Below are 55,486 nucleotides of genomic sequence, written 5' to 3'. Positions count from 1 at the left end.
TGCGGGCCTGGCAGGGTGCGCTGCTGCGCTGTGTCGAGCAATCGATCGCCACGGGCGACCTGAAAGCGGACACGGACGCCCAGCAGCTGGTGTACGAGATGTATGGCCTGATCCTGGCCCTGCATCACGACGCGCGTTTCCTGCGCGTGCCGGGCAGCATCGAACGGGCGCAAGCGGGCTTTATCCGCCTGCTGGCGTCGTACCAGAATTCCGTCACAAGCAAATAAGCCGTCAGGCAGTATCCGCAATAACGCACACGCACTACAAGTACAACACTTTAGCTAATCGCCTTCAGGAGAAAATTATGGGTCAATACGTCGCGCCAATCCGGGATATGCAATTCGTCCTGCATGAGTTCCTGCAAGTGGAAGAAGAACTGAAGCAAATGCCATCGTACGCCGACGTCGACGCCGACATCATCAACCAGGTGCTGGAAGAGGGCGGCAAATTCACCTCCGAAGTATTGTTCCCGCTGAACCACTCCGGCGACCGCGAGGGCTGCCACCACGACCCCGTCACGAAAAGCGTGACCACGCCGAAAGGTTTCAAGGAAGCCTACAAGCAGTACGTTGAAGGCGGCTGGGCGGCCTTGGCGTGCGATCCGGAATACGGCGGCCAGGGCTTGCCTGTCGTGCTGAACAATTCGTTCTATGAAATGCTGAACTCGTCGAACCAGGCCTGGTCCATGTACCCTGGCCTGTCGCACGGCGCCTACGAGTGCCTGAAGGAGCACGGCACCGACCACCAGAAGGAAGTGTATCTGCCGAAGCTGGTGTCGGGCGAATGGACGGGCACCATGTGCCTGACCGAACCGCACTGCGGCACGGACCTGGGCCTGCTGCGCTCGAAAGCGCTGCCTGAGGCGGACGGTTCCTGGACCATCACCGGCAACAAGATCTTCATCTCGGCCGGCGAGCACGACATGGCGGAAAACATCCTGCACCTGGTGCTGGCCCGCGTACCGGACGCACCGGAAGGCTCGAAAGGCATCTCGCTGTTCCTGGTGCCGAAATTCCTGCCGAACGCGGACGGCACGGTCGGTGAGCGCAACCCGATCACCTGCGGCGCCATCGAAGAAAAAATGGGCATCCACGGCAATTCGACTTGCCAGATGAACCTGGACGGCGCGAAAGGCTGGATCATCGGCCAGCCGAACAAGGGTCTCAACGCCATGTTCGTCTTCATGAACGCGGCCCGCCTGGGCGTGGGCATGCAGTCGCTGGGCCTGACGGAAATCGCTTACCAGAACGCGCTGATCTACGCCAAGGACCGCACGCAAATGCGTTCGCTGTCCGGCATCAAGAACCCGGAACTGCCGGCCGACCGCATCATCGTGCACCCTGACGTGCGCCGCATGCTGTTGACGGGCAAAGCCTACGCCGAAGGCGCGCGCGCTTTCACTTCCTACGTGGCGCTGCAGATCGACCGCGAACTGCACCACCCTGACGCCGACGTGCGCAAGGAAGCGGCCGACGAAGTAGCGCTGCTGACGCCCGTCATCAAGGCCTTCATCACCGATAACGCCTGGATCGCCACTTCGGATGCGATGCAAGTGTTCGGCGGCCACGGCTACATCTCGGAATGGGGCATGGAGCAGTATGTGCGCGACGCGCGCATCAACATGATCTACGAAGGCACGAACACGATCCAGTCGCTGGACCTGTTGGGCCGCAAGATCCTCGGTGATAACGGCGCCAAGCTGCGCAAGTTCGGCGAAAAGATCAAGGCTTTTGTCGAAGACAACGGCACCGATGAAGCGATGAGCGAATTTGTCACCCCACTGGGCGACCTGGGCGACAAAGTCACCAAGCTGACCATGGAAATCGGCATGAAGGCCTTCCAGAATCCGGACGAAGTGGGCGCGGCATGCGTGCCTTACCTGCGTGTCGTCGGCCACATGATCTACAGCTACCTGTTCGCGCAGATGGCCAAGATCGCCCTCGAAAAAGAATCCAGCGGCGACAAGTTCTACACCGCCAAACTGGCTACCGCACGTTTCTACTTCGCCCGCTTGCAGCCTGAAACGGCAACCCTGATCCGTCAGGCGCGTTCCGGTTCGGCCAACCTGATGGCACTCGACGCAGACCTGTTCTAAGACTTGAGGAAAATATGACCAATTTCATCGTTAAAAAAGTAGCCGTCCTCGGCGCCGGCGTGATGGGCGCGCAGATCGCCGCCCACTGCATCAACGCGAAAGTGCCGGTCGTGCTGTTCGACCTGCCGGCAAAAGAAGGTCCAAAGAATGGCATCGTGCTGCGCGCCATCGAGAACCTGAAAAAACTGTCGCCTGCGCCGCTGGGCAACAAGGATGACGCCGCGCTGATCCAGGTGGCCAACTACGAAGACAACCTGGACTTGCTGGCCGGTTGCGACCTGATCATCGAAGCCATCGCCGAGCGCATGGACTGGAAACACGACCTGTATCAAAAGGTCGCACCGCACATCGGCCCGAACGCGATCTTCGCCTCGAATACCTCGGGCCTGTCGATCACCAAGCTGGCCGAAGGCTTCGACGCCGACCTGAAATCGCGCTACTGCGGCGTGCACTTCTTCAACCCGCCGCGCTATATGCACCTGGTCGAGATCATCCCGACCGAGTTCACCAAGCCCGAGATCAGCGATCAGCTGGAAGGTTTCCTGACCACCACCCTGGGCAAGGGCGTGGTCCGCGCCAAGGATACGCCGAACTTCATCGCCAACCGCGTTGGCGTGTTCGGCATCCTGGCCATTGTGCACGAAGCCGAAAAATTCGGACTGTCCGTGGACGTCGTCGATGATCTGACCGGCGCCAAGTTGGGCCGCGCCAAGTCGGGTACCTTCCGCACGGCGGACGTGGTCGGCCTGGACACCATGGGCCATGTGATCAAGACCATGCAGGATTACCTGCCGAACGACCCGTTCGCTGCCGTTTACAAGACGCCGGCCGTGCTGGCGCAGCTGGTGGAAAAAGGCGCGCTGGGCCAGAAGAGCGGCGCGGGCTTCTACAAGAAAGTCGGCAAGGAGATCCAGCGTCTGGACTTCGCCACCGGTGAATACGTGGCCGGCGGCGCCAAGGCGGCCGACATCATCGCCCGCATCCTGAAGGAAAAGGATCCGGTCAAGAAGATGAAGGCGCTGCGCGAATCGACGAATCCGCAAGGCCAGTTCCTGTGGGCGATCTTCCGCGACGCTTTCCACTACATCGCCATCCATCTGGACACCGTGGCCGACAATGCGCGCGACATCGACTTCGCCATGCGCTGGGGCTTCGGCTGGAACGTCGGTCCGTTTGAAACGTGGCAGGCATCGAACTGGCTGCAGGTGGCCAACTGGGTCAAGGAAGATATCGACGCCGGCCACGCGCTGTGCAATGCACCGCTGCCAGCCTGGGTCTTCGAAGGTCCGGTCGCTGAAAAAGGCGGCGTGCACACGCCGGAAGGTTCGTACTCCGCCGTGTCGAACAGCTTCGTGCCGCGTTCGACCCTGTCCGTGTATGACCGCCAGCCATTCCGCGCGCCCGTCCTGGGCAGCGGTGCCATCGACGGCAAGACGGCCGGTACCACCGTCTTCGAAGACGAATCCGTGCGCGTCTGGCATACGGGCGACGATGTGCTGATCATCTCGTTCAAGACGAAGATGCATGTGATCGGCGAAGGCGTGATCAACGGTCTGAAACTGGCGCTGGCCGAAGCGGAAAAGAACTTCAAGGGTCTGGTGATCTGGCACGCAGACGCAGCCGAAGGCGGTGCCTTCTCGGCCGGCGCCGACCTGCAATCGGCCCTGCCGGCATTCATGCAAGGCGGCGTGAAAGCCGTCGATCCGATCATCGCCGAACTGCAGAACACCTTCATGTCGCTGAAATACGCGAACGTGCCGGTGATCGCCGCGGTCGCCGGCCTGGCACTGGGCGGCGGTTGTGAGCTGGCGCTGCATGCGTCGAAGCGCGTGGCCTCGATCGAATCGTACATCGGCCTGGTGGAAGTGGGCGTGGGCCTGATTCCAGCCGGCGGCGGCTTGAAGGAAGCGGCGCAGCGCGCCTACAAGGAAGCCAAGGGCAACGACATCCTGCAATTCCTGAAAACGGGCTTCACCAATGCGGCCACCGCCAACGTGTCGAAATCGGCACTGGAAGCCAAAAAAATGGGCTACCTGAAGGAAGACGACGTGATCGTGTTCAACGCCTACGAGCTGCTGCACGTGGCCAAGGTCGAAGCGCGCGCCATGTTCGACGCGGGCTTCCGTCCAGCGTTGCCATCGCTGATCCAGGTGACGGGCCGTTACGGTTGGGGCACCATCAAGGCGCAGCTGGTCAACATGCGCGACGGCGGCTTCATTTCGGCGCACGATTTCAAGCTGGGCGAGATGATCGCCGAGATCGTATCGGGCGGCGACGTGGACCAGGGCAGTTTCGTCAGCGAACAGTGGCTGCTGGATATGGAACGCAAGGCATTCCTGGAGCTGTTGAACCATCCGAAAACCCAGGAACGGATCATGGGCATGATGCAGACCGGTAAGCCGGTACGCAACTAAGCACAGCGTCGATGAAGATCCTGCCGTTTGTATTTAAAGTATTACTGCGCGTGAGGCCAAGCATGGTGTATGACCGTATCAAACAACAGATGATGGACACCTTGCCCTTCGTGCGGCTGCTGGGGATCAGCATCGACGACATCGGCGCCGGCACCTCGAAGGTGTCGATGCCGGAAGATCCAAAACTGAATAATCACCTGGGCACGCAGCATGCGGGTGCCTTGTTCACCCTGGCCGAAACGGCTTCCGGCGCGGCCATGGCTGGCGGCTTCGCCGAGCTGATACTGGGCTTGCGCCCGGTGGCCAAGGAGTCGCGCATCCAGTACCAGAAGGTGGCCAAAGGCGCGACGCGCGCCGAAGGCCGGGTACCGGGCGACCTGGCTGCCTTGAAGGCGCAGCTGGCGCAGGATGGCAAGGTGGCGTTTCCGGTGGAAGTCGATATTTTCGACGCCGAAGGCACGCTGGCGGCACAGGTGACGGTGGACTGGTATTTGTCGCAGAAGCGATAAGCCTCTACCCCGGACATTCGACAGAACACGAACCTCGTTCAACATCTTTGAAAGCATAAAATGAGCAAACAACTTCAAGACGCCTACATCGTCTCTGCAACCCGCACCCCGATCGGCAAGGCGCCGCGCGGCATGTTCAAGAACACCCGCCCGGACGACCTGCTGGTGCGCGTGCTGCAATCGGCCCTGGCGCAAGCGCCTGGCCTCGACCCTGCGCTGATCACCGACGCCATCATCGGCTGCTCGTTCCCGGAAGCGGAGCAGGGCTTCAATATCGCGCGTAACTCGGTGCTGCTGGCCGGCTTGCCGAAAACCGTGGGCGGCGTTACCGTCAACCGTTACTGCGCTTCGGGCATCACGGCCATTGCCATGGCGGCCGACCGCATCCGCGTGGGCGAAGCCGACGTGATGATCGCCGGCGGCATCGAATCGATGTCGATGGTGCCGATGATGGGCCACCACCCATCGATGAACCTGGACATGTTCAGCGACGAAAACATCGGCATGGCTTACGGCATGGGCCTGACGGCCGAAAAAGTGGCGCAGCAATGGAAAGTGTCGCGCGAACAGCAGGACGCGTTCTCCGTTGAATCGCACCGCCGCGCCATCGCCGCGCAGCAAGCCGGTTTCTTCAAGGCGGAAACGACGCCAGTGGAAATCATCACGCGCACGCCGAACCTGGCTACCGGCCAGGTCGACGTGAGCCGCCGCACCGTCGACACGGACGAAGGCGCGCGCGCCGATTCGTCGATGGAATCGCTGGCCAAGCTGAAGCCCGTCTTCGCCGCCAAGGGCAGCGTGACCGCCGCCAACAGCTCGCAGATGTCCGACGGCGCCGGCGCGCTGCTGATCGTCAGCGAAAAAATCCTGCGCGAGCATAACCTGACCCCGCTGGCGAAATTCTCCTCGTTCGCCGTGCGCGGCGTGCCGCCGGAAATCATGGGCATCGGTCCGAAATTCGCCATTCCCGCAGCGTGCGCCGCCGCCGGCATCACGCAAGACCAGCTGGACTGGATCGAGCTGAACGAAGCGTTTGCGGCACAGGCACTGGCCGTCATCGGCGACCTGGGCCTGGACCCGGCAAAAGTGAACCCGATGGGCGGCGCGATCGCCCTGGGCCACCCGCTGGGCGCCACCGGCGCCATCCGCGCCGCCACCGTGATCCACGCGCTGCAGCGCACCAAGCAGAAGTACGGCATGGTCACGATGTGCGTGGGCGCCGGCATGGGCGCGGCCGGAATTTTTGAACGCGTATAAGTCTGGCTGAGTAAAGCAATAAAACAGGGCGCTGTGGGATGACTCCGGCGCCCTTTATCTTTTGGAGACGACATGGATATTTTGTGCAGCAAGAGCGAGGGCATCCTGACCCTGGAATTCAACCGCCTGGAACGCAAGAATGCGATCACGGGCGCCATGTACCAGACCCTGGCCGATGCGCTGGTGGCGGCCGAGACGGATGATGAAGTACGCGCCATCTTGATCTGCGGCAAGCGCGAGATTTTCACGGCCGGTAACGACCTTGATGACTTCATGAAGACGGCGCGCCCGAAGGATGGTTCGCTCGACCATGACCGTCCCGTGTTCCAGTTCATGCGCGCCCTGTACGGCAGCAGCAAGCCCGTGGTGGCAGCCGTGTCCGGCCCGGCCATCGGCATCGGCACCACCTTGCTGATGCATTGCGACCTGGTCTACGCGGCAGACAATGCCAGCTTCTCGATGCCGTTCACGCAGCTGGGCCTGTGCCCGGAATTCGGCTCCAGCCTGCTGCTCACCCAATTGGCCGGCTACCCGCGCGCGGCGGAAAAGCTGATGCTGGGCGAAGCGTTCCCGGCCAGCGAAGCGCTGGAAATGGGCCTGGTGTCGAAGGTCGTGCCCCTGTATGACTTGATGACCTTCGCGCAAGGCCAGGCCGCCAAGCTGGTGGCCCTGCCTGCCGCCTCGATCCGCGCCACCAAGCGCCTGATGAAGCAAAGCCGCATGGAACCGATGAAGGCGGCCATCGCCGACGAAAACAAACTGTTCAGCGCCATGCTGGGCGGCGCCGAAGCGAAGGAAGCGTTTACGGCCTTCTTTGAAAAGAGGAAGCCGGATTTCAAGAAGTTTGCCTAAGCTCCAGGACGCAAACCCAAATGCGGCACTGCTGGGGTCGGACCCTCAGGGTCCGACCCCAGAATTTGCTTCTCGGGTTTACTCGCGCTAGACGACTGGTCTAATTGTGCTAGAATACCTCGCATGAAAGCTGAATACACCGACGTGCGCCAGCACATTATCGACCAGGGCAAGGCCATCATCACGCGCAAGGGCTTTGCCGGCGTGGGACTGAACGAGATCTTGTCGGCCGCCGACGTGCCCAAGGGCTCGTTCTACCATTACTTCAAGTCCAAGGAATTGTTTGGCGAAGCGATGCTGGAAGATTACGTCACCGGCTACCTGGATGAAATGGAGCTCGTGCTGGGCCAGCCCGGCCAGAACGCGGCGCAATCGCTGATGGCGTATTGGGCCAGCTGGACGAGCGAAAGCCTCGATGGCAGCGGTTGCGACTGCCGCTGCCTGGTGGTCAAGCTCAGCAGCGAAGTGGCGGACATGTCGGAACCGATGCGCGTGGCGCTGCTCGATGGCACCCACCGCATCATCGCCAGGCTGGCGCTGGCCATCGCGCGGGGCAGGGTGGACGACTCGTTGCCATCGGTGGCTGATCCGGCGCAGATGGCTGCCACCTTGTACCAGCTGTGGCTGGGCGCGGCGATGCTGACCAAGCTGCGGCGCGACGCCAGCGCCCTGCAAACTGCCTGGCGGGCAACCCTGGCGATGTTGCAGTTGCCGCCGGACTAATGGGCGGGCGCCAGGTACGCGGATGACAATCGTCCGCATTTTTTTGAACTGCATTCTAGACGACCAGTCTAATAATAAGGAGCGACATGATGAAAAATTTTGAATTCCATAACCCGACCCATATCGTCTTCGGTCTTGATACCGTCGCCAAATTGTCCACGCTGGTGCCGCCCGATGCGCGCGTGCTGATTTTGTACGGCGGCGCCAGCGCGGAAAAGACCGGCACTCTGGCCGAGGTACGCGCCGCGCTGGGCCAGCGCAGCGTGCAGGAGTTTGGCGGCATCGAACCCAATCCCAGCTATGAAACCCTGATGCGCGCCGTGGCCCAGGTGCGCAACGAAAAGCTGGACTTCCTGCTGGCCGTCGGTGGCGGCTCGGTGATCGATGGCACCAAGTTCGTCGCCGCCGCCGCCCTGTACGACGGCGAGCCGTGGGAAATCGCCGAGCGCGGCGGCGCCAATGTGCAGCGCGCCCTGCCATTTGGCACGGTACTGACCTTGCCGGCCACGGGGTCGGAAATGAACAGCGGCGGCGTGGTGACGAAAAAGGCCACGCATGACAAGCTGAGTTTTCGCAACCCGCTGCTGTATCCGCAATTTTCCGTACTCGACCCCAGCAAAACGTTTACCTTGCCGGCCACGCAGGTGGCCAACGGCCTGGTCGACGCCTTTGTGCACACCACGGAACAGTATCTCACCTATCCGGTGCAGGCGAAGGTGCAGGACCGCTTTGCCGAAGGCTTGCTGCAGACCCTGGTCGAGATCGCGCCGCAGGCCGTCGCATCGCCCGACGATTACGCCACCCGCGCCAACCTGATGTGGACCGCCACCCTGGCGCTGAATGGCCTGATCGGCGCCGGCGTGCCGCAGGACTGGGCCACCCACATGATCGGCCACGAACTGACGGCCCTGTACGACATCGACCATGCGCGCACCCTGGCCCTCGTGCTGCCCGCGCTGCTGGACGTGCAGCGCGAGCAGAAACGCGGCAAATTGCTACAGTATGGCGAGCGTGTCTGGAACCTCACGGAGGGCAGCGACGACGAGCGCATAACCGCGGCCATCGCCCGCACCCGCGCCTTCTTTGAAGGGCTGGGCATCCCGACCCGTTTGTCGGCCTATCAGCTGGGCCAGGAAGCGGTGGAAGCGGTACTGACGCAATTGGAAGCACATGGCATGACCTCCCTCGGCGAACACCGCGATATCGACCTCGCGCGCAGCCGTCGTATCCTCGAAGCAGCACTGTAACCCTGACATAAAAGGAAGCAACATGAACATCCTGATGGTACTGACCTCGCACGATCAACTCGGTAACACCGGCAAGAAAACCGGTTTCTGGCTGGAAGAATTCGCCGCGCCCTACTATGCGCTGCAAGAAGCGGGCGCGAAGCTGACGGTCGTTTCGCCGCTGGGCGGCCAGCCGCCGCTGGACCCGAAAAGCGACGAGCCGGATTCGCAAACGGATGCCACGCGCCGCTTCAAGCAGGACGCCGATGCGCAAGCCGTGCTGGCCAACACGGGCAAGCTGGCCGACGTGAAGGCAGCGGACTTTGACGCCGTGTTCTATCCGGGCGGCCATGGCCCGCTGTGGGACCTGGCCGAAGATACGCACTCGATCGCGCTGATCGAACAGATGATCGCCGCCGGCAAGCCGGTCGCTGCCGTCTGCCACGCGCCCGGCGTGCTGCGTCACGTGAAGGCAACCGACGGTACGCCGCTGGTGCGCGGCAAGCAGGTAACGGGCTTTACGAATACCGAGGAAGACGCCGTCGGCTTGAGCGCGATCGTGCCTTTCCTGGTCGAGGACATGCTGAAGGAAAACGGCGGCGTCTACTCGAAGCTGGGCGACTGGCAGCCGTATGCCGTCACCGATGGCTTGCTGGTCACGGGCCAGAATCCCGCGTCGTCGGAAGCGGCCGCGCAGGCGCTGCTCAAGTTGCTGGCCTGATGCCAGGCTAGTTCCGGGCGGCCATGCCCGCCAGGATCAGGCCGACCGAAGCATGCCAGGCTGTGTCGCTGGCGGGCCTGCCCGCCAGCGCATAGCCGTGCAGGAAATCGACAAGCGCATCGCGCCCGCGCAGACGGGTTTTCTTGTCCAGGTCGAGGCCCTCCACAGCCAGCTCGAACAGTGCCGCAAACCGCTCGGCCACATCGGCTTGCGTCACCAGTCCGCGCGCCATCAGGCGCACGAAATACGGCGTGGCGCTGACCAGTTCCAGATATAGCGCGCACAGCGCGAGCACACGCCGTGGCGCCGCCTGGCGCCGCGTAAACGGTGGCTGGCACGGATCGAGCGCGGCAAAACGCTGCACCATCAACGCTTGCAATAATTCCTCTTTTCCCGCGTAGTAGTGATACAGGGCCATGGCATCGACGCCCAGGCTTTGCGCCAGCGCGCGCATGGAAAACGCTTCGCCCTTTTCTTCCAGCAGGGCCAGGGCCGCTTGCAGGATGCTGGCGTTGTCCAGTGCCGGGAGGGCGCGGCGCGGACGCCCGGCGCGGCGCACGGGAGATCCGATGACTTGAAGTTTTGGGGTTTTCATGGGCATAATTCTACACTGTAGAATTAAATGAAAGCACACCCATGAAAAAAACTTCTGTCAGCGTTTTTCTCGGCATCAGCATCGACGGCTGCATCGCCGGAGAAAATGGAGATTTGTCCTGGCTGGCCGAACTGGCCCCCGACTCGCCCGACGCCACCGGCTACACGGCATTGATGGATCAAGTCGATACCCTGCTGATCGGCCGCACCACGTATGACGCTGTGCTGGGCTTCGAACCGTGGCCATATGCGGGCAAGCGCGTGGTGGTACTCAGCCACCGCGACTTCGCGCCGCGCCATGGCGAGCAGCGCCGCGAAGGCAGCGTGCGTGCAGTGCTGGAGGGGTTGGCAGAGAAGGGCTGCCGCCACGTGTATCTCGATGGCGGCGCCGTCATCCGTGCCGGCTTGCGCGAAGACGCCATCGACAGCCTGACCTTGTCCGTGCTGCCCGTGGTGCTGGGCAGGGGCGTGCGCCTGTTCGAGGATGGCTTGCCGCGCAGCGACTGGCGCCTGGACGGCACGCGCCAGCTGCCCAGCGGCGTGGTGCAGCTGCGCTATCGGAAAAATTAAACCGCGCTGGAGAGGTCGATGATGAAGCCGGAATCGTAGCGTTCATTCTCCGGCGTGCCATCGGGCCGCTTGTAGCCGCAGGGGTTGCAGACCACGCGGCACTGCTGGACGCGGTAGTCGAGCGAAGCGTGCATGTGGCCATGCACCCATAGGTCCGCCTGCGCCACCAGCGCGTCCAGCTGCGAGGCGAAGGCGGGCGAGCCCAGGTTCGTCGCGTACTGCTCTTCCACCGACAGCATCGAGGGCGCCATGTGGGTGATGACGACGGTCTTGCCATCGAAGGGTTGCGCCAGTTGCTGTTCCAGCCAGGCGCGGTGCTGCGCGTGCAGCTGCGCCGTGTCGGCCGCGCACAAGAGACGCGGCGTGTCGCCGCCTGTGCTGATGCGCTTGTAGTCGGGCATGTAGCTTTGCGCCGCGTTCAAGGCTTCGTCCCGGCGCTCCGCGCCGAACAGCAGAAAATCCGTCCACAGCGTGACGCCGAGGAAGCGCACGCCGTTGAGTACCACGGCATCGCCATCGAGCAGGCGGATGCCGGCGCCCTGCGCATTGGCACTGGCGCAGGCGTCGCGCACGGCATCCTGCATGTGTTCCAGCTGATGCCCATAGCCCTCGTGATTGCCGTGCACGTACAGCACGGGCAGGGAGCCGAAGGTGCGCGCGGCCCAGGCGATGGCATTGCTGCCCGTATCGATGTCGCCGGCCAGGATCACCACGTCGGGTCGGCAGGCGGCAAGATCGATGGCGGGCGTGTCTTCGCCCCAGACTTCCAGGTGCAGGTCGGACAGGATCAGCAAACGCATGGCAGGAGGCGCGGCGAGGCGCACGGCAGTCAATGGGCCTCTATCGTAGCGCATGTCGCTGCGTCCGTCTGCTTGACCGCGCGAGGGTAGCGACGTTACCCTGTGGCATCGATTACCGCACACTCATTACTGGAGCCGCATGCCGCCTTTCTTCTTTCCCAAGACCTTGCTCAGTATCGCGCTGGCCGCCATGGCGCTGCCGTTTGCCGCGCATGCCGCCACGCCCGCCACCCCCGCCGTCGATCCCTTGACGCAGCCGATCGCCTCGCCGTATGCGGCGCAATGGAACCGTCCGCAGCAACCGGCGCGCATCCATGGCGACACGTATTACGTGGGCGTGGGCGGCTTGAGCGTGGTGCTGATCGACACGCGCGAAGGCTTGATCCTGATCGATGGCGCGTTGCCGCAATCGGTGGCCGCCATCAAGGAACATATCCTCGAGCTGGGCTTTCGCCTGGAAGACATCAAGTTCATCCTGAATACGGAAGCGCATTTCGACCATTCGGGCGGCATCGCCGCCCTGGCCCGCGACAGCGGCGCGCAAGTGATCGCCAGCCCGCTCGGCGCGCAGGCGCTGCGCGCGGGATCGGTGCTCGCCATGGACCCGCAAGCGGGCGAAATCGATCCCATGCCGGCCGTGGAGAATGTGCGCGAGATCGCCGATGGCGAAACCCTGCAGCTGGGCGACGTGACCATCACGGCGCGCTACACGCCCGGCCATACGCCGGGCAGCACCAGCTGGACCTGGGTGTCGTGCGAGGATGCGGAGCGCAAGGAATGCCTGAGCGTGGTGTTCGGCGCGAGCCTCACGCCGGTGGCGGCCGACGATTTTCACTACCTGGGCGATGACCGCCATGCGGACCTGACGCCGGCCTTCCGCCGCGTCATGCAGGACTTTGCCAGGCTGCCGTGCGATATCCTGATCTCGGCCCACCCCGACCACTCCGGCGGCGACCAGAAGCTGACGCAATTGCTGGAAGGCGTCACGCCGAATCCCTTCATCGATACTCAGGCGTGCAGCCATTACGCGGCCAAAAATGAAGCGAAGCTCGATGCCCGCATCGCGAAAGAAAAAGCGGCCGCGACAAAATAACAACGTTGGCGTCTTCGCCATGAAAAGCGGTTGACGCACTGCAGCATAAGGTGCAGAATCGTCGTCCGCAGTTCAGATTAACCAGATTAAAGAAAGGAAACCCATGTTCGAGCAGGCTGGCAGCAAGTACGACCACTAGCCCCGTGCATGACGCTCGGGGCCATCGGCACATTGCCGATCCCGAGCCGGTGTCCTTCAAACCCCGGTGAGGAAACTCGCCGGGGTTTTTTGTTTTGCACGACCCCATATAAGGACAGGAAATACCGTGATGCCCATGCATCAAGGATTGAAAGGAAGCACCATGAAAATCAAAGTAAAAGCCACGCCCAAGCCGCGCAATCCGCTGGTGGCAGCCGCCAGGCTGCGCGGCGGCGCCGGCGCGCACCAGTCGGTAGCGTCGCCGCGCGCGGCACGCCGGGCTGGCAAGCACCGCCTGCAGCAATTGCTGGCGGGGCGCCTGAAGGCCGACGACTAGGGCGTGCCCAGTTCGACGATGAAGTTCGGGTTGAACTGGGGATTTTGCGGCGTGCCGCTGCGCGTCTTGTAGCCGCAGGGGTTGGATACGACGCGGCACTGTCCGATGCGGTAGTCGCGCGAGGCGTGGATGTGGCCATGTACCCACAGGTCCGCCTGCGCGGCCAGCTCGTCCAGGCGAGAGGCATAGGCGGGCGAACACCCTTCGCTGCCGTAGGCATCATCGACCGAAAGCAGCGACGGCGCCATGTGGCTGATGACGACGGTAGCGCCATGGAATGGCTGCGCCAGTTCGCGCGCCAGCCAGGCTTTTTGCTGCGCGTGGAACATGGCCGTGTCGGCCGCGCGCAGCTTGCGAAAGCCCATGCTGGCCAGGCGGATGCGCTTGTAGTCGTTCATGACGGCTTCCGCGTCGCGCATGGCCGACTGGCGCGTATCGTCGCCCAGCAGGCGGAAATCCGTCCACAGGGTGGCGCCCAGGAAGCGCACGGCGTTGCCAGCCTTGTCGGTGATGACGTGGGTATCGGCGTCGAGAAAATGCACATTGTCCGTGGCCGCACAGAGCGCGCGCAGCTCCTGGCGCACCTTGTCGAGGTGGTGGCCATAGCCTTCGTGGTTGCCATGCACGTACAGCACGGGCAGGCCCGCGAATGTGCTGGCGGCCCAGGCGACGGCGCGGGCGCCCGTGTCGATGTCGCCGGCCAGGATCACGGCGTCGGGGCAGCTGAGCGCGAGGTCGCCCTGCGGCGCTTCGTCGCGCCATAACTCGTGGTGCAGGTCCGACAAAATCAATAAACGCATGCGGTATCCAGGCGATTGGAGGGTATGCCATCGTACCTGAAAACCCTCACTCTTCCTCCAGCGCGGCGAAGCTGTGCGCCAGGTAGTCGATCAGCGTACGCACGGCCGGCAGCAGGCCGCGCCGCGACGGGAAAACGGCGTGGATGATTTCGCGCTGCGGCCGCCACTGCTCCATCAGCGGCAGCAGGCTGCCATCGGCCACCTGTTCGGTGATCATCATGGTCGGCAGCTGCACCACGCCCACGCCGGCCACGGCCGCGTCGCGCAGGGTCAGCATGTCGCCCGTGACGAAGCGCGGCACGTGGCGCAACTGGGCGCGCGCGCCATCGGGGCCGTACAAATCCCACTGGTAGTGCTGTTGCGGCGTGCCCAGGGCCAGGCTGGGCCAGTCGGCCAGGTCGGCCGGCGCCTTCGGCACGGGCGCGCCGGCGAACAGCAGCGGGCTGCCCACCATGCACTGGCTGCGTTCGGCCAGCACGCGCAGCACCAGGTCGCTGTCGGGCAGCGGCGGCGGGCGCACGCGGATAGCCACGTCGATGCCTTCGGCTACCAGGTCGACGCGGCGGTTGCTCGCTTCCAGCAGCAAGGTCACTTGCGGATGCTCGCGCATGAAGCCGGCCAGCATGGGCGCGACCAGGGAGTGCAGCAGGGCGATGGGACAGGACAGGCGCACCGTGCCCCGTGGCGCGGCCCGCGTCAGTTCGATCGCTTCCTGCGCCGCCTCCGCTTCCACCAGCATGGCCTTGCAATGCTCGTAAAACGTCTGGCCCACGTCGGTGACGGAAAAATGCCGCGTCGTGCGCTGCAGCAGGCGCGCGCCGAGGCGCTCTTCCAGCAGGGCGATGCGCCGGCTCAGTTTTGATTTCGGCATGCCCAGCGCGCGCCCGGCCGGCGCGAAGCCGCCATGGTCGACCACCTGTACAAAGTAATACAAGTCATTCAAGTCCTGCATGCCATCTCCTTGATCGTTCTATTTTTGGAACGCTGATGGCATATTTTACCCTCTACCGGCTTCATCGTTGCAAGCGTATTCTATCTTCATCGTAATGCAAACCCCAACAGGAGATCGAGATGAACACAGTCACAGGTATCTACAGCGCACCCCGCCAGCACTGGGTCGGGGACGGTTTTCCCGTGCGCTCGATGTTTTCGTATAACGGCCATGGCAAGCAGCTGAGCCCATTCCTGCTGCTCGACTATGCCGGCCCTGCCGAATTTGCGCCCGGCTCCCGTCCTCCCGGCGTCGGTTCGCACCCGCACCGCGGTTTTGAAACGGTGACCATCGTCTATAAGGGCGAAGTGGCGCACCGTGATTCGACGGGCCAGGGCGGCGTGATCGGCCCCGGCGACGTGCAATGGATGACGGCCGGCGCCGGCATCCTGCATGAAGAGTTTCACTCGCCTGCCTTCACGCAGTCGGGCGGCACCCTGGAAATGGTGCAGCTGTGGGTGAACCTGCCGGCCCAAAACAAGATGACGGCGCCCGGCTACCAGGCCATCACCAGCGACACGATTCCCACGGTGGCGCTGCCGGACGATGCCGGTTCGTTGCGCGTGATCGCCGGCGACTTCGACGGCCAGCATGGCCCGGCCCGCACGTTTTCGCCGATGCAGGTGTGGGACATGCGCCTGGCCCAGGGCAAGCTGACGGAGCTGCCCGTGACCAGGGGTTGGAGCACGGCGCTGATCGTCCTGCACGGCACGGTGCTGGTCAATGGCGAGAGCATGGTGCGCGAAGCGCAGATGGCGCTGTTTGAGCGCGATGGCGACAGCATCACCATCGAAGCGAACAACGACGCCGTGGTTCTGCTGCTGAGCGGCGAGCCGATCGACGAACCCATCGTCGGCCACGGTCCGTTCGTCATGAACAGCGAAGCGGAAATCGTGCAGGCATTCGAGGATTTCAACAGCGGCCGCTTCGCCCGTATCGCGCCGTAATGTGCGTCATTAATTTGTGCAGTACCCATGCCGCATCCCGCGGCATGGTTTTTTGAGGAGACCACCATGAGCACCCCCGCCAACTTCCAAGGTTTGCCACCGATGATCGATCCCGACGACGCCGTCATGCTGCTGATCGACCACCAGAGCGGCTTGTTTCAGCTGGTGCGCGACATCGAGCAGCACGTGCTGCGCGGCCACGTCACGGCGCTGGCCAAGCTGTCGCGCCTGGCCAACATGCCGACGTTTACCACCGCTTCCGTGCCGGACGGCCCGAACGGTCCCTTGATCCCGGAAATCCACCATTTCAACCCGGACGCCGTCTACATCCCGCGCACGGGCCAGATCAACGCCTGGGACAATCCGGCCTGGGTCGACGCCATCGAAAAGACGGGCCGCAAGACCCTGCTGATCGCCGGCACGCTCACCAGCGTGTGCATGGCTTTTCCCACCATCAGCGCGCTGGCGGCCGGCTACAAGGTGTTTGCCATCATCGACGCCTCGGGCAACTGGTCGAAGATGGCCACCGATATCACCATGGCGCGCGTGACGCAGGCGGGCGCCGTGCCGATCGACACGTATGCCGTGCTGGCTGAAGTGATGAGCACCTGGAACCGCGCCGACGCGATGGAATTCGCCGCCATCATGACCGACCATATCGTGCCGCCGTACCGCGCCCTGATCGAAAGCTACGACAAGGCGCAGGGCGTGCAAAAGAATGGCCGCGAAACGAAGCTGGAAATCCTCGAGGCGGCATCGAAGGGCTGACCTCCGCTACGGTGCTTCGTAGCTGTTGCGTATCGCCGCCAGCACGCCGCGCTGTTCCAGGTGCGTGATGGCGGCATTCAGGCGCGCCAGGTCGGCGGTGCTGGTCGTGCGCGCATTGAGCATCAGGTGCACGGGGGCGCGCAGGGCCAGGAAGGGCAGGGTGCTCAAGGCGACGCCCTGCAGGCGCGCTTCGTGGCGCACGGCCAGCACGTCGCCCAGCAGCAGGTCGGCGCGGCCCGCATCGAGCATGCGCACGCCTTGCTGGAAGCTGCCGAACGCATTCAGGCGGCCAGCCTTTTCCAGCACCGGCCGGGCCGCCGCGTACTGCGCGCCATACCAGCCCACTTTGGGCGCCAGCAAGGTCGCATTGCCGCGCGCGAGCTGCGCGAAGCTGGCGATCTGGCGCTGGCTGCCGGGCGCGCCGGATTTGCTGAAGAGTCCCACGGCTTCGTCGCGATACGGGATGGAAAAGCGCGCATAGGACTGGCGTTCCGGCGTCTCCGACGCAGCCAGCATCAGGTCCAGTCCCCCTTTCTGGAACAGCAGCTGGCGCCGCGCCGTGGGCAGTTCCGGCAAGGTGACCAGGGTGCAGCGGGCTTGCTTGAAAATGGCTTTCAGCAAATCCAGGTCCAGGCCCGTATAGCGGTCCTGGGCATCGCGGTAGACATACGGCGGCCACTGCTCCAGCGCCATCGTCATGCGGCAAGCCACGGCGGGCAGGGCAGATACGCCGAGCACTGCCGCAAACAGGAGATGGCGCATGCGCATATGGGAGCTTCCCTGGAGTTTCAACTTGATAGTCAATTTGCCAGAATGGCCAGGGAAGTCAAGGGCTGCGGCCGCTGAAGGCCGGCCTGGTTCGCATTTCCTCGATGTTTGCGCGTTTTTTGCCGCTTTCCCCCATGGGTGCCGCCTCCGGCGCGGCGAACACCGTGCAGTGTAATCGGCTATAGTGGCGCGGTGCCACCACTGCCCCGCAAAGGAAGACCGCTTGACTGCCCCGCTCGAGATCGCCGCCAATGTGCTGATGACTGCCTCCATCATCCTGGCTGGACGCAATAATATTCATTCCTGGTGGATCGGCATGGTCGGCTGCGTGCTGTTTGCCGTGCTGTTTTTCCAGGTCAACCTGTACGCCGACGTGATGCTGCAGCTGTTTTTCATCGTCACCTGCGTCATCGGCTGGCTGCAATGGCGGCGCGGCGCCAACGGCAAGCCCTTGCCGATCACGCGCACGGGCTGGCGCAGCCTGGCCTGGGTGGTACCGGCCGGCATCGCCTCCGTGGCGATCTACGGCATGCTGCTGCACCGCTTTACGAATGCCTACGCGCCCTTCATCGATTCGGCAGTGTTGGTATTTAGCATCATCGCGCAATTCCTGCTGATGAGCCGGCGCATCGAAACCTGGGCTTTCTGGCTGCTGGTCAATACCGTGGCCGTGCCGCTCTACTACAGCCGCGGCCTGCACCTGACGGCCGTGCTGTATGCGGCCTACTGGATCAATGCCCTGATTTCCTGGTACTGGTGGGGCGTGCAGGCACGCCGCGCGGCGCAGGCGCCTGCGGTGATTGCCGACGCTTGATATTGCCATATACCAAGTCCTTAGATTCAAATCATATATACAATCAATTTTTAATTCGTTCACGCGCTAAAGACACCGGGATATAGTGGCCTTTCCCCGCTTACCGGTGTTTTTTATGTTGCGTTTTGCCATTTCTGCCTGTTTTTCCGCCGTCCCGCACCAGCTGACCATGCAATGCATGGCGCAGTGGATGCCGGTGCGTGCCCGTCCACGCATCCCCTAAGTCATTCCATCCATTTCGTTGTCGTTTGCCCGCTGGCCCACCCGGTCCGCGTGCCCCTGCTCGGCCTTTTTTATCGGAAAAAGGCTGCAATCCCAATAAGAGGAAACCATGTTCAAACCACTCGCCATCAGTCTTGCCATCGCCGCCGCCTTTCCTGCCTTCGCCCATGCCGAGGACGACATGCTGCGTGTTAACGTCACCGGATCGAATATCCGCGTCAGCGAAAAGGAGGGCGCCAGCGCCGTGCAGGTCATCACGGCCAAGGAATTGAAAGCCGGCGGCAAGACCAGCGTGTCGGACGTGCTGCGCGCCATCTCCGCCAATAGCGGCAACAGCTACAACGAACAATATACGGGCAGTTTCTCGGCCGGTACCTCGGGCCTGTCGCTGCGCGGCATCGGCCAGCAAAATACCCTGATCCTCGTGAATGGCCGCCGCGTGGCCAGCTATGCCACGGCGCAGGATTTGCAGCAGACCTTCGTTGACCTGAACAGCCTGCCGATGGCGGCCGTGCAGCGCATCGAGGTGCTCAAGGATGGCGCCTCGTCCGTGTATGGCTCCGACGCCGTGGCCGGCGTGGTCAACATCATCCTGTACAAGGAATTCACGGGCACGGATATCACGGCGCAATGGGGCGGCTCGACGCAAGGCACGGGCCAGCACGAAAAGAGCGCGGCGCTGCAAACGGGTTTCGGCAAGCTCGAGGAAGATGGCTACAGCGTGGTCTTTTCGGTCGATGCCCAGCAGCGCGACAAGCTGCAGCAAAGCGACGTGGCATGGCTGCGCGATGCCGACTACCGCCAACAGCAGCGCGGCAGCCTGGGCTGGACCGCCACGAATTACGCCGGCAACGACCCCACGAAGACCCTCGGCGGCGTGCGCGGCCCGCTGCAGCTGGTGCCGTACAAGGACATCAATCCCACTGGCAGCGGCCAGGTGCTGGCCTACAATCCGGCGCCGTATAAAACGCTGATCCCGGGCATCCAGCGCATCCACTCGTCGCTGCGCGGCACCCTCAAGCTGAACGCGGACACGGAAGCCTATGTCGACTTGCTGCACAGTTATTCGCGCGCCGACCAGACCTTCAGCGCGCCGCTGACGGTGAACAACGCCACGCGCGTGTGGAACAACAGCACCAAGCTGCTCGATACCATTCCCGTGGTGCTGCCCGTGGGCCATCCGAACAATCCGGGCACGACGCCCTTGCCATTTACTGCCACGCTGTTCGACCTGGGACCGCGCCTGAAGCAGGACCGCGTCACCTTCTACCGCGCGCTGGCTGGCGCCAAGGGCACCTGGGCGGGCTGGGACTGGGATACGGCCGTGGCCCATTCCAGCAGCAAGCTGGAGGAAACGGTGCAGAACTTCGTCAACCGCTACGAATTCCAGAAAGTGCTGGCCGACGGCAGCTACAATTTCTTTGACCAGTCGCAAAACAGCGAAGCCGTGCGCAACCGCCTGCGCCTGTCGACCCTGCGCCCGGCCGAATCGACGCTCGACACGCTCGACTTCTCGGCGGCCAAGGATATCTGGGACCTGCCGGCTGGCCCGCTGGGATTTGCCGCCGGCGCCCAGTGGCGCCGCGAAAAGATGGATTCGCAAACCTCGACGGCCGTGCTGTCGGGCACGGAACTGCGCCCCGCACTCAATATCATCAACGGCTCGCGCAATGTGTCGGCCCTGTTTGCCGAATTCAATGTGCCCGTCGTAAAAGACCTGTCCGTCAACGTGGCGGGACGCGCCGACCATTACAGCGACTTCGGCAATGCGTTTTCGCCCAAGGCCAGCGCGCGCTACCAGGCGGCGCCATGGTTGTTGTTGCGTGGCACCGTTTCACGTGCCTTCCGCGCGCCATCGCTGCCGGAAATCACCGACAGCACGGCCGTCAGCTATACCGGCGTGATCGATGCCCGCGATCCCCTGACGCCGACGCAGTCGCGCGGCGTGACGGTCATGACCATCGCCAATCCGAACCTGCGCCCCGAGCGGTCGAAAAACCTGAACCTGGGCGTGGTGGTGTCGCCCACCAGCAGTTCGAGCATCGGCCTCGATTACTACCGTATCAAGCAGGATGGCGTGATCGGCACGGCCAGCGCCACCACCATCCTCGAGAATGAAAGCACGGCGCCGCAACAGATCACGCGCGGCGCCGATGGGCGCATCACGACCCTGTACCGCCAGTTCCGCAACCAGGGCCAGCGCGAAGTGTCGGGCATCGATATCGACCTGCGCCAGCGCTTCGTCGACAAGGACTGGGGCAAGCTGACCCTGGCCGGCCAGCTGAGCCGCGTGCTGCGCTTTGCCGAACCCCTGTCCGATGGCGCGCCGCTGACCGATGGCGCCGGCACCAACTACTTCGGCTCCATCCCGAAATGGCGCGGCGTCAGCTCGGCCACCTGGGAGCAGGGCAAGTGGTCGTCCACGCTCACATGGAACTACGTGGGCAGCTATGCGCAGCAGCAGCACCTCGATGAATCGGTGGCTGCCTTCAGCACGTTCGACGTGACCAGCAGCTGGCAAGTCACGCCGGCAGCAAACGTCACCTTCATCGTGCAAAACCTGGCCAACAAGCGCGCGCCCTGGGACTATGCTTCCACCGGCTTTGACTTTACCCAGGCCGATCCGCGTGGACGCGTTGCGGCGCTCAAGCTGAACTACAAGTTCTAACCACTCGCCGCCTGCCGCTGCCCCGTCTGCTCCTGCAGGCGCTGGCGGTAGGCGCTGGGGGGAACGCCCATGCGTTCGCGAAAGGCGGTGGCGAAGTTGCCCGCGTTGTGAAAGCCGATCAGCAGGGCGATATCCTGCACGTCGATGTCCGTCTGCTGCAGCAATTCCACGCCGCGGGCAATGCGCGCTTCGCGGATGAAGGCGAAGACCGTCATGCCCGTTTGCTCGCGGAACATCAGGGTCAGTTTTTCGCGGTAGGTGCCCACGCTGCGGGCGATTTCGGACAGGTTCGGCAGGCTGCCCAGGTTGTCGAGGATCAGCTGTTTGACCGCATTGACGAATACCAGGTCGGGATGCTGCAGCTTGTCGCTGATCGGCGCCGTTGCTGGCAAGGTACTGTTGCTTTTACGCATCAAACCCAGGTGGATATGGATGCGCGCGGCCAGTTCTTCCGGCGTGAACGGCTTCGAAATATAGTCGACGCCCCCCACCTGCAAGCCCATGATGCGTTCCTTGGCGGCATCGGCGCCGCTGAGAAAGATCACGGGAATCTCTTCCGTTTCGGGATTGGCCTTGAGCAGACGGCATGCCGTATAGCCATCCATCTCGGGCATGCGCACATCGAGCAGGATCAGGTCGGGATGCGTGGCCAATGCCAGCTGGTAGCCCTGGTAGCCATTGAAGGCAATGCTGAAACGGTAGGGCTGCTCGCTGAGCAGCTCCATCAGCATGCGCTGCTCGAACGCGGAATCATCCACGATCAAGATGTTTTTTTTGATGGTTTCGCTGGTCAATGGCATGGCATGGATGACTTAACCAAAAAGCAAGTTGTGGCTTATTATGCCTCGCTTTTTCTTTTTTTTCTGCTTTTCTCGTATTTCAAAAGATGTTTCTCCGCGAGAAGAAGCGCGGATTTCCCAGATCGCCAATAATTCACTCATGCATTGATTTTAAGCAATGTCGATTGCCAAAAAATCTGTTTTGCCAATGCTGCAAATAATGCCGGAGTCCCTTGATTCCTGACTCCCGGCGCAAGTATTTTGTCGTCCTGGTTTGCGTGCCCAAGAAAACGCCGGCAATACCGTGACTATCCTCGACGCCCTCCATATTGGCGGGCTCATTAATGATGTTTCATCATCAGGAGGTATCATGTTGCGAGTTATTTTTCCCCGCCTTATCGTTGCTGCCAGCGTGGCCATTGCCGCCACGGCGCTTCTGCCTCGTGGCGCCGACGCAGCCGTGTATCTGAATGGCAGCGCCAGCACCACCTTTGACGTCACCCTGAAAATCATCGCCAATTGCACCATCGCGGCGGCCAATCTCGACTTTGGCCAAAGTCAGGGCGTACTGGCTACTGCCGTGAACGTCAATACGACCGTGAACGTCACTTGCACCAATACCACGCTGTATAACGTGGGCTTGACGGCCGGCTCCGGTACCGGCTCGACCGGCACCACGCGCTATATGAGCGGCACGGGCGGCAACCTGGGGACGGTGCAATTCAATCTGTACCAGACGGCAGGCAGCACCTTGTGGGGCGATACCCAGGGCACGAATACCGTCGGCGGCACCGGCAATGGCTCATCGCAGCCGATCACGGTGTACGGCAATATTCCGCCGCAAGCGACACCGGCCCCCGATACCTACAAGTCGACGATCACGGCTACCGTTTACTTTTAAGCCAGGCGCTGCGTGAAGGCCTGTGCTGCTTCCCTGATGAAAGGCGTGCTGGCATTGCTGGCTTGCTGCGCGGCGGGCGCGCACGGCGCCAGCCTGCAGATTTCGCCGGTGACGCTCAATTTGCGCGCCGCACAGAGTGCGGCCGGCATCAGCCTGCAAAACCTCGGCGACCAGCCCATCTACGGGCAGGTGCGCGTGTTCGTCTGGGATCAGCGCGATGGCGAGGAAACGCTGGCGCCGACGCAGGAACTGGTGGCCAGTCCGCCGATCGTCGAAATCGCCGCCAACAGCCGGCAGACGATCCGCCTGGTGCGTGCCCAGGCTGGCCCTGTCGCGCAGGAAAAGACGTATCGCGTGCTCATCGATGAAGTCAGCCGCGAAGATGAGGCGGGCCGCAGCGGCGTCGATATCCGCCTGCGCTACTCGGTGCCCGTGTTCGTGCTGCCGGCCGGTGCGCCGGGCAAGGAAGTGCTCGACTGGCAAGTGTTCCGCGAACAGGGCGAGTGGATGTTGCGTGTCAAGAACAGCGGCAATTTCCATGCGCAGATCGGTGCGATGACATTGACGAACCAGGCGGGCAAGGAGTTTGTCATCAGCAAGGGGCTGTTTGGTTATGTCCTGGCGGCACGCATGCGCGTATGGCGCCTGCCCGTTGCCAGGGAGGCTGAACTGGATGGGCCGTTGAGTATTGCGGTAAATGTGAATGCCAAGGCACTCATTGCCAAGAATTCGACACCTTGAACATGGCTGCCATGACGGGCCGGCTTGCTGCGCGCCTAGGGCGCAAGCGGCGAAACCATGAAATGCGTCCTGGCATCCTTGCTGCTGCTGGCCATGGCGCCGCTGGCCAGGGCCGATGCGGCGGCCGTGACGGGCGCCGATCCGGGTCCCGCCAGCTTGCCCAGCGATCCGGCGGCGCCGAATGAACTGTATCTGGAGGTCACTGTGAATGCTGAATCAACCGGGCTGATCTTGCGCTTTACCCAGGTGGGCAAAGGCTTGCGCAGCAGTGTGGCGAACCTGCAGCAGCTGGGGCTGGACCCGGCGCGCCTGGGCGCATCCGGTCAGGCCGAGGTGGCGCTCGATGCGATTCCCGGACTTCGCTATGACTATGATGCGGCGCGCCAGAGCGTGTCGCTGCAGGTGGCGGACGACTTGCGCTCGCCTTACCGCATCAGCGCGCGCACGGCGGCGCAGACGCCGCCATCGCGCGTCACGCCCGGCGCCGTGCTCAATTACGAAGCGTATGCGGAGCTGGGCCAGACGCGGCGCGCCGCCATCTTCAACGATTTGCGTTATTTTAATGACAGCGGCGTCTTCAGCAATACCGGCACGGTGAACCTGGGGTCGGACCAGCGCAAATACATGCGCTTTGACACCTTCTGGAGCCATGCGAACCCCGAGACCTTGCAAACGTGGCAGGTGGGCGACCTGATTTCCTCGTCGCTCAGCTGGAGCCGCGCCGTGCGCGTCGGCGGCCTGCAGTGGCGCAAGAATTTCCAGCTGCGCCCTGACCTGCTGACCTTTCCTGTCGCCTCCGTCGATGGCACGGCGCTCGTGCCTTCGTCGCTGAGCCTGTATGTCAACGGCGTGCAGCAATATGCTGCCAGCGTACCCAGCGGTCCATTTGTACTGAACCAGGTGGCCGGCATCAATGGCGCCGGGCAAGCCACCATCATCACGCGCGATGCGCTGGGGCGCAGCGTGACGACCGTGCTGCCCCTGTATGTCGATACGCGCATGCTGGCCGGCGGCTTGAGCGATTACTCGGTCGAGGCGGGCGCCGTGCGGCGCGACTATGGCCGCCGCCTGTTCGGCTATGAACGGCAACTGGTCGCCAGCGCTTCCGGCCGCCATGGCGTCAGCGATAACTTCACCATTGAAGGCCATGCGGAACTGGCCGCCGGCCTGTATCAGGCGGGGGCGGGCGCACTGGTGCGGCTGGGCCAGGCGGGTGTGCTCAACGGTTCGCTGTCGGCCAGCGCCGGCCGCAGCCGTGGCGTGCAGCTGGGCGCCGGTTACCAGTACATGGGGCCGCGCTTCAGCGTGGATGCGCAAAGCGTGCGCGCCAGCGCCGGGTTTGGCGACCTGGCCTCGCGCGACGGCAGCCCCGTGGTGCGCGCGGCGGACCGCCTTACCGTCAGCCTGCCATTGCCGGCAGGAAGCAGCATCAGCAGCAGCTACATCAGCTACCGCACGCCTGGCGCGCCGCCATCGAAGCTGGCCACCTTTGGCTATTCGGCCACCCTGTTTCACGGCCTGTTCTTCAACGCCAGCCTGTTCCAGGACTTGCGGCAACGCGAGAAGCGGGGCTTCTACTTTGGCCTGAGCATGGCCTTCGACAACAATCTGGCCATCAGCGTGAACAGCAGCCGGCAGAACGGCGAGAGCGGCCGCAGCATCAGCGCACAGCGCGCGGCGGACTTTGGCGGCGGCTTCGGCTGGAACTTGCAGGCTGGCACGGCGGGCAGCAATGCCTATCGCCAGGCGCAGGTGGAATACCTGGGCAATGACGGCCGCGTGAGCGCGCGCACGCAAAGCAGCAGCATGGGCAATGCCTCCTCGCTGGGCGCGGCTGGCGCGCTGGTGCTGATGGATGGCCATATCGAGACGGCGCGCCAGGTGGGCAACGGTTTTGCGCTGGTCTCCACGGGTGGCGTGGGCAATATTCCTGTGTTGCATGAAAACCGCCAGATCGGCGTGACGGGCAGGGGCGGCTATCTGCTGGTGCCGAATTTGAATCCCTATGGCAATAACCAGATCAGCATCGCCACGGATGAACTCGATGTTGACGCGCGGGTACCCGTGAGCAATATCAATGTCGTGCCGCAGCACCTGGCGGGTGTGCTGGCGGCCTTTCCCATCGAGCGCTACAGCGCGGCCACCGTCATCGTCCAGGATGCGCAGGGCAGGCCGCTGGCCACGGGCTTGCCCGTGTTGCACGTGCAAAGTGGCAAGCAGACGGTGGTGGGATTTGACGGCATCATTTTCGTCGATGATCTGCTTGAGCAGAATCAGCTGCAAGTTGGCGAGGGCGACAGCGCATGCACGGTGCGTTTTGCCTATGCGCGTCCGGCGGCGGGCGGTTTGCCCGTGATCGGGCCGCTGCGCTGCGTTAGCGCTGCTGTCGGCGCCGGGGCAGGCCGCTGATGCGCCGCCTGCTGCTATGGCTGACTCTGCTGCTAGGCTGTGCCTGGGGCAGCGTGGCGCAGGCGGCCGATACCTGCACGGTCAGCATGACGAATATCGATTTCGGCACCGTCAGCCCGATTTCCGGCACCGATTACGTGGCGCAGGCAACGGGGACCTTCAGTTGCCTGTTTTCGTCGCTGAACCTGGGACAGTTGCTCACGCCCAATGCGCAAGTGTGCATCTCGCTGGGGCTGGGCACGAATTCCACGTCGGCCCTGCCGCGCAAGCTGGGCAACGGCAGCAATCGCATGGAGTACAACGTGTACGTGGACAATTCGTATGCGACGGCGAAGATCTGGGGCGGCGCCGGCGTGACGGGCGCGCCGTCGACCTTCGGCATGATCCTGTCGGCCGGCTTGCTGGCGCCGCCCGGCACGTATTCCACCACCTTTACCGTGTACGCAAAGATCCCCGCCGGGGCGGCCCTGGCCGCCGTGCCCACGGTCGCCAATGCCAATACCGTCTATACGTCGAGCTTTGCCGGCGTGGGCACCTATACCTACACCACGTATGGCCTCATCAACCTGCAGGGGTGCACGGCCAGCAGCGGCAGCTTCGGTTTCACGGTGAATGCCACGGCCGTCAACGATTGCACCATCACGGCCACGCCGATGGCGTTTGCGAACGCTTCCATCCTGACGGGCAACCTGCGCAGCACCAGCACCTTGTCCGTGCGTTGCGTGAACAACAATGCCTACCAGATTGCCCTCAACGGCGGCAGCGTGGCGCTTAATGTGGCCAACCGGCAAATGAAGAACACCGTCACCACGGACAAGGTCAGTTACCTGCTGTCAGCCACCCTCGACGGTGCGCCATGGGGCGATGGCACGGCTGGCACCAGCATGGTGACAGGCACGGGTACGGGCGCCAGCGTGCCGCTGACGATCTACGGCCGCGTGCCGGCGCAGGTGTCGCCGCGTCCCGGCGACTACAAGGATACGGTGACGGCAACGATTTATTTTTAGAACGTGACGGTGACGAGGTCGGCGCCCGATGGCGTTGCCTGCTGGAGCAGCAGATAGGGCGTGTTGTGCTGGCAGCGTACCTGGGCGCCGCCGCGCTGCGAGACGATGGTGCACGCATCGTGGACGACGAAGGTGGCCTGGAACGATGCGGAAGAGACGGTACCGGCGGTGGTGGTCTGGCAAACGGCAAGGGCAAACAGGGTTGGCAGTACGGCAAGCTTCAAAGGAGTCATCTTGGATGCATCTGGCGAAAAACGGGCGTGGTCAGCGACGCCGCATGGCAAGGCTGACACCATTTTTCGTACCGGGTTGAGGGGGACAGAACGAGCCATGATTGTACTGGAACAAGAAAAGTGTGAGTTTGTGCGTATTTTCAGGCCGCCATCATGGGGTGAGCGTAGCTTTCAAGATGATAGTAACTAAGTTTCCGTATTGCAACTGAAATACTTTTTCGATTGTTGTGTTGAATCAACGTGAGGAGATGGCCATGAAACATACCAACTTTAATAATTTGCCTTGCCCGATTGCTCGCAGCCTGGGCAAGGTGGGTGAATGGTGGAGCATCCTCATCCTGCGCGAAGCATTTTATGGCAAGACGCGCTTCGACGAATTTGAAAAAAGCCTCAAGATCGCGCCCACCATCCTGACGCGCCGCCTGGCCGACCTGGTGGAAGGGGGCCTGATGACGCGCCGCCTGTATTGCGCCAAGCCGCCCCGCTACGACTATGTGCTGACCAAGTCCGGGCGCGCCTTCAAGCCCGTCTTGCTGGCGTTTATTGCCTGGGGTAATGAAAACTTCGCGCCGGAAGGCGCCAGCCTCGTCATCGCCAGCCGCGACACGGGCCTGGCAGCCGATCCGGTACTGGTCGACGCCACGACAGGCTTGCCCATCAATGACGAGTACTACGCATTCGCGCCCGGACCTGCCGCCAGCGACAGCATGCGCAGCATCATCCTCGACGCGGAAAAAAGCAGCGGCATCGCACCCAAGCCGAAGGCGCCGGCCGCCAACCGCGGCTGGGTGGCGGAAGGCCACCTGGCCTGAGGACGCGCTGGCAGGCGAGCAGCAAGTTTGGCGTACAGCAAAGCGGACACGGCGGCATGGCGTTACTGTCGCACTATGCAACTCAAGTGCGGCGCAAGCCCGGCCCGGCTGTGTGGGCGGGGCAGGGCGCCAGCCGTGAGCCGATGTCCGTGAAAGGAGTACTGCGATGAGCACACTGCAACAACACGCTTGCCGCGCCGCCAGCGTGCTGGCGCTGGCCGTCCTGCTGGGCGCCTGTTTCCATGGCCCGCATGAGCCGGGCGGCCATGACGTCACCTTGACGGGGGCGCAGGAAGTGCCTGCCAATACCAGCACGGCCAGCGGCAGCAGCAATCTCCGCGTCGCCCGCGACCGCAGCGTCAGCGGCGGCGTGCGCTACACGGGCATGCTGGCGACCGTCGCGCATATCCATGAAGCGCCCGCCGGCGCCAATGGTCCCGTCATCGTGCCGCTGGTGAAAACCGCCGAAGGCATGTTTGCCGTGCCGGCCGGCGCCGTGCTCACGCCGCCCCAGTATGCGAGCTACCAGGCCGGCAACCTGTACGTGAACGTGCACAGCGCCGCCTATCCGGCAGGCGAGATCCGCGCCCAGCTCAAGCCCTAGCCGGCCAGCGGCGTTATCCCCGAAACCTCCTTGGGCCGCGCGAGCGGCCTTTTTTTGCGCCAGGCGGCCGGTGCACGGTGCGCGCTACAATGGCGCTCCATGCTGACCATCCTCGCCATCACCTTTCCCTTCTTCGCCCTGGTGCTGTGCGGCTACCTGGCCGTGCGGCGCAAGCTGCTGCCGCTGGCCGCCATCGGCGGCTTGAACAGTTTTGTCCTGTACTTCGCGTTGCCCTGCATGCTGTACCGCTTCGGCGCCGCCACGCCCATCGCGCAGCTGCTCGACGCCAGCGTGTTCGGCGTCTACCTGCTGTGCGCGCTGATCATGGTGGGCGTCACCATGGCCATGACCCTGAGCCACCGCATCGACTGGAACAACGCCGCCTTCGGTGCGCTGGTGGCGGCCTTCCCGAATACGGGCTTCATGGGCGTGCCCCTGCTATTGACCTTGCTCGGCCCCCGTTCGTCTGGTCCCGTCATCGTCACCATCGTCGTCGACATGTTGATTACCAGCTCGCTGTGCATCGCCCTGTCGCGCATCGGCAGCGGCGGCGCGCACGGCAGCCGCGCCGCCGTCGTCAATGCCATGAAAGGCATGGCCGGCAATCCGATGCCGTGGGCGATCGTGCTCGGTGCCTTGTCGTCGTGGCTGGAACTGGCCTTGCCCAAGCCGTTGATGCAGACGGTGGGCCTGCTGGCCGACGCCGCCTCGCCTGTCGCCTTGTTTACCATCGGCGCCGTGCTGGCCCGTTCGCAAATGAGCACGAGCGACCCCGCGCCCCTGGGAGAATATGTGCCCGTGGCGCTGAAAAAACTGCTGCTGCATCCGCTGCTGGTGTGGGGCATCGGCCACGCGGCCATCGCGCTGGGCGCGCCGCTCGATCCGTTCGCGCTGACCTGCATGGTGCTGGTGGCTTGCCTGCCCAGCGCCAGCAACGTCTCGCTGCTGTCGGAACGCTTCGGCGCGAATACTGCGCGCATCGCCCGCATCATTCTGGTCTCGACGGCGCTGTCGTTCCTGACGTTTTCGGCGGCCGTCAGCTGGCTGGCGTGAGGGTGGCCGAGTGGCACCGGGCCTCGCCGCGCGCCTTGCGCATCATCGTGAGCACAGCGCAGCGCGCATCGCCCGCATCATTTTAGTGTCGACGGCGCTGTCGTTCCTGACGTTTTCGGCGGCCGTCAGCTGGCTGGCGTGAGGGTGGCCGAGTGGCACCGGGCCTCGCCGCGCGCCTTGCGCATCATCGTGAGCACTGCGCGGCGCGCATCGCCCGCATCATTTTAGTGTCGACGGCGCTGTCGTTTTTGACGTTTTCGGCAGCCGTCAGCTGGCTGGCGTGAGGGTGACTCGTTGGCCCGGGCCACGCCGCGCGCCTTGCGCATCATCGTGAGCACTGCGCGGCGCGCATCGCCCGCATCATTCTGGTCTCGACGGCGCTGTCGTTTCTAACGTTTTCAGCGGCCGTCAGCTGGCTGGCGTGACGTTGGCGGCGATCAGCGCGCCCAGGGCCTGCGCCGCACCGGGCTGGTTGTCCAGCGCCAGGCCATGCGCCATGCTGGCCTGGTCCTGCATGCTGCGGTTCTGTCCCAGCTTCCATTTTCCCGTGATGCGCGTGAGGGGGATTTCGATGCCGACGATGGCTTTCAAGAGTTTCCCGATATAGCCGGCCGGCGCATCGGCCACCTGCCATGGCGCGGCTAGCCCCGCTTCATGGCGCGCCGTCAGCCGCTCCACCAATCCCAGCAGCCACGCCGCATCGTCGATGGCGCGCAAGGGGCCGTGGGCATGCACCACGGCGTAATTGAAGGTAGGGACTTCCTTGCCGCTGCGCTGCTTTTCCGCATACCAGGCGGGCGTGATGTAGGCGTGCGGCCCCTGGAAAATCACCATGCATTCATCGTTCCCGCCGGCCCCGCGCCACAGCGGATTGGTGCGCGCCACGTGGGCGCGCAGGATGCCGAACGGGGCCTCGGGCGTGGGCGCGGCGATCTCGAACGGCAGATGGTCGGCGCACAGGCCATAGTCGCCATGGCGCACCAGCGCGCCCAGCGGATGCGCGGCGATCAGGCCATGCAGCACGTCGAGGCGCTCTTCGCGAAAGCTGGCGGGCGTGTACATCTAGTGCGCTCCTTCCACGACCACGTCGGCCGTCAGCGAATTGGCGATGTAGCAGCGCTCGTGTGCGTCGTGGTGCAGGGCCGCCAGCGCGTCGGGCGAGGGCGGCGTTCCCGCGAAGGCGATGCGCGGACGCAGAACGATGCGCGTCATGGCCAGGCGGCCTTGTGCATTCTTGCCCAGTTCGCCGACGGCATCGTCGCGGTAGTCGTCGATGACGTAGCCGCGCTGCGCCGCCAGCGACAGGAAGAACAGCATGTGGCAGCTCGACGTGGCGGCCACCAGCGCTTCTTCCGGATCGATATTTTCCGCCACTGACATGGGCAGGGGCACGGACAGGGGCGACGACGAGGCGGCTACCGTCAGGCCGCCGTCGAACTGCCATGCATGGCCACGGCTGTAGCGCTGGCTGGCGAAATCCTGGCCGTCGCGCTGCCAGGCGACGGTGGCGAAAAACTGATGCATGGGTGCTCCGCAAGAGTAGAAGGGATGTGCCATCTTAGCGTCAGTCTTGGCTATTTAAAACAGCCAATAAGTGCTATCTTTAAGCTACCAATTCAAGAGCGCCACCATGCCAGCATCCCACCTGCACCAGATCATCGCCGCCTTGCCGCTGCAGCGCGGCGCCAGCGAGCCGCTGTTTCGCCAGCTGTATGCGGCCATCAAGGCGGCCATCCTCGATGGCCGCATGAGTCCCGGCATGCAGTTGCCGCCCACGCGCGAGTTTTGCCGCCTGCTGGCCGTGTCGCGCCAGACGGTGCTCAATGCATATGCGCTTCTGACGGCCGAAGGCTATCTCGACGGCGCCGTGGGGCGGGGCACCTTTGTCAGCATCGACGTCCCCCTGGCAGCGCCGCCCGCCAGGGCGGACGCGCCCGGCCTGCTGCGGCCCCTGTCGGCGCGCGGGCAGGGCGTGGTGGCGGCCATGCGCCAGGTGGCGTTCCACCGGGGGCCGTTGCGCGCTTTCCGTGTCGGCATGCCGCGCATCGACCACTTCCCGTTCGACGTGTGGAACCGCCTGGAAGCGCGGCGCTGGCGCCGGCCCGACCACCATTTCGGCTACAGCGACCCGGCCGGTTACCTGCCGCTGCGCGAACTGCTGTGCGTGTACTTGAAAGCCTCGCGCGGCGTGCAGTGCACGCCGCAGCAGGTCGTCATCACTTCCGGTTCGCAGCAGGCGCTGTTCCTGCTGTCGACCATCCTGCTGGCGCCGGGCGACTCGGCCTGGATGGAGTCGCCCGGCTACCGGGGCGCCAGCGGCCCGCTGCGCGCGGCCGGCGCGCGCGTCTTCCCGGTTCCCGTCGATGCGCAGGGGCTGGACGTGGCGTATGGCGTGGCGCACTGTCCGCAGGCGAAGCTGGCGTACGTGACGCCATCGCACCAGATGCCGCTGGGCGTGAGCATGAGCTTGCCCCGCCGCCTGGCCCTGCTGGCCTGGGCCGCGCAAAATAAAGCCTGGCTGGTGGAAGACGATTACGACAGCGAATACCGCTACTCGGGCGCGCCGCTGGCCTCGCTGCAAAGCCTGGACCGGGCCGGCTGCGTGGTGTACGTGGGTACTTTGTCGAAGGTGCTGTTCCCGGGGCTGCGCCTGGGCTATATGGTGGCGCCGCCCGCGCTGGCCGACGCGCTGGTGCAAGCCAAGGCCGTGATGGACCGGCACACGGCCATCGTGCCGCAGATGGCGCTGGCCGACTTCATCGCCGAAGGGCACTTTGGCCGGCATATCCGCCGCACGCGCGACAGCAATGCCGAACGGCGCGACCTGCTGGTGCGCGGTATCGCGCGCGAACTGGGCGACCAGCTCGCGTGCGGCCCGGCCGACAGCGGCCTGGAACTGTGCGCGTATTTTCGCGCCGGCCACGATGAGGATACCGTCGCGCGCGCAGGGCTGGAACATGGCATCGAATTGCGTCCGCTGGGCCACTATGCGGATCCGGCGGCAGGCCCGGAGTGTGTCACGCCACGCGGGCTGCTGCTGGGCTTTGCGGCGATTCCCCCGGCCGAGATGGCGCACGGCTTGCAGGAACTGGGCCGCATCCTGCGCGGCCGATAAACTATACTGGGACTTGCCTGCACATGAAGAACACGACCATGAATATTACCCGCTGCGCCTGGGCCAACCCGGCCAATCCCCGTTATCTCGACTACCACGATACAGAGTGGGGCGTGCCCTGCCACGACGAGCGCCGGCTGTTCGAGATGCTGAACCTGGAAGGCGCGCAGGCGGGCCTGAGCTGGGAAACCATCCTCAACAAGCGCGATACCTACCGCGCCGCCTTCGACGGCTGGGATGCTGAAAAAATCGCCGCGTATGGCCCGGACAAGGTGGCGCAGCTGCTGCTCGATCCCGGCATCGTGCGCAACCGCCTGAAGGTGGCGGCCGCCATCACGAATGCGCAAGCCTACCTGCGCCTGCGCGCGGAAGGGCAGACCCTGGACAGCTTCCTGTGGGCGTATGTCGATGGCCAGCCTATCGTCAACAGCTGGCAGCCGGGCGAATTTCCCGCCAAGACGGCCTTGTCCGACAAACTCTCGAAAGACTTGCTCAAGCGGGGTTTCAAGTTCGTCGGCTCGACCATCATCTACGCCTACATGCAGGGCATCGGCATGGTCAATGACCATGCACCCACCTGCTTTTGCCGGGCGGGGCGCTGATGCGCCGCGCTCTCGTCCTGCTCGACACGGATTTTGACGGCGCCCGCTTGCGCGCCGCCTGTGCGGCGCATGGCGGCCGCCGCCTCCATTACATCGCGCTGGCGCCGCGTCCCGTCGATGCGCGCCACTTGCCCGAGCAGTGGCGTGCACAGTGGCCGCCCTGCGTGCCGGGCCTGCACCGCATGGTGTCGCACGATGGCCTCGTCACGCTCGATGTGCTGATCGGCGAGCCCGATGCCTGCCTGGCGCAATTGTCGGCGCGAGTCGATGAAGTACACCTGGCCTGGGTGCCCGCAGCCACGCCGGTGCTGGCGCGCCTGATGATGGACGGCGCCCGCCTGCAGGCCGTGCACCTGGACGAGGCGCAGCGCGCCGCCCTGCAAAAGAATGGGTTTGTCTTCGACGAGAGCCGCCTGCGCGCCGTGTTTTATGCGCGGCGCGAAGAGTACGCGGCCGTCACCGTGCCCGAGCGGCGCGCCATCGTCATCGGCGCGGGCGTGGCCGGCGCGGCCGCCTGCGAACGGCTGGCCGCGCGCGGCTGGAAGGTGACCTTGATCGAGCGCCACGCGCAGCCGGCCAGCGAGGCGTCGGGCAACCTGGCCGGCATCTTCATGCCGCTGATGTCGAAGGACGACAATATCGCCACGCGCCTGGTGCGCACCGCCTACCTGTACTCGCTGAGCCGCTGGAAAGACCTGGGCGGCATCGGCGCCGCCATCGAGGGTGTGCAAAGCGGCGTGTTGCACCTGGCGCGCGACGGCGCGCATGCGCAGGTGCAGCGGCAGATCGCCGCCAGTGGCCTGTATCCGCGCGAATTCGCCCGCTGGCTGGAAGCGCCCGAGGCGAGCGCCATGCTGGGCGCGCCGGCGCCCGATGGCGCCTGGTGGTTCGAACAGGGCGGCTGGGCGCGCCCGTCTTCCGTCTGCGCGGCCATGCTGGACGCCTGCGGCGCCTTGCTTACGCGGCGCTTTTCCAGCAGCGCCCTGCGCCTGGAGCGTGGCGATGAGGAATGGCTGGTGCGCGATGCGCAAGGCACCTTGATCGCGGCCGCGCCCACCGTCATCCTGGCGGCCGGCACGGGGGCAGTTGATTTCGAGCAGGCGGCGGGCCTGCCGCTGGACGCCGTGCGCGGCCAGGTCACGCACCTGGCCGAAGGCAGCTTGCCCTCGTTGCCGTTCGTCGTCTGCCGCGAAGCCTACATGACGCCGGCGCACCAGGGTGTCGTCTGCGTGGGCGCCAGCTACGATGCCGATGCGGACACCGACTTGCGCCCATCGAGCCAGGAAGACAATATTGGGAAGATCGCCGACATCCTGGGCGTCGCCCCGTTCGATGCGCCGCTGGCGGGCCGCACGGGATTTCGCTGCATGGCGCCGGACCGCCTGCCGCTGGCGGGCGCCTTGCCCGACCCCGGCGTCCCAGGCCGCTGCGAGCGCCTGCGCGACGTACCGCGCTGGCCTGGCCTGTTTGGTTTGCTCGGTTACGCCTCGCGCGGCCTGATCTGGGCGCCGCTGGCGGCCGAGCTGCTGGCATGCCAGCTGGAGGGCGAGCCGCTGCCGCTGGAACGTCAGTTGGCAGAGGCGCTCGATCCTGCCCGTTTTTTACTTCGCGAACGCCGCCGCGCTGCTTGAGCGTAGGCGCAGAGCAGGCGAGGGCTAGGGGCAGACCCCCAACACCGCTGACGCCAAGCCTGGCGCCAACGCGTGTGAGGGTCTGACCCCATACACCGACCCCATATACGTTTTTCAGCTTTCCAAACTCTTTTTAATTTGTTTTCCGAACAACATAAGTTCGCTACAGTGGACTCGTGCTGGTTTTTGACGACGGAATAAAGAGGTGGAAAGATGGCTGCTGCAGAACTGATTTTCGATCCCCGCGCCGGGCACGGCGAGGCTGCTTTTGACGAGGTACTCAATCTCGCGCGCGCCCAGGCGCAGGCGCAGGGCTTGCCGTATGCGGGTATCGTCAGCGCGCAGGATGCGTGGCAGTTGGTGCAGGCCGGCAAAGCCGTGCTGGTCGACGTGCGCACCAACGAGGAACGCACCTTCGTCGGCTACGTGCCGGCCTCGCTGCACGTGGCGTGGGCGACCGGCACGTCCATGAACCGCAATCCCCGCTTTACGCGCGAACTGGAAGCGAAGGTGGGCGGCAAGGATGCCGTCGTGGTGCTGCTGTGCCGCAGCGGCAAGCGCTCGGCCGCAGCCGCCGAAGCGGCCGCCAAGGCGGGTTTCACGCATGTCTTCAATATCGCGCAAGGCTTCGAGGGCGACCTCGACGAGCAGCAGCAGCGTGGCCACAGCGGTGGCTGGCGCTGGCATGCGCTGCCTTGGCTGCAAGATTAACTCTCTTCCCGGGACCACCATGAACCAGCGAGCCATTCCCCCTGTCTCCCTTGCCGCGCAGCCGCAATGGGAACTGCGCCAGATCGTCGATGAATTGCGCGCCGTGCGCGAGCAATGGCGCGATGGACTGGCCAGCAATCAGGAGTGCGGCGCGCGCGAATTCCCGTCGCGCCAGCATTTGCACGACATCATCAAAGCCCTGTGCGCAGCCCTGTTCCCCATGCGCCTGGGGCCCCTTGACCTGCAGCAGGAGAGCGAGGATTTCTTTGTCGGCCATACGCTCGACACGACCTTGACGGGGCTGCACGAACAGGTGCGGCGCGAGCTCAGTTACCACGCGCGCCAGCATGGCTTGCAGCAGACGGTCTCCATCGAACAGCAGGCGCTGGCCATCGTGCAGCGCTTCGCCCGCGCGCTGCCGCGCATCCGCGCCCAGCTCGACACGGACGTGGCGGCCGCCTTCCATGGCGACCCGGCCGCGCACAGCGTCGATGAAGTGCTGCTGTGCTATCCGGGCATCCTGGCCATCATCCACTACCGCCTGGCGCACACCCTGTATGCGCTGGGCGCGCCGCTGGTGGCGCGCATCATCGCCGAAGTGGCCCATTCGCAGACGGGCATCGACATCCACCCGGGCGCCATCATCGGCAGCAGTTTTTTCATCGACCATGGCACCGGCGTGGTGATCGGCGAGACGGCCATCATCGGCGAACGGGTGCGCATTTATCAAGCCGTCACCCTGGGCGCCAAGCGCTTTCCCGCCGGCGCCGACGGCGTGCTGAAAAAGGGACTGGCGCGCCATCCCATCGTGCAGGACGACGTGGTCATTTATGCGGGCGCGACGATCCTGGGACGGGTGACCATCGGCCAGGGCTCGGTCATCGGCGGCAATGTCTGGCTGACCCGCAGCGTGGCGCCCGGCAGCCATGTCACGCAAGCGCATAACCAGCAGGAGGCGCAGGAGCTGCCGGAGTTGCCGGCGCCATCCCATCCCGCTTTTGCCCACCACCCATGAGGACAGCATGTTGATCAAACAGTTTGGACTGGCCGTGCGCCAGTTACGCGAAGGGCATGGCTGGTCGCAGGAGCGCCTGGCCGAAGCGGCCGACTTGAACCGCTCGTTCATCGGCGAGATCGAACGGGGCGCCGCCACGCCGTCGCTGCTGACGGTGGAAAAGCTGGCCGGCGCACTGGGCATCGGCCTGGCGGGATTGATGGCGCGCTGCGAGCCGGAATTGGTGGATTGAAGCGGGTCGATTAAACGCCGCGTTGATGGCGATAGCATGTTGAGAGAAGAGGGGAGACGTCCGATACTTTATTCGTTTTTCAGATAAGCATATTCACTTTTCTCATCAGGAGTAGTCATGGCAGAAGCAACAGAGAACCAGTTCGCGCTGGGCGATAACGCCGCGCGCCAGCTGGCCAATGCAAGCAAGAGCGTCCCCCAGTTATCCACGATCACGCCGCGCTGGCTCGTGCACCTGCTGCAATGGCTGCCTGTGGAAGCGGGTATCTACCGCCTGAACCGCGTGAAGAATCCGAAGGACGTGCGCGTCGCCTGCTCGCAGCGCGACGAGTCGGAACTGCCGCAAACCTTCGTCGACTACGACGACCAGCCGCGCGAGTATTTCCTCAATGCCGTCAGCACGGTGCTCGACGTGCACACGCGCGTGTCGGACCTGTACAGCAGCCCGCACGACCAGATCAAGGAGCAGCTGCGCCTGACCATCGAGACGATCAAGGAGCGCCAGGAAAGCGAGTTGATCAACAATCCCGACTACGGCCTGCTGGCCAGCGTGCACGACGACCAGCGCATCTTCACCCTGACGGGCGCGCCCACGCCGGACGACCTCGACGAACTGCTGACGAAAGTGTGGAAGGAGCCGGGCTTTTTCCTCGCGCATCCGCTGGCCATTGCCGCTTTTGGCCGCGAATGCACGCGCCGCGGCGTGCCGCCGCCGACCGTCAGCCTGTTCGGCTCCCAGTTCCTCACCTGGCGCGGCGTGCCGCTGGTGCCATCGGACAAACTGCCGATCGAAGACGGCAAGACGAAAATCATCTTGTTGCGCGCGGGCGAACAGCGGCAGGGCGTGATCGGCCTGTTCCAGCCTGGCTTGGCGGGCGAGCAAAGCCCGGGCCTGTCCGTGCGCTTCATGGGCATCAACCGCCATGCGATTTCGTCCTATCTGATTTCGCTGTATTGCTCGCTGGCCGTGCTGACCGACGATGCGCTGGCCGTACTGGAAGACGTGGAGATCGGTAAATACCATGACTACCCAGACACCTACAAGTGATGGCGCGGCGGGCTTGCCTGCCGTCCCGTTCTTACCTGATGAAGCGACCCTGAACCGCCTGGCCGGTGAATTCTTTGCCCGCCTGCCGGGCTTGGCGCCTGTGCTTGACAAGTCGCCCAGCCTCGGTGGTTCCGGCAGCGTGCTCGATGCGGCGCCCCGCTATGCGAACCGGCCGCCGCCGCAGCCCGGCCCTTCGTTTGCCGCCATCGCCCCCGGCGTGGCGACGGCGCAGGTGCCGCCCGTGACGGCGCCGCTGGAGTCGCCGATTGCGCCGGCGCCGGCCTCCGTGCCGACGCCACGCCTGTCCGCCCTGAGTGCGCCGTCGCCCTATTATTTTGTCGGCGGCGCGCATGGCTATCCCGCGTCGAACGGCAAGCTCGACGGCCTGGCGCAGCAGGGGCTGGGACAAGCCGCGCCCGACGATGTGCGGGGACTGTTTGCCACGCCGCAGCAGACGCCCGCGCGCCAGCTGCCCGTATCGCCGGCTAACAGCCCGCCCGCGTTCTATTTCCAGACCGAGCTGCCTTCGGCGGCGAAGCCTGGCCAGCACCAGACGCCGGCGCCGTTCGACGTGCATGCCGTGCGGCGCGATTTCCCCGTGCTGGCCGAACGGGTCAACGGCAAGCCGCTGGCCTGGTTCGACAATGCTGCCACCACGCACAAGCCGCAGTCCGTGATCGACCGGGTGTCGTATTTCTATGCGCACGAGAATTCGAACATCCACCGCGCGGCGCACGCATTGGCGGCGCGCGCCAGCGATGCCTATGAAGCGGCACGCGCCAAGGTGGCGCAGTTCCTCGGTGCCGCTTCGCCCAATGAAATCATTTTCGTGCGTGGCGCCACGGAAGGCATCAACCTGGTCGCCAATACCTTTGGCCGCAAATACATCGGCAGCGGCGACGAGATCATCGTCTCGCAGCTCGAGCACCACGCCAACATCGTGCCGTGGCAGCAGCTGGCGGCGGAAAAGGGCGCGACCCTGCGCGTGATTCCCGTCGACGACAGCGGGCAGATACTGCTCGATGAATTCCGCAAGCTGCTCAACGGGCGTACCAAGCTGGTGTCCGTGACGCAGGTGTCGAATGCATTGGGCACCGTGACGCCCGTGGCGCAGATCATCGCGCTGGCGCACGCGGCCGGCGTGCGCGTGCTGGTCGATGGCGCGCAAGCCGTGTCGCATTTGCGCGTGGACGTGCAGGCGCTGGGCGCCGATTTTTATGTCTTCTCGGGCCACAAGGTGTTCGGTCCGACGGGCATCGGCGCCGTGTATGGCAAGGCGGACTTGCTGGAGCAATTGCCGCCATGGCAAGGGGGCGGCAACATGATCGCCGACGTCACGTTCGAGCGCACCGTCTACCAGGGCGTGCCGAACCGTTTCGAGGCGGGCACGGGCAATATTGCCGATGCCGTCGGCCTGGGCGCGGCCATCGACTACGTGCAGCGCATCGGCCTGGAAAACATCGCCGCCTACGAGCACGCGCTGCTGGAATATGCGACGCACCACTTGCAAGCGATTCCTGGCGTGCGCCTGATCGGCACGGCGTTTGACAAGGCCAGCGTGGCCTCGTTCGTGCTGGCCGGTTACGAGCCGGCGGAAGTGGGGCGGGCCCTGAACGACGAGGGCATCGCCGTGCGCTCGGGCCACCACTGCGCCCAGCCGATTTTGCGCCGTTTCGGCGTCGAAGCGACCGTGCGGCCATCGTTCGCCTTCTACAATACGTATGAGGAAATCGACCGCATGATCGTCGTGGTCAAACGCCTGGCGGCCGCACGCCGCTGATCTTGCCGGCTTGGCCGTCCAATGCCGCCCTTGCGCAAGCGGGGGCGGCATTGTTGCGTCAAGTCAGGGACTTTACGCGCGGCTGGCAGGCGCGCGCATGCTGGCGGTATAATTTATCCTTGGCAATATTCAAGCTGCGGCCCAAGGAGATATCCGGTGGAAGATCAACACAGCTCGCCCGAGCTTTTCCTGTTCCTGGCGTCGACCGTGCACGACATGAAAAACTCGATCAGCGTTGTCAGCGGCACCCTGGAGTCGCTGCTGGCGGCCGAGCAGGCCAAGCCCTCGCCCCAGGCCGACCCCGCCTACCTGCAGATGGCGCAGATGCTGTACCAGACCAAGCGCCTCAACGATAACCTGATCCAGCTGCTGGCCCTGTACAAGGAAGTGGGCAAGCCCGGCTACCCGTTCGATGTGCAGCCGCAGCTGGTCAGCCAGGTGGTCGACCAGGTGGTGGACCAGGAAAAGATCCTGCTGGCCTCGAAAGGCATCCAGCTGGAGACGGCCTGTCCGCCCGAGCTGATCTGGACCCTCGATGAAGACCTGGTCATCGGCGTGCTCGCGCACGCCATCAACAACGCCATCCGCTACACGAAGGACACGATCCGCCTGTCGGTCTGCGAGGCCGATGGCTTGCTCGAACTGCGCGTGGAAGACAATGGCGACGGTTATACGCAGGCCTTGCTCGACGCGGGCAGCGCGGCCATGGATGGCATGGCGGCCGGCGTGAACTTTTCCACCAACAGCACGGGACTGGGGCTGTATTTTTCCAGCGAAGTGGCAAAGATGCACAAGCACCGGGGCAGCAGCGGCAGCATCGCGCTGGAAAACGGCGGCGCCCTGGGCGGCGGCTGTTTCCTCCTGCGCCTGCCCTGAACGAGGAATCCATGACGACAGACAGCCACGCCACCGCCGCCGAAGCGGGCAGCACCGACTGGGCCGACAAACATTATCTGCTGGTCGACGACTTCATCGGCATCCGCATCCTGCTGCGCGAATCCCTGCGCAACCTGGGCGCGCGCCATATCGACCAGGCGGCCAGCGGCGGCGAAGCCATGAAGCTGCTGGCCAAGACGCGCTACGACGTGGTGCTGTGCGACTACAACCTGGGCGAAGGCAAGAATGGCCAGCAAGTGCTGGAAGAGACGCGCGTGCGCAACCTGACGGCGCCGTCCAGCGTCTGGCTGATGGTATCGGCCGAGAAAAGCGTGGAATCCGTGATGGGCGCGGCCGAGCACCAGCCCGACGCCTACCTGATCAAGCCGATCACGGAAGGCGTGCTGCTGACGCGCCTGAACCGCGTATGGCACAAGAAGCAGGTATTTCGCGAGATCGACCAGGCTTGCATGGAAAAGGATTATCTGCGCGCGGCCAAGCTGTGCGACGCGCAGATCGAGCTCAACAAGCTGCACGAGCTGGAACTGCTGCGCATGAAGGCCAGTTTGCTGCTGAAGAGCGGCGAACCGGAAAAGGCCCGCGCCGTGTACGAGAAAGTGCTGGCCGAGCGCGATTACAGCTGGGCCAAGGCGGGTCTGGGCAAGATCCGCATGAATAACGGCGAACACGAGGCGGCGCGGCAGATCTTCCAGGGCGTGATCGTTGAAAACAAGTATTACATCGACGCCTACGACCAGATGGCCGTCGCCTACCAGTTGATGGGGCAGCACGAGGAAGCGTGCGGCGTGCTGGAAAAGGCGGCGCGCCTGTCGCCCAATTCCGTGCCGCGCCAGCGCAACCTGGGACTGGCGGCCTTGAAGGTCGGCAATGTCAGCATGGCGGAAAAGGCCTTTCGCAAGTGTATTTCCATCGGCGAGTTTTCCGTCATGAAGACGCCGGACGCCTATCTGGGCCTGGCGCGCGTGTGCGGCCTGAAGAAGGATGCCAAGGAGGCGCTGCAATGGCTGTTGCTGGCGCAGCGCGAATTTTCGCCCGAGCAGATTGGTTTGCGCGCGAAGATCACGGAAGGCATGGTGCACCATGAAACGGGCGATTACCGGCGCGCCCGCAAGTGCGGCGACGATCTCGAAGCCATGCTGCTTGAAGACCCGGCGCGGCCCGAGAAAAGCATTTGCATGGAACTGGCCACCTTGCTGTTCGCCGTCGGCGTCAAGGATGCGCCGGCCGGCCTGCTGTGCTACGTGGTGAAGAACAACCACGACAACCAGGTGGTGCAGGACGAAGTGCAAAAGATTTTCGACAAGGCGAAGATGGGCGACGAAGGCACCAGCCTGATCATCGCTTCGCGCAAGGAAGCGTCGGACTTGATGAACAAGGGCGTGCTGCTGTGGAAGACGGACAAGCTCAACGAAGCGGTCGCCTGGATGCGCGCGGCGCGCGAAAAACTGCCGAACAATTTGCGCATCCTGTTCAATTCCGCGCAAATCATCGTGTCCTTCCTGCAGCAGCGCGGGTTTCAGGCCGACTTGGCGGCCGAGGCCATGGAAGTGTTGTTGTATGTAGACAAAATTGCACCAGGGCAGCAACGCTTCGCGCAATTGATGGAGCAACTGGTGCAACTGACGCCGCCGCCCGGGCCGGAAGAGGCCGTCGTGGTCGCGGAAAAAGCGCCGCCGACGCCGGAAAAAGGCGGAAAATCCATGCGCGAGCGTGCCGGATGATAAACTAGGGGCCAGCGTGGGTTCGCCCGTGCTTGAGTTGCTTTACAACAATAAGGAAGAAACTATGCGTGATGTGGTCAATGAAGTGTACAAAAAAATGAAAGTCGGCAGTATTGCCTGGGTACGCCCGGTCGCCGCCAAGGGAGACACGCTGGAAACATTCCAGTCTTCGTACGAGCACGCCAAGGCGCTGGCTGACGAAGGCCTGATCACGATCGGTGACGTAAAACGCCAGGCCGACAACATGATCGAGGCGATCCGCATTCATCGTATCGCCTGATCATATCGCCGGCTTGCAGCATCAGGCCTTGCCTGGCGCTTTAGCCTTGGGTGCCGCGCGTTTCGCGGGCGCCTTGCGTAGCGGGGCCTTGGCCTTGGCTGCCGTGCCTGCCTCTGCAGGTTTGGCCGGCTTGCTGGCCGCTGGCTTGGCTTTGCTCACGCTGCCAAAGCTGGCCGCTGCCGCACTGGCCGTATCGGGCGACATGGCCGTCGATACGGCTTGCTTGAACTGATCTTGTAACAAATTCCACCAAGCACTTGGGTTGGCCAACTGGCTGCCGGCATCGCCGGGCGCCGCCGCAGCGGGTTCCGGTGCGGGCGCAGGTGCGGGCGCCGGTTTCGGTTCAGGCGCCGCAGGCGCGGCTTGCTGGAAAAACGCGGAAGCGTAGGGTACCGATTCAAACACGGTTTTCTCGCTGGCACCCGGTTGCGTGATGGCCGCCGCCAGTGATGCACCCATCGATTTCAATGTGGCGATGGTGCCGCGCTGCACTTCCAGCGCCTGGATACTGCCGCGCAGCATGCTGGTATTGAGGTTCAGCCACGCTTCGACGGCTTTCAAGTCGTTGATTTTCTTGTCCAGCTCTTCCACCGACATGGTGGGCGCCGTGATGCCAGGCACGCCCATGCCGGGCACGCTCATGCTGCCCCACAGGTTTTTGACGAAGTCGAGCGTATCGGTCACAACTGCTGCGCCCGGCATTTGGGGCATTTGCGGGTTTGCCATGCGAAATCTCCTAGTAGATGGATAGGCTTAGCGTAGCAGATATCGGCTTGCAACTGACGCAATGCCGCCAACATTTTCTTACATAAAACATTAAGAGTTGAGCACGGGCAAGAAGCTGGAAGCGGGGCGGAAGCGTTACACTACGCCTCATGATGCCTGCTTCCTTCTTTTCGTCACCGCGCCGCCGTACCGTCATCTTTGTCGCGGTCATCGGCGCACTGCATTACGTGGCGCTGGAATGGCTCACCTCGCATGCCAGCATGGTGCCGCTGGGGCAGGATCATGCACAGGTGGTCAGCATGGCCTTGATCGCCGAGCCGATCCAGCCCCTGCCGGCGCCGCCGCCACCGCCGCCCGAACTGCGGCCCGTGCCCAAGCCCAGGCCGCCGCCACCGCCGCCGCTGACGGAGCTGGCGTCGAGCGAAACGCCGCAGTTGACGGCGCCTGTCAGCGACGTGCCGGAAGGCCCGGCCACGACCGCGCCGGCCGCGGTGGCTGCGCCGGCCATCACGGCGCCCGCACCGGCCGTGGCAGCGGCACCCGTGCCGGCCAGCGCGCCGCCGCCACCGCCCGTCGAGCAGGCACGGCACTACAAGACGAATGCGCCCGCGTCGGCCCAGTTCGACCTGCACGTGGACCGGCGCGATGCGGACGGCACCAAGTGGCAGGGCGTGGCCGCGATGGCGTGGGAAAACCGGGGCGACGCGTATCAGCTGAAGCTGGAGGTGGGCTTGAGCATGCTGATCACGCGCATCAACCTGCTGGTGCTGACCAGCGAAGGCGTGATCGATGGCAGCGGCATCGTGCCCGTCACGGCCACGGAGAAACGCAAGGGCCGCGCGCAAACGGCCACGCATTTCAACCGCGACGCCAAGGCCATCACGTTTTCGGCCACGACGGCCACGGCGCCATGGCAGGAAGGGGTGCAAGACAAGGCCACGGTGCCGTTCCAGCTGGCCGCCATCGGCCGCGCCGACGTCAACCAGCTGGTGGGCAATATCGACATTCTCGTCGGCGAGGAAAAGGAAGCGACCGTGTTCCGCTTCCACCTGGTGGGCGAGGAAGAACTGGAGACCAAGATGGGGCGGCTGGTGACCTGGCATTTGCGCCGGCCGCCGAAGCCCGGCACGTATTCGTCGCAGCTCGATATCTGGCTGGCGCCATCGATGCAATGGTATCCGGTACAAATACGCAATACCGAAGCGAACGGGGCGCTGACCACGCAAACCGTGACCAAGATCTCCGTAAATGAATCAACAGGAAAATAAATGACCACTTTGACTACCTTGAAACGCATCCTGGCGTCCAGCCTGCTGGCCGCCACCCTGACGCCCGCCATGGCGGCGGACGAGCCCGTGGACCATCCCGTCATCAAACGCCCGTACAAGCTGGCGCCATCGGCCGACCTCGTGTATTCGATCAAGGCCAAGCAGCGCGGTATTGCGCTGTCGGGCGAATCGGTCAGCAACTGGCGCGCCGGCGACGGCAAGTACTCGCTGCTGGCCGAAACCAAGGCGGCCCTGTTTGGCAAGATCCTCGAGCAGCGCAGCGAAGGCACGGTCGACGATTTCGGCCTGGCGCCGGCGCAGTTCGTGGAAAAGCGTTTCCGCAAGGAAGCGGCTACCACCACCTTCAAGCGCGACAGCAAGACCATCGTCTTCAGCGAGGGCGATGACAGCTATCCGCTGAAAGGCGGCGAGCAGGACCGCAACAGCACCGTATGGCAACTGGTCAGCGTGGCGCGCGCCGCGCCCGAAAAATTCACGCCCGGTTCGGAATGGAGCTTCTTCGTTGCCGGCCGCCACGACGCCGAACCGTGGACCTTCAAGGTCGTCAAGCAGGAGACCGTCGCCACCGGCCAGGGTCTGGTGGAGGCCGTGCACTTGGTCAAGGCGCCGCCGCCGGACAAGAAGGGCCAGCAAGTGGACCTGTGGCTGGCGCCGTCGCTGGAATGGTATCCGGTGAAGGTGACGTTCGCCGATGAAGACGGCGACTACGTCGAGCAAACCCTGCAAAAGATCGTCAAGAAGTGAGTGTTCACTAATGGTTTGGGTCCAGGCATGCCGCGTTTGGCCCCCCATTTCATCCTCCTGGCCCGGCACGGCGCACCGGCCGTGTTGCGCCGTGTCCGCACCGCCCCCTCCCATGCGCTAAATTGCATGTCAGAACTGATATACTGACGCCCCCGCCCCGCAGCGCCGCGTTAGCCCGCAGCGCCGCCCGCTGAACACTCATCCGGAAAAGAATGATTGATATAATGGCAAGTGCAGCCGTGGCTACGGATGCAAATCAGACAGAGCAAGAGCATCACGATTCCTTGCAGGCGCATTTCCAGCCCAATATTTCGGCCGACGAGATCGAGCAGGTATTTCACTTGAAGCGGGCGCAGCCCCTGCTGCAAGTGTTTACGGCCCTGTTCCACGGCGGTTTCGATGGCGTGCTGGTGCGTCTGCTGGTGTTGCGCGAACTCGCGTCCGATGCGGCCACGTCCGCCTATACGCGCGCCGATATCAATACGAAACTGGCGTATCTGTTGCCGGAAAGCCTGGAAACGGTCTTGCTGCGCCTGCGCTCGAACCAGTTGCTGGCGTGGGATGCGCAGCAGGGCGTGTACCGCGTGACGCCGATGGCGCGCAATGTGCTGTCCGCCATCGACAGCCTGCTGGGCCTGGGCCAGACGGAAGATGAAGCGGAAATGGGTTTCCTGCTGTCGCAGGTGGCGGGCGCGCAAGCCGTCGGCGGCGTGTCGGTCGAGCAACTCCAGCATTTGCTGGGCCGCCTGGTGGACTTGACGGAAGAATTCTCCGACGCCATCGCTTCCGGTTCCGAATTCCGTTTGCGCACGGCGCAGGCGAAGTGGAACATGGCGTGCGACTGGGTCGAGAAGGGTTCCGAGATTCTTGTGGCGATTACTTCCGACGAAAACGCGGACAGCGCCACGCACAAGGCGGCGCAGGCGATTGGCCGCGCACAAAGTAAATTGTTGAACATGCAAGGCATGTTTTCGCGCGCCCTGAACCAGATCGAGCGCCAGCGCGTGCACCTGGGCCAATCGGGCCTGTCGACCACGGACATCAAGCGCTGGCTCTTGCTGCATGACGACCTGGCCAGCCTGGCCGAGGGCGCCATCGACCAGCCCGTCGTACCGCTGTTCTCCACGCCGGCCGAGATGATCGACGTGGCGGAAACGGAACTGCTGTCCGAACGGGCGGCAGGCGTCATCAACACGGGCCTGCCCAGCGGCGAGGACGCGCCCACCACCATCAGCGACGGACCCGCCATGCAGCTTGAACTCGATGACTTGCTCGAACGCCTGTCGAACTTCGCCAGCCTGGGCAATTTCCCCAGCATCGGCGAAGAGGGGCCGAAATCGGTGCCCGTGCAGGACTCGCTGCTGCCGGCCAGCTTTGCCGTGGCCTCGTACCGCGCCTCCATGCTGCCGCTCTTGGGCGACGTGTCCGAAGCGAGCTTGCAGGGATCCACGGCGGAACTGGCCCGTCTGCCGATTACCTTTACACCGACCGACGAGATGGTCCAACTGACCGACCCCCACGTGGCGGCCATGTCGATCGCCTCGCTTTCACTGAATGTTTCACTTGATTTAGATAGCGGCACCGCCGATGAATGACGATTCCCAAATCCTGATTGCGCGCCTGCTCACGCATCAAACCCTGCGCCGCGACGACAAGCTCGTCAAGCGCGTGCTGTCCGACGAGCTGTTCCGCGCCGAGATCGATGCGCGCCTGCTGGCCTGCGGCCTGAAACTGCTCGACAACGTGTATGCCGACCATGTGACTTTGGCCCTGACGCGCACTATCGAGCCGAAGATCTTCGGCGCGCGCGACGTGTGGCAAAACAATAATTTCGGCCTGGCGCGCGATGGTGTGGCCTTGCTGGTGGTGCTGTGGGCGCAGATCATCCTGCCCAAGCGCGAACGCCAGGAAACGCACCAGCACGCGGACGACGACCAGAACGATATGTTCGGCACGGAAAAGCCATTGCCGCGCGCGGAAGACGCGTCGATCGGCATTTCCTACAAGGCGCTGCTGTCCGACTTCGGCGACAAGCTGGGCAAGAAGACGCGCATGGACATGAACCTGGGCACCCTGGCCAAGCTGGGCTTTATCGAGCGGCGCGGCGATGTCATCCTGGAAGGTCCGCTGCTGGACCTGATGATGGACACGGACGTCTTGAAAGAGCGCATCATCAATGGCGCCCTGGCCGACGTGTTCAAGCGGGCACCGGCACGCCTGGTGGCCGTCAGCGGCGATTCACTGCTCGACGCCGACTTGGCAGACGACCTGTCCGCCGACATTGGCGACCTGCCTGACGCCGGCGACGAGCCCGCGTCCGACCTCCCTCACTGAAAGCGCCCATGTTTCATATCAAATCACTTGAACTGGTGCACTGGGATTACTGGCAGCGCATCAAGAACATCCCGCTCGACGCGAAGATCATCACCATCGCGGGGCAGAATGGTTCCGGCAAGACCACCTTGCTCGACGCCTTGCGCACTCTGTTTGGCCTCGATTGCTCGATGGGCCGCACGTATAAACACTATGCGCGCCACTCGGGCCAGCAGACGGCCTGGCTGCGCGCCGTGGTCGACAACAAGAACGTGGGCAAGCAGCTGTCGAACCGCCCGTTCCGCAGTTCCGGCTTCTTCAGCGACGATGAAGTGACCCTGTTTTGCCAGATCCAGAAGAACGGCGGCGACTGGAAGCGCCAGTATCTGATGCGTCCGGGCAATGTGCAGATCGAGGACATCACGGATGCCAACGACTGGCTGGGCGTGGAAAACTACCGCAAGCGCCTGGCCAATGCGGGCCTGTCGCCCGCCATGTCGAAGGTGCTGGCGCTGGAGCAGGGCGAGACGGACAAATTGTGCGAATATGCGCCGCGCCAGCTGCTCGACCTGGTGTTCCAGGTGTTTGGCGACAAGGAAGTGCTGGACGCCTACGACGAAGCCAAGCGCCACCAGCGCGATACGGAAGTGGAGCTGAAACGCTTCGAGACGGAACTCGAGGCGTCGAAAACCAACCTGGAAGGCTTGCGCCTGCGCGTGGCCAATTACCACCAGTGGGAAGGGCTGCATAAAGAGCGCCGCAACCTGCTGGAAGAAGTGCTGCCCAGCTTGCAGTACCACGAGGCGCGCGAAAAGGCGGCCATCGCCAGCCGGCAATTGCGCGATGCGCGCAAACCGATGGCGCAGGCGGACCAGCAGCTGACCGATAAACGCAATGCGCTGGCCGCGCAGGCGAAGGCCCTGTCCGACGCACAGATGAACGAGACCCTGCTGGAGCAGGAATCGATCGGTCTGCAGAGCCGTTTGTCCCTGATCAATGCGAAACTGAAGCCGCTGGACAGCCTGCTGGAACAGAAGGAACGTCTGCACAAGCTGGCGGCCGACTCGGGCAGCGACATCGCCGAAGTGGCGGCCCAGCTGGAACAGAAGGAAGCGCAATTGCTGCAGCAGCGCCAGCAGCGCGACGCCCTGTCGGCCCGTATCGCCGCTGAGCAGGCGACGATTGCCGCGCTGCAAGGCAAGACGGCCATGCCGGAGCCGGACAATGTGCGCGGCATGCGCCGCGCGCTGCGCGATGCTGGAATCAGCCACGCCATGCTGTCGGACATCGTCGAAGTGACGGACAGCCGCTGGCAGGGAGCCGTCGAAGGCGTGCTGGGCGGTTACGCCTCGGTGGTTCTGCTGGACAAGGCCAAGGATGCGGCTGCCGCCTACCGCCTGGCCGAGAAGGAACGCTATCGCCACTTCATCGTGCCGGACCTGGTCACGGCGCCGGTGGCAAAAGACGAAAGCTTGCTGGCCGTGGTGAAATTTTCCGCGCCCGTGCCCAGCTGGCTGATCGAGCAGCTGTCGCGCATTTCCCGCGTCGACTCCGTCGAAGCGGGTTTCAAGCTGGGCAACCACGAAGAGTGGATCACGCCCGAGGCGTATCACCGCGAACGCCGCGGCGGCCGCTCGCTGTTCGTGGAAGCGTCGCGCTACCGCTTCGGCCAGGCTGGTCGCAGCGGCCGCCTGGAAGCGCTGCTGCGCTCCTTGCCGGGCCTGGAAGGCCAGGAAGACACCTTGACCCTGGCGATCTCGAAGCTGGCGGCAGAAGTGGGCGCCTTGAAAGCGCGCATCGCCGGCGTCGACGCGGCCAAGGAACTCAGTGCGCGCCAGGAAGAATTCGCCGAAGCGCTGCGCAATTCGAAGCCCTTGAAGGAAGAGCGCCTGGAAGTGGGCGGGCGCCTGGGCGAGCTGCAAAACCTGACGAAGAACGCCACCGTGGCGCGCACGCGTGCCGATACCGTGTGGCAAAACGCGCGCCTGGCCTTGTCGGAAGCGGAAGCCGGTTCGCGCCTCGGCTACAAGAAGCAGATCGAACAGCGCGCCGAGCATGCGCGCGCCTTGCTGGCCCTGCGCCATGCATGGCGCCACTTGCCGAAAAGCTGGCGCAGGCCGGGCCGACGCGCGGCGCTCGTCGCCGAGCACCAGAATGCGCACCAGGTCGATCTGCGCGTGGCCAGCCTGCAAAACAGCCTGGCGCGCGACGACTGGGAACTCGACGCCACCGTCATCGACCAGCATCACCGCCTGTCGGACCAGCTGCATGGCCGCCAGTCGGAAACGGACGAGCGCCGCTACCAGAACAACCGGGCCATCGAAGCGACGGGCAATGCCCGCGGCGCCTACATGGAGCGCTTGCGCTACACCATCAAGACGTACAGCAAGAACATCAAGGAGCTGGGCGAACTGGCAGGCATCGAAGTGCATGCCGACCCCGTGCGCCTGGAAAACGACGATGTGCAGCTGTCGCAGGCGGGCTTGCATGTGCGCTTCAAGTTCGATGGCAAGGGCGTGATCGGCATGAATGACGGAGAAGCGTCGGGTGGCCAGCAGGTCATGAAGTCGCTGGTGCTGTTGATCGGCTTGCTGAAATCGGAAGACGGTTCCGGCGGCTTCGTCTTCATCGACGAACCGTTTGCCCACCTTGATATCCGCAACATTCAATTGGTCGGCGAGTTCCTGAAAAACACGGAAGCGCAATACCTGATGACGACGCCGTTGACGCACAACACGGATGTCTACGATCCGTCGGAGCTGACTTTGATTACCAGCAAGAAGAAAAAGGATACCCAATGGGCGCAACCGATTTTCGTGCTGCAGCGCCGGGTCGATCCCGTCTCGGGCAAGGCGGCGTGATGCTGGTGCGCACCTTGCTGGCATCTGCCGCGCTGGCGTGTTCGGCGCCGGCAACGGCCAACGACGGCATCGGCTCGGTCGGTACCGGCGGCATTATCGTCGGCAAGAGCGACGCTGTGGCCATGAAAAAGGAGGTGCTGACTGTCAGCCCGGACTTGATCAAGGTCGAGTACGAGTTTCTCAACGAATCGAAAAGCGATGTGGAAGAGACCATCATCTTTCCGCTGCCTGCCTACGAGGCCGGCTACCACCAGTCGCCCACGTATTACGGCCAGCCGCAGCAGTTCTCGATCGAGGTCGACGGCAAGCGCAAGGATTACCAGACCGTGCTGGTCGCCAAACTCGACGGCCGTGACGTGACGGCGCGCCTGGCGCAGCTAGGCCTGTCGGACGCGCAAGTCGCTTATTTTCCGTCCTTCAGCCCGTTCGAAAAAAAGGTGGCGCCCTTGAGCGCCGCGCAGCAAAAAGCCATGATCGCCGAAGGCTTGCTGGCCAAGCTGTCCGAAGACGAAGAATGGGTGCCGGCCTGGTCCGTGACGGTGGTTTACCAGTGGCGGCAGAAATTCCCTGCCGGTAAAACGGTGCGCGTGCGCCATCAATATGCGCCTTTCGTGGCCGCCGGCCCCGGTGCCTCCTACTTGGGCGACGGCAAGGAGTTTGAGCAAAAGTATTGTGGCGACAAGGCTTTCTACAAGACGTGGAACCGCCTGGCGGCGCAGCAAGGCGAGAGCGGCTTCGTCAATGCCAAATGGGTCTCGTACATCCTGAAGACGGGCAACACCTGGAAGAATGGCATCGAAGACTTTACCTTGAACCTGGTCAAGGGCAAGCCGGATGAGCTGATCAGCCTGTGCTTTCCCGGCACGTTCACCAAGATCAATCCCACCACCTTGCAAGTCAAGCTGCGCAACTTCCGCCCGCAGCAGGATCTGAACGTATATTTCGGCAATGTCGAGAATGGCAGCGGGAATACGGGCGAGGCGCCTGCGTTGCGTAGCAATTATTTGCTGACGAAATAGAAAGAACGCGCCTTGGAAACTGCTGCTCTTCAGCACCCACTGCGTATGCTGTTCCCGGGCGCGCTGCTTGCCGTGCCCGCCGCCCGGGCCGACAGTGATGGCGCTTCCAGCAAGCCGGCGCGCGCCTGGACGCGATCCTGGACCCACGCGTGAGTATGCAGCCGGCACTGGCAGCGCGGCTGCGCGCCATCGTCAGGAGCACGCCATGGTGCACGCAGGCCCTGCACGCCGTGGCGCAGCTGGGCTTGCCTGACTGCTGCATCGGCGCCGGCGCCGTGCGCAACCTCGTGTGGGACGCCTTGCACGGCTATGCGCATCCATCGGCATTGAGCGATGTCGACGTGGCGTATTTCGATGCGCATGATTCCAGCCCGGAAAGCGAAACGCAGCTGCGCCAGCGCCTGGCCACCTTGCTGCCGGGCGTGCCGTGGGAGGTGTGCAACCAGGCCAGGGTGCACCTGTGGTTCGAAGACGAGTTTGGCTACGCCGTGCCGCCCCTGCTGTCGCTCGACGACGCCATCGCTACCTGGCCCGAGTTTGCCACCTCGGTTGGCATCTATCTGCAGCCTGACGGCGAGATCGGCATCGTCGCGCCGCATGGCCTCGATGACCTGTTCAATATGGTGGTGCGGCGTAACCCGGCGCGCATCAGCCTGGATGGCTATGCGCAGCGCCTGGCCAGCAAGGACTATGCGGCGCGCTGGCCGCGCGTCACCATCATCTCCCAAGCAAATGATGGTGTAAAACGCAATTAAATGCACTATGGATACAGATTGCCTACAATTACCAATTATCCAATAGTATTCTTCTGATCTGATGTCCCTATCGATTTCCCCGCCGCTGCGCCGCATCGGCCGCCTGTTCTGCCTTTCCTCCGCCCTCGTGGCGCCCGCCGCCTGGGCCGACAGCTATACCGATTTCCAGCAAGCCAGCGCGCGCCTGGAAGCGATGATGGCCAAGGCGACGCCACAAGGCGGCTTGCCGCGCCTGGGCGACCCTGACGTGGCAGCGTTGTTTGCCCGGATGACCGATGCGCCGCGCCTGTTCCAGGCGCCCGTCGCGGCGCTGCAGGACATGAACCAGAGCGTGGCCCTGTGCGAGCGTGCCACCAACGTGGGCAAGGCCTATTACCAATTTGGCCTCGCGCTGCCGCTGCCGCTGTCGGGCGCCGCATTGCAGCAGGCGCGCAAGGAGCAAGTGATGCAGAACCTGGCCAATTATGGCGATGAGATGAGCACCATGTTCGCCTTTGGCCTGCATTGCCATGCGCACTTGATCCGTCTAATGGAGCAGGAATTCAGTCACCAGCCGGGGCAGGAGGTGAGCGGGGCCGAGCGCATGCGCGCGCGCGCCTTCAGCAAGGGATCGGGCACCATGTTTGCGAACGTGGTGCAGTTCGTGCAGGTGCCGTTCTGGAACGTGGCGCAAAAGAAAATGATGCTGGAAGCGGCCGCGCAGCACGCCACGGCGAACGCGGGCCTGATGCCGCCGCCCTTGCGCGAGCGTCTGCTGAACAGCCTGGCGGATGCGGACAAGGACCTCGATCCCGCCTTGGCGCCGGCGCTGGCGACGATCCGCCAGGCGCTGTCGGTGACGACGTGTACTGGCCTGTGCCAGTACTATTGACGGGATGACTTACTCGGGCGCCTGCAGCGGCTGGTTGCGCTGGCGCCAGCGCACGAGGCCCCACGCATACACGGCGTAGTAGCCGATGACGAGGCCGTAGGCGGCCATGGTCAGCGCGCTCTGGCCAAACGGTGGCGGCGGCACCGGCACGTCGAGGCGCGAATTCAGGTAGATTTGCATGCCGCGGTACAGCAAGCGGGCGATGAACAGCATCGTGATGGTCAGGCCCAGGTAGCGGTGCTGGGTAAAGAAAAAGTCCTTGCCGACGTGTTCGAAGCGCGTCAGCTTCAAGCCCAGCACGCCCAGCCAGCCGCCGGCCAGGGCAGCGGCGCCCAGGCTGGACAGGGGCAGGACGTCGAATTTCGTCGTCGTCGCCAGGAACAGCAGCAGCGCGGGAAACCCGATCGCCACGGTCCAGTGCCGCCACAGCTGCGATTTCTGGCGCGCCACCAGTTTTTTCAGGCGCGAATAAATACGCCAGACCAGCAGCGGGACCAGTAACAGCAGGGCGAGGGTGGTGGTTTCCATGTATGCAATCGGGTACGGGTAAAACAGCGATTGTAAGCCAGATGGGGACGGGCGGCGATGCTTGTCAAACGGCAAAGTTGCATGTTGACATTTACATGGCATGCAAGCACTATGCCCTGTCACGCCATGCCGTGGCCGCGGACGCCAGGCCGGCAGGCAAATATGGACAGGCGGCGGGCATCTCGTGGTATGGTCTTCTTTTGTCTGCAGGGAGGCCCAGCCATGTCAGTCATCCATGCCCACCGCGCGCCCGACCCGGCGCCCGTCGATGAACCCATGCCGGCGCCGGAGCCGCAAGAAGCGCCCGGGCACCATCCGGGGCCCGTGCATCCGGTGCCGCAGGACGATCCCGTGCCGCACCCGCATCCCAGTTAATCTCGTCAAGAAAGGCTGTTTTAGATGGCAATTGTCAAGGAAGTCTACACACGCAAAGTCAGCGGAGAATCGTTCGACTATGAACTCGATTACACCCAGGGCGCGGACGTGGCCTGGATTGCGCGCGTGTACCACGACGGCGTGCTGAAAGGCTCGCCGCACGGCGCGCTGACGGCCAACGTGCTGTCCGGCCCCGCGCTGGAACAATACCTGCGCGCGTATGTCGAAGGCATGATCGAGCGGGGGCTTGACGTGGCCGAGTAAGCCGCTTGCGGTAGAGCAAAGAAAAGGGCGCCGAGGCGCCCTTTGTTGTTTCTGGTGGCGTCGGATTACGCGGCTGCGCCGCTAATCCGACCTACGCTCGATCTAGTCGAATGCCCACGTATATAAAACGTCCAGGGCATTGTTCGTGCCCGTCTGGAATTGCAGGGTGATGCGGCGGTTCAGCTTGTAGCGCAGCTTGACCAGGCTCGTCGCCGTGCTCGTGCCTTGCTCGAACGTCAGGTAGGCGCGCGAGGACAGGCGCTTGCCGACGGTGACGACCGTGCTTTCCAGCCCTTGCGCCTGCGACAGGCCCACTTCATCGAGTCCCAGCGAACTGGCCAGCTTGCCCTGCAAGCCGCCGCCGGAGCCGCCGAAGAGGGCGCCTGCAGCCGTCGTCAAGAGGGCCATTTCATCGCCGGCCGCCGTTTCCGCGCCGTGGCCCAGGATCAGCCAGGCCAGCTTGTCGCTGTCCGACACGCTTGGCGTGGAGACCAGCTTGGCCGTCGGCGCCTGGGCCGTGCCGCGCACTTCCACGCCCGCTTCCACATTCGTTTCCGACAAGGCTTCGCCCTCGGGGCGCTTGCGCACGGCGAGGATGTTCAGGGACGGGTTGTCGTAGGCGCCCGTGAAGGCGATCAAGCCCCGTTCGATGGCCAGTTTCTGCCCATATGCCGCATACAGGCCATTGACGACCCGGATGCTGCCCGTCACGCGCGGCGCGGCGCGGTTGATGACCCTGGCGCGCACATTGCCCGCCAGGTCCGCATCGATGCCCATGCCGCGCAGGTGGAAGGCATTGCCCAGGTCGAACTCGAGGTCGATATTCAGGGGGAGCGAAGGCGCTTCCTTGCCGCCCTTCACTTC

Annotated in this window: 57 protein-coding genes (2 of these 57 running past the window's edge); 45 read left to right on the top strand and 12 right to left on the bottom strand. The window is 63.9% G+C overall.

The features are described 5' to 3' along the window. The 9 genes from IGS58_RS25625 to IGS58_RS25585 all read left to right on the top strand — a co-directional run. Positions 1-227, top strand: the final stretch of a protein-coding gene (locus tag IGS58_RS25625) for a TetR/AcrR family transcriptional regulator (protein ID WP_034753385.1). 376 nt of this gene lie to the left of the window's left edge; only the last 227 of its 603 coding nucleotides appear in the window; its start codon lies beyond the left edge, outside the window; its stop codon occupies positions 225-227. 77 nt (positions 228-304) lie between these two features. Next, positions 305-2,095, top strand: coding sequence for an acyl-CoA dehydrogenase C-terminal domain-containing protein (locus tag IGS58_RS25620; protein ID WP_034753387.1), 1,791 nt, complete (start codon positions 305-307; stop codon positions 2,093-2,095). Between the two features lie 14 nt (positions 2,096-2,109). Beyond that, on the top strand, positions 2,110-4,509 hold the full coding sequence (locus IGS58_RS25615) for a 3-hydroxyacyl-CoA dehydrogenase/enoyl-CoA hydratase family protein (protein WP_070257699.1): 2,400 nt from the start codon (positions 2,110-2,112) through the stop codon (positions 4,507-4,509). Between the two features lie 62 nt (positions 4,510-4,571). Next, on the top strand, positions 4,572-5,018 hold the full coding sequence (locus IGS58_RS25610) for a PaaI family thioesterase (RefSeq protein ID WP_230523036.1): 447 nt from the start codon (positions 4,572-4,574) through the stop codon (positions 5,016-5,018). A 60-nt stretch (positions 5,019-5,078) separates the two neighbouring features. Then, positions 5,079-6,275, top strand: coding sequence for an acetyl-CoA C-acyltransferase (locus IGS58_RS25605; RefSeq protein WP_034778434.1), 1,197 nt, complete (start codon positions 5,079-5,081; stop codon positions 6,273-6,275). 72 nt (positions 6,276-6,347) lie between these two features. Next, the gene (locus IGS58_RS25600) at positions 6,348-7,127 is read left to right on the top strand and encodes an enoyl-CoA hydratase (RefSeq protein WP_034778437.1); all 780 of its coding nucleotides are present in this window, start codon (positions 6,348-6,350) and stop codon (positions 7,125-7,127) included. Between the two features lie 123 nt (positions 7,128-7,250). Beyond that, entirely contained in the window at positions 7,251-7,850 is a 600-nt protein-coding gene (locus IGS58_RS25595; RefSeq protein WP_034778440.1) for a TetR/AcrR family transcriptional regulator, read from the top strand. Positions 7,851-7,939: 89 nt separating this feature from the next. After that, complete coding sequence (locus IGS58_RS25590; protein ID WP_230523086.1) at positions 7,940-9,097, top strand: iron-containing alcohol dehydrogenase; 1,158 nt, start codon at positions 7,940-7,942, stop codon at positions 9,095-9,097. Between the two features lie 22 nt (positions 9,098-9,119). Beyond that, entirely contained in the window at positions 9,120-9,797 is a 678-nt protein-coding gene (locus tag IGS58_RS25585; RefSeq protein WP_230523035.1) for a type 1 glutamine amidotransferase domain-containing protein, read from the top strand. A gap of 7 nt (positions 9,798-9,804) precedes the next feature. Here the strand turns inward: IGS58_RS25585 and IGS58_RS25580 are convergent, their stop codons facing one another. Then, the gene (locus tag IGS58_RS25580) at positions 9,805-10,392 is read right to left on the bottom strand and encodes a TetR/AcrR family transcriptional regulator (RefSeq protein WP_180277117.1); all 588 of its coding nucleotides are present in this window, start codon (positions 10,390-10,392) and stop codon (positions 9,805-9,807) included. Positions 10,393-10,433: 41 nt separating this feature from the next. Between IGS58_RS25580 and IGS58_RS25575 the strand changes: the two genes are divergently transcribed. Continuing rightward, positions 10,434-10,961: a dihydrofolate reductase family protein gene (locus IGS58_RS25575; protein WP_230523034.1), complete on the top strand. Its 528-nt coding sequence runs from the start codon at positions 10,434-10,436 to the stop codon at positions 10,959-10,961. Here IGS58_RS25575 and IGS58_RS25570 read toward each other — a convergent pair. Next, entirely contained in the window at positions 10,958-11,815 is an 858-nt protein-coding gene (locus tag IGS58_RS25570; protein ID WP_230523033.1) for a metallophosphoesterase family protein, read from the bottom strand. The two genes, IGS58_RS25575 and IGS58_RS25570, sit on opposite strands and share 4 nt — an antisense overlap. An 85-nt stretch (positions 11,816-11,900) precedes the next feature. Between IGS58_RS25570 and bla the strand changes: the two genes are divergently transcribed. Next, a complete protein-coding gene (bla, locus tag IGS58_RS25565) occupies positions 11,901-12,854 on the top strand; it encodes a subclass B3 metallo-beta-lactamase (RefSeq protein WP_230523032.1) in 954 nt (317 codons plus the stop codon). A 301-nt stretch (positions 12,855-13,155) separates the two neighbouring features. After that, positions 13,156-13,329: a hypothetical protein gene (locus tag IGS58_RS25560; protein WP_162835747.1), complete on the top strand. Its 174-nt coding sequence runs from the start codon at positions 13,156-13,158 to the stop codon at positions 13,327-13,329. Here IGS58_RS25560 and IGS58_RS25555 read toward each other — a convergent pair. Beyond that, positions 13,326-14,129: a metallophosphoesterase family protein gene (locus IGS58_RS25555; RefSeq protein WP_070278986.1), complete on the bottom strand. Its 804-nt coding sequence runs from the start codon at positions 14,127-14,129 to the stop codon at positions 13,326-13,328. The genes IGS58_RS25560 and IGS58_RS25555 overlap by 4 nt on opposite strands. A gap of 46 nt (positions 14,130-14,175) precedes the next feature. Next, on the bottom strand, positions 14,176-15,081 hold the full coding sequence (locus IGS58_RS25550) for a LysR family transcriptional regulator (RefSeq protein WP_034778462.1): 906 nt from the start codon (positions 15,079-15,081) through the stop codon (positions 14,176-14,178). 119 nt (positions 15,082-15,200) lie between these two features. Between IGS58_RS25550 and IGS58_RS25545 the strand changes: the two genes are divergently transcribed. Then, a complete protein-coding gene (locus tag IGS58_RS25545; protein ID WP_230523031.1) occupies positions 15,201-16,067 on the top strand; it encodes a pirin family protein in 867 nt (288 codons plus the stop codon). 66 nt (positions 16,068-16,133) lie between these two features. Continuing rightward, positions 16,134-16,835: an isochorismatase family protein gene (locus tag IGS58_RS25540; protein ID WP_208672447.1), complete on the top strand. Its 702-nt coding sequence runs from the start codon at positions 16,134-16,136 to the stop codon at positions 16,833-16,835. A 6-nt stretch (positions 16,836-16,841) separates the two neighbouring features. Here IGS58_RS25540 and IGS58_RS25535 read toward each other — a convergent pair whose 3' ends face one another. Further along, a complete protein-coding gene (locus IGS58_RS25535) occupies positions 16,842-17,597 on the bottom strand; it encodes a substrate-binding periplasmic protein (protein ID WP_230523030.1) in 756 nt (251 codons plus the stop codon). A gap of 229 nt (positions 17,598-17,826) precedes the next feature. Between IGS58_RS25535 and pnuC the strand changes: the two genes are divergently transcribed. After that, a complete protein-coding gene (gene pnuC, locus IGS58_RS25530) occupies positions 17,827-18,417 on the top strand; it encodes a nicotinamide riboside transporter PnuC (RefSeq protein ID WP_034778474.1) in 591 nt (196 codons plus the stop codon). Between the two features lie 331 nt (positions 18,418-18,748). Next, complete coding sequence (locus IGS58_RS25525; protein ID WP_176374606.1) at positions 18,749-21,307, top strand: TonB-dependent receptor; 2,559 nt, start codon at positions 18,749-18,751, stop codon at positions 21,305-21,307. On the opposite strand, the gene IGS58_RS25520 is transcribed toward IGS58_RS25525, so the two are convergent. Next, entirely contained in the window at positions 21,304-22,107 is an 804-nt protein-coding gene (locus IGS58_RS25520) for a response regulator transcription factor (RefSeq protein WP_092608998.1), read from the bottom strand. The two genes, IGS58_RS25525 and IGS58_RS25520, sit on opposite strands and share 4 nt — an antisense overlap. Before the next feature lie 349 nt (positions 22,108-22,456). Here IGS58_RS25520 and IGS58_RS25515 point away from each other — a divergent pair, with 349 nt between their 5' ends. The 4 genes from IGS58_RS25515 to IGS58_RS25500 are packed head-to-tail and all read left to right on the top strand — an operon-like array spanning position 22,457 to position 27,144. Beyond that, positions 22,457-22,987, top strand: coding sequence for a Csu type fimbrial protein (locus IGS58_RS25515; protein ID WP_034778485.1), 531 nt, complete (start codon positions 22,457-22,459; stop codon positions 22,985-22,987). A gap of 12 nt (positions 22,988-22,999) precedes the next feature. Continuing rightward, positions 23,000-23,728: a fimbrial biogenesis chaperone gene (locus IGS58_RS25510; protein WP_225317167.1), complete on the top strand. Its 729-nt coding sequence runs from the start codon at positions 23,000-23,002 to the stop codon at positions 23,726-23,728. Positions 23,729-23,785: 57 nt separating this feature from the next. Further along, positions 23,786-26,137, top strand: coding sequence for a fimbria/pilus outer membrane usher protein (locus IGS58_RS25505; RefSeq protein WP_230523029.1), 2,352 nt, complete (start codon positions 23,786-23,788; stop codon positions 26,135-26,137). After that, complete coding sequence (locus tag IGS58_RS25500) at positions 26,137-27,144, top strand: Csu type fimbrial protein (protein ID WP_230523028.1); 1,008 nt, start codon at positions 26,137-26,139, stop codon at positions 27,142-27,144. Before IGS58_RS25505 ends, IGS58_RS25500 begins: the two co-directional genes overlap by 1 nt. Here the strand turns inward: IGS58_RS25500 and IGS58_RS25495 are convergent. Continuing rightward, entirely contained in the window at positions 27,141-27,377 is a 237-nt protein-coding gene (locus IGS58_RS25495) for a hypothetical protein (RefSeq protein WP_230523027.1), read from the bottom strand. The genes IGS58_RS25500 and IGS58_RS25495 overlap by 4 nt on opposite strands. 254 nt (positions 27,378-27,631) lie before the next feature. On the opposite strand from IGS58_RS25495, the gene IGS58_RS25490 reads away from it, so the two are divergent. From IGS58_RS25490 to IGS58_RS29105, 4 genes are all read left to right on the top strand, one after another. Then, a complete protein-coding gene (locus IGS58_RS25490; RefSeq protein ID WP_034753667.1) occupies positions 27,632-28,189 on the top strand; it encodes a winged helix-turn-helix transcriptional regulator in 558 nt (185 codons plus the stop codon). Positions 28,190-28,355: 166 nt separating this feature from the next. After that, positions 28,356-28,793, top strand: a complete 438-nt coding sequence (locus tag IGS58_RS25485; protein WP_230523026.1) for a CHRD domain-containing protein — start codon at positions 28,356-28,358, stop codon at positions 28,791-28,793. A gap of 99 nt (positions 28,794-28,892) precedes the next feature. Next, on the top strand, positions 28,893-29,846 hold the full coding sequence (locus tag IGS58_RS25480; protein ID WP_034778494.1) for an AEC family transporter: 954 nt from the start codon (positions 28,893-28,895) through the stop codon (positions 29,844-29,846). A 10-nt stretch (positions 29,847-29,856) separates the two neighbouring features. Next, the gene (locus tag IGS58_RS29105) at positions 29,857-29,988 is read left to right on the top strand and encodes a hypothetical protein (RefSeq protein WP_256608153.1); all 132 of its coding nucleotides are present in this window, start codon (positions 29,857-29,859) and stop codon (positions 29,986-29,988) included. A 266-nt stretch (positions 29,989-30,254) separates the two neighbouring features. On the opposite strand, the gene IGS58_RS25475 is transcribed toward IGS58_RS29105, so the two are convergent. Both IGS58_RS25475 and IGS58_RS25470 read right to left on the bottom strand, forming a co-directional pair. After that, positions 30,255-30,908: an FMN-binding negative transcriptional regulator gene (locus IGS58_RS25475; RefSeq protein ID WP_070257716.1), complete on the bottom strand. Its 654-nt coding sequence runs from the start codon at positions 30,906-30,908 to the stop codon at positions 30,255-30,257. Further along, positions 30,909-31,370 carry an OsmC family protein gene (locus tag IGS58_RS25470; protein ID WP_070257717.1) on the bottom strand — a complete coding sequence of 154 codons (462 nt, stop codon included), beginning with the start codon at positions 31,368-31,370 and terminating at the stop codon, positions 30,909-30,911. It abuts the gene before it with no gap. A 106-nt stretch (positions 31,371-31,476) separates the two neighbouring features. Between IGS58_RS25470 and pdxR the strand changes: the two genes are divergently transcribed. The 11 genes from pdxR (at position 31,477) to IGS58_RS25415 (ending at position 42,877) form a co-directional block, all read left to right on the top strand. Further along, positions 31,477-32,961, top strand: a complete 1,485-nt coding sequence (pdxR, locus tag IGS58_RS25465; protein ID WP_230523025.1) for a MocR-like pyridoxine biosynthesis transcription factor PdxR — start codon at positions 31,477-31,479, stop codon at positions 32,959-32,961. 38 nt (positions 32,962-32,999) lie between these two features. Continuing rightward, the gene (locus IGS58_RS25460; RefSeq protein ID WP_034784387.1) at positions 33,000-33,563 is read left to right on the top strand and encodes a DNA-3-methyladenine glycosylase I; all 564 of its coding nucleotides are present in this window, start codon (positions 33,000-33,002) and stop codon (positions 33,561-33,563) included. Beyond that, entirely contained in the window at positions 33,563-35,194 is a 1,632-nt protein-coding gene (mnmC, locus tag IGS58_RS25455; RefSeq protein ID WP_230523024.1) for an FAD-dependent 5-carboxymethylaminomethyl-2-thiouridine(34) oxidoreductase MnmC, read from the top strand. The genes IGS58_RS25460 and mnmC overlap by 1 nt, the downstream gene beginning before the upstream one ends. A gap of 213 nt (positions 35,195-35,407) precedes the next feature. Next, on the top strand, positions 35,408-35,905 hold the full coding sequence (locus tag IGS58_RS25450) for a rhodanese-like domain-containing protein (protein WP_080753547.1): 498 nt from the start codon (positions 35,408-35,410) through the stop codon (positions 35,903-35,905). Between the two features lie 19 nt (positions 35,906-35,924). Next, positions 35,925-36,920 (top strand): serine O-acetyltransferase EpsC, encoded by a 996-nt coding sequence (gene epsC / locus IGS58_RS25445; RefSeq protein ID WP_070257719.1) that lies wholly within the window; start codon positions 35,925-35,927, stop codon positions 36,918-36,920. Between the two features lie 7 nt (positions 36,921-36,927). Beyond that, positions 36,928-37,152, top strand: a complete 225-nt coding sequence (locus IGS58_RS25440; protein ID WP_034784364.1) for a helix-turn-helix domain-containing protein — start codon at positions 36,928-36,930, stop codon at positions 37,150-37,152. 117 nt (positions 37,153-37,269) lie between these two features. Beyond that, positions 37,270-38,199, top strand: a complete 930-nt coding sequence (locus IGS58_RS25435; RefSeq protein WP_034784363.1) for a family 2A encapsulin nanocompartment shell protein — start codon at positions 37,270-37,272, stop codon at positions 38,197-38,199. Continuing rightward, positions 38,174-39,979, top strand: coding sequence for a family 2A encapsulin nanocompartment cargo protein cysteine desulfurase (locus IGS58_RS25430; protein ID WP_230523023.1), 1,806 nt, complete (start codon positions 38,174-38,176; stop codon positions 39,977-39,979). The genes IGS58_RS25435 and IGS58_RS25430 overlap by 26 nt, the downstream gene beginning before the upstream one ends. Positions 39,980-40,135: 156 nt before the next feature. Then, entirely contained in the window at positions 40,136-40,855 is a 720-nt protein-coding gene (locus tag IGS58_RS25425) for a sensor histidine kinase (RefSeq protein WP_230523022.1), read from the top strand. Positions 40,856-40,866: 11 nt separating this feature from the next. Beyond that, positions 40,867-42,597 carry a response regulator gene (locus IGS58_RS25420; RefSeq protein WP_230523021.1) on the top strand — a complete coding sequence of 577 codons (1,731 nt, stop codon included), beginning with the start codon at positions 40,867-40,869 and terminating at the stop codon, positions 42,595-42,597. 16 nt (positions 42,598-42,613) lie between these two features. Beyond that, on the top strand, positions 42,614-42,877 hold the full coding sequence (locus IGS58_RS25415; RefSeq protein WP_225317168.1) for a hypothetical protein: 264 nt from the start codon (positions 42,614-42,616) through the stop codon (positions 42,875-42,877). Between the two features lie 21 nt (positions 42,878-42,898). Here IGS58_RS25415 and IGS58_RS25410 read toward each other — a convergent pair whose 3' ends face one another. Beyond that, positions 42,899-43,603: a PhaM family polyhydroxyalkanoate granule multifunctional regulatory protein gene (locus IGS58_RS25410; protein WP_070257723.1), complete on the bottom strand. Its 705-nt coding sequence runs from the start codon at positions 43,601-43,603 to the stop codon at positions 42,899-42,901. 149 nt (positions 43,604-43,752) lie between these two features. Here IGS58_RS25410 and IGS58_RS25405 point away from each other — a divergent pair, with 149 nt between their 5' ends. The 8 genes from IGS58_RS25405 to IGS58_RS25370 all read left to right on the top strand — a co-directional run bounded on the left by IGS58_RS25405 (position 43,753) and on the right by IGS58_RS25370 (position 53,455). Next, positions 43,753-44,871, top strand: coding sequence for a DUF3108 domain-containing protein (locus IGS58_RS25405; RefSeq protein WP_230523020.1), 1,119 nt, complete (start codon positions 43,753-43,755; stop codon positions 44,869-44,871). After that, entirely contained in the window at positions 44,872-45,636 is a 765-nt protein-coding gene (locus IGS58_RS25400) for a DUF3108 domain-containing protein (RefSeq protein ID WP_230523019.1), read from the top strand. Between the two features lie 224 nt (positions 45,637-45,860). Beyond that, entirely contained in the window at positions 45,861-47,231 is a 1,371-nt protein-coding gene (locus IGS58_RS25395; protein WP_092608970.1) for a hypothetical protein, read from the top strand. Beyond that, the gene (locus tag IGS58_RS25390; RefSeq protein ID WP_230523018.1) at positions 47,224-47,970 is read left to right on the top strand and encodes a hypothetical protein; all 747 of its coding nucleotides are present in this window, start codon (positions 47,224-47,226) and stop codon (positions 47,968-47,970) included. The genes IGS58_RS25395 and IGS58_RS25390 overlap by 8 nt, the downstream gene beginning before the upstream one ends. Positions 47,971-47,978: 8 nt before the next feature. Next, entirely contained in the window at positions 47,979-50,810 is a 2,832-nt protein-coding gene (locus IGS58_RS25385) for an ATP-binding protein (protein ID WP_230523017.1), read from the top strand. Next, positions 50,810-51,829, top strand: a complete 1,020-nt coding sequence (locus IGS58_RS25380) for a DUF4424 family protein (protein WP_230523016.1) — start codon at positions 50,810-50,812, stop codon at positions 51,827-51,829. The genes IGS58_RS25385 and IGS58_RS25380 overlap by 1 nt, the downstream gene beginning before the upstream one ends. Before the next feature lie 155 nt (positions 51,830-51,984). After that, positions 51,985-52,584 (top strand): nucleotidyltransferase family protein, encoded by a 600-nt coding sequence (locus tag IGS58_RS25375; protein WP_230523085.1) that lies wholly within the window; start codon positions 51,985-51,987, stop codon positions 52,582-52,584. Positions 52,585-52,645: 61 nt separating this feature from the next. After that, positions 52,646-53,455 (top strand): hypothetical protein, encoded by an 810-nt coding sequence (locus tag IGS58_RS25370; protein ID WP_230523015.1) that lies wholly within the window; start codon positions 52,646-52,648, stop codon positions 53,453-53,455. A gap of 9 nt (positions 53,456-53,464) precedes the next feature. Here the strand turns inward: IGS58_RS25370 and IGS58_RS25365 are convergent, their stop codons facing one another. Further along, positions 53,465-53,983, bottom strand: coding sequence for a hypothetical protein (locus tag IGS58_RS25365; protein ID WP_230523014.1), 519 nt, complete (start codon positions 53,981-53,983; stop codon positions 53,465-53,467). Positions 53,984-54,205: 222 nt separating this feature from the next. Here IGS58_RS25365 and IGS58_RS25360 point away from each other — a divergent pair, with 222 nt between their 5' ends. Beyond that, the gene (locus IGS58_RS25360) at positions 54,206-54,358 is read left to right on the top strand and encodes a hypothetical protein (protein WP_168208500.1); all 153 of its coding nucleotides are present in this window, start codon (positions 54,206-54,208) and stop codon (positions 54,356-54,358) included. Positions 54,359-54,382: 24 nt separating this feature from the next. Further along, complete coding sequence (locus IGS58_RS25355) at positions 54,383-54,622, top strand: hypothetical protein (RefSeq protein ID WP_034753464.1); 240 nt, start codon at positions 54,383-54,385, stop codon at positions 54,620-54,622. 102 nt (positions 54,623-54,724) lie between these two features. On the opposite strand, the gene IGS58_RS25350 is transcribed toward IGS58_RS25355, so the two are convergent. After that, positions 54,725-55,486 carry the end of a translocation/assembly module TamB domain-containing protein gene (locus IGS58_RS25350; RefSeq protein WP_230523013.1) on the bottom strand. Its footprint extends 3,663 nt past the window's final position, so the window shows 762 of its 4,425 coding nt (coding positions 3,664-4,425); the start codon falls outside the window, past its right edge; it ends in the stop codon at positions 54,725-54,727.

The sequence above is a fragment of the Janthinobacterium sp. EB271-G4-7A genome (genome assembly GCF_020858075.1).
Taxonomy (GTDB): Bacteria; Pseudomonadota; Gammaproteobacteria; order Burkholderiales; family Burkholderiaceae_D; genus Janthinobacterium; species Janthinobacterium lividum.
Note: the sequence above shows the minus strand (reverse complement) of the source record. Positions and strands in the feature narration are given on the sequence as shown.

What these genes read in the sequence shown, in the direction of transcription:
- IGS58_RS25355 (WP_034753464.1), top strand. Translation starts at nt 54,383, where the DNA reads ATGGCAATTGTCAAGGAAGTCTACACACGCAAAGTCAGCGGAGAATCG.
- IGS58_RS25490 (WP_034753667.1), top strand. Translation starts at nt 27,632, where the DNA reads ATGAAACATACCAACTTTAATAATTTGCCTTGCCCGATTGCTCGCAGC.
- IGS58_RS25585 (WP_230523035.1), top strand. Translation starts at nt 9,120, where the DNA reads ATGAACATCCTGATGGTACTGACCTCGCACGATCAACTCGGTAACACC.
- IGS58_RS25395 (WP_092608970.1), top strand. Translation starts at nt 45,861, where the DNA reads ATGGCAAGTGCAGCCGTGGCTACGGATGCAAATCAGACAGAGCAAGAG.
- mnmC (WP_230523024.1), top strand. Translation starts at nt 33,563, where the DNA reads ATGCGCCGCGCTCTCGTCCTGCTCGACACGGATTTTGACGGCGCCCGC.
- IGS58_RS25400 (WP_230523019.1), top strand. Translation starts at nt 44,872, where the DNA reads ATGACCACTTTGACTACCTTGAAACGCATCCTGGCGTCCAGCCTGCTG.
- IGS58_RS25380 (WP_230523016.1), top strand. Translation starts at nt 50,810, where the DNA reads ATGCTGGTGCGCACCTTGCTGGCATCTGCCGCGCTGGCGTGTTCGGCG.
- IGS58_RS25520 (WP_092608998.1), bottom strand. Translation starts at nt 22,107, where the DNA reads ATGCCATTGACCAGCGAAACCATCAAAAAAAACATCTTGATCGTGGAT.
- IGS58_RS25460 (WP_034784387.1), top strand. Translation starts at nt 33,000, where the DNA reads ATGAATATTACCCGCTGCGCCTGGGCCAACCCGGCCAATCCCCGTTAT.
- IGS58_RS25570 (WP_230523033.1), bottom strand. Translation starts at nt 11,815, where the DNA reads ATGCGCTACGATAGAGGCCCATTGACTGCCGTGCGCCTCGCCGCGCCT.
- IGS58_RS25370 (WP_230523015.1), top strand. Translation starts at nt 52,646, where the DNA reads ATGTCCCTATCGATTTCCCCGCCGCTGCGCCGCATCGGCCGCCTGTTC.
- IGS58_RS25535 (WP_230523030.1), bottom strand. Translation starts at nt 17,597, where the DNA reads ATGCGCCATCTCCTGTTTGCGGCAGTGCTCGGCGTATCTGCCCTGCCC.
- IGS58_RS25600 (WP_034778437.1), top strand. Translation starts at nt 6,348, where the DNA reads ATGGATATTTTGTGCAGCAAGAGCGAGGGCATCCTGACCCTGGAATTC.
- IGS58_RS25480 (WP_034778494.1), top strand. Translation starts at nt 28,893, where the DNA reads ATGCTGACCATCCTCGCCATCACCTTTCCCTTCTTCGCCCTGGTGCTG.
- IGS58_RS25595 (WP_034778440.1), top strand. Translation starts at nt 7,251, where the DNA reads ATGAAAGCTGAATACACCGACGTGCGCCAGCACATTATCGACCAGGGC.
- IGS58_RS25605 (WP_034778434.1), top strand. Translation starts at nt 5,079, where the DNA reads ATGAGCAAACAACTTCAAGACGCCTACATCGTCTCTGCAACCCGCACC.
- IGS58_RS25575 (WP_230523034.1), top strand. Translation starts at nt 10,434, where the DNA reads ATGAAAAAAACTTCTGTCAGCGTTTTTCTCGGCATCAGCATCGACGGC.
- IGS58_RS25430 (WP_230523023.1), top strand. Translation starts at nt 38,174, where the DNA reads ATGACTACCCAGACACCTACAAGTGATGGCGCGGCGGGCTTGCCTGCC.
- IGS58_RS25375 (WP_230523085.1), top strand. Translation starts at nt 51,985, where the DNA reads ATGCAGCCGGCACTGGCAGCGCGGCTGCGCGCCATCGTCAGGAGCACG.
- IGS58_RS25505 (WP_230523029.1), top strand. Translation starts at nt 23,786, where the DNA reads ATGAAATGCGTCCTGGCATCCTTGCTGCTGCTGGCCATGGCGCCGCTG.
- IGS58_RS25440 (WP_034784364.1), top strand. Translation starts at nt 36,928, where the DNA reads ATGTTGATCAAACAGTTTGGACTGGCCGTGCGCCAGTTACGCGAAGGG.
- IGS58_RS25515 (WP_034778485.1), top strand. Translation starts at nt 22,457, where the DNA reads ATGTTGCGAGTTATTTTTCCCCGCCTTATCGTTGCTGCCAGCGTGGCC.
- IGS58_RS25545 (WP_230523031.1), top strand. Translation starts at nt 15,201, where the DNA reads ATGAACACAGTCACAGGTATCTACAGCGCACCCCGCCAGCACTGGGTC.
- IGS58_RS25435 (WP_034784363.1), top strand. Translation starts at nt 37,270, where the DNA reads ATGGCAGAAGCAACAGAGAACCAGTTCGCGCTGGGCGATAACGCCGCG.
- IGS58_RS25540 (WP_208672447.1), top strand. Translation starts at nt 16,134, where the DNA reads ATGAGCACCCCCGCCAACTTCCAAGGTTTGCCACCGATGATCGATCCC.
- IGS58_RS25365 (WP_230523014.1), bottom strand. Translation starts at nt 53,983, where the DNA reads ATGGAAACCACCACCCTCGCCCTGCTGTTACTGGTCCCGCTGCTGGTC.
- IGS58_RS25485 (WP_230523026.1), top strand. Translation starts at nt 28,356, where the DNA reads ATGAGCACACTGCAACAACACGCTTGCCGCGCCGCCAGCGTGCTGGCG.
- IGS58_RS25475 (WP_070257716.1), bottom strand. Translation starts at nt 30,908, where the DNA reads ATGTACACGCCCGCCAGCTTTCGCGAAGAGCGCCTCGACGTGCTGCAT.
- IGS58_RS25620 (WP_034753387.1), top strand. Translation starts at nt 305, where the DNA reads ATGGGTCAATACGTCGCGCCAATCCGGGATATGCAATTCGTCCTGCAT.
- IGS58_RS25590 (WP_230523086.1), top strand. Translation starts at nt 7,940, where the DNA reads ATGAAAAATTTTGAATTCCATAACCCGACCCATATCGTCTTCGGTCTT.
- IGS58_RS25470 (WP_070257717.1), bottom strand. Translation starts at nt 31,370, where the DNA reads ATGCATCAGTTTTTCGCCACCGTCGCCTGGCAGCGCGACGGCCAGGAT.
- IGS58_RS25410 (WP_070257723.1), bottom strand. Translation starts at nt 43,603, where the DNA reads ATGGCAAACCCGCAAATGCCCCAAATGCCGGGCGCAGCAGTTGTGACC.
- IGS58_RS25525 (WP_176374606.1), top strand. Translation starts at nt 18,749, where the DNA reads ATGTTCAAACCACTCGCCATCAGTCTTGCCATCGCCGCCGCCTTTCCT.
- IGS58_RS25385 (WP_230523017.1), top strand. Translation starts at nt 47,979, where the DNA reads ATGTTTCATATCAAATCACTTGAACTGGTGCACTGGGATTACTGGCAG.
- IGS58_RS25550 (WP_034778462.1), bottom strand. Translation starts at nt 15,081, where the DNA reads ATGCAGGACTTGAATGACTTGTATTACTTTGTACAGGTGGTCGACCAT.
- IGS58_RS25560 (WP_162835747.1), top strand. Translation starts at nt 13,156, where the DNA reads ATGAAAATCAAAGTAAAAGCCACGCCCAAGCCGCGCAATCCGCTGGTG.
- IGS58_RS25615 (WP_070257699.1), top strand. Translation starts at nt 2,110, where the DNA reads ATGACCAATTTCATCGTTAAAAAAGTAGCCGTCCTCGGCGCCGGCGTG.
- bla (WP_230523032.1), top strand. Translation starts at nt 11,901, where the DNA reads ATGCCGCCTTTCTTCTTTCCCAAGACCTTGCTCAGTATCGCGCTGGCC.
- IGS58_RS25580 (WP_180277117.1), bottom strand. Translation starts at nt 10,392, where the DNA reads ATGAAAACCCCAAAACTTCAAGTCATCGGATCTCCCGTGCGCCGCGCC.
- IGS58_RS25500 (WP_230523028.1), top strand. Translation starts at nt 26,137, where the DNA reads ATGCGCCGCCTGCTGCTATGGCTGACTCTGCTGCTAGGCTGTGCCTGG.
- epsC (WP_070257719.1), top strand. Translation starts at nt 35,925, where the DNA reads ATGAACCAGCGAGCCATTCCCCCTGTCTCCCTTGCCGCGCAGCCGCAA.
- IGS58_RS25420 (WP_230523021.1), top strand. Translation starts at nt 40,867, where the DNA reads ATGACGACAGACAGCCACGCCACCGCCGCCGAAGCGGGCAGCACCGAC.
- IGS58_RS25405 (WP_230523020.1), top strand. Translation starts at nt 43,753, where the DNA reads ATGATGCCTGCTTCCTTCTTTTCGTCACCGCGCCGCCGTACCGTCATC.
- IGS58_RS25450 (WP_080753547.1), top strand. Translation starts at nt 35,408, where the DNA reads ATGGCTGCTGCAGAACTGATTTTCGATCCCCGCGCCGGGCACGGCGAG.
- pdxR (WP_230523025.1), top strand. Translation starts at nt 31,477, where the DNA reads ATGCCAGCATCCCACCTGCACCAGATCATCGCCGCCTTGCCGCTGCAG.
- IGS58_RS25360 (WP_168208500.1), top strand. Translation starts at nt 54,206, where the DNA reads ATGTCAGTCATCCATGCCCACCGCGCGCCCGACCCGGCGCCCGTCGAT.
- IGS58_RS25610 (WP_230523036.1), top strand. Translation starts at nt 4,572, where the DNA reads ATGGTGTATGACCGTATCAAACAACAGATGATGGACACCTTGCCCTTC.
- IGS58_RS25495 (WP_230523027.1), bottom strand. Translation starts at nt 27,377, where the DNA reads ATGACTCCTTTGAAGCTTGCCGTACTGCCAACCCTGTTTGCCCTTGCC.
- IGS58_RS25390 (WP_230523018.1), top strand. Translation starts at nt 47,224, where the DNA reads ATGAATGACGATTCCCAAATCCTGATTGCGCGCCTGCTCACGCATCAA.
- IGS58_RS25555 (WP_070278986.1), bottom strand. Translation starts at nt 14,129, where the DNA reads ATGCGTTTATTGATTTTGTCGGACCTGCACCACGAGTTATGGCGCGAC.